Below are 40,651 nucleotides of genomic sequence, written 5' to 3'. Positions count from 1 at the left end.
ATTGAAAGATTATGGAAATTTATGCGTAAAAAGGTCATTGATACTTGTTTTTATAGGAAGTTTCAAGATTTCAAGGAAAAGGTCTGTGAGTTTTTTACCCATATTGCCCAATATAAGCAGGAATTAGAAACCTTAATTTCTTGGAATTTTCATATCCCTAAAACCAAAACCAATTTTTATTGAGTATAATAAGCTTTTAAAACAAATTTTTGTTTTAATTAATCAATGTAAGCTATTTCCAACTGCTATTAGCAAAGAAGTGTAATTTTGTATGCTTATATTTAAAATCAATAGCCATTGTACATTATGAGTTTAGCCAAACATCTTCTAACGAGAGCATATTCTTATGCTAAAAAAAGTCCTCAAAGAATAAAATTTTTTAAGCCTATTTGGAAAAAACTATCAAAAGTTATAGGATATATTAATTCCTTAAAGACAGAAATGGTATATACTACAGCCTTTTCTTTATATGAAGGTTCATTAGAAGACTGGGTAATAAAAAACAATAGTATCGAGATAAAAAATGAAGAAAAAGTTAGCCTAAAAAAAGATATTATTCATGTTCATCCCTCTAAAAACAAACTTCCTTGGACTTCTCGAGGTAGCATCATGAAGTTAGAATACTTAGCGAATACCCCCCCTCAAATAACTAATAGTTCTGTTCTATTTTTACCTAATGGGCGTGTTTTAAACTTGGGAGATATTGTTACGCCAGATAATTTCTTGCTTAGGGATTTTACCTTAGAGCCAAATCGTCAATCACAACTTTTAAAAGAACAGCTAAAAGGAAAACGCGTTCCTAAAGTAAAAGGAAAAGTAGCTGTACTGACAGTAGATTTGACTGGTTATTATCATTGGATGATGGATTTGATTCCACGCTTCGGTTTGCTACGAGAGGCAGGGATTCGAGTAGAAGATATTGACAAGTTTTTAGTCAATGATTATGTTTCAAAATTTCAAGTTGAAACATTTGAGTATTTGGGTATTCCTGCAAAAAAAATTATAACAAGTCAGTGGAATCCTGATTTTGTGGCAGATATGTTAGTTGTCCCGTCTGTGCTTAGAATATCAAATATGAATTGGAGGGTTAATTATATAAGAAATGCCTTCCTACCTCTCGCTAAATTAACCAACGACTTACCCAAACGCATTTACATTAGCAGGGGGCAAGTTACCCATAGGAGGCTTATTAATGAAGCAGAGGTATTTTCTTTGCTTCAGGATTTTGGGTTTACAAAAATAGTAATGGAAGATTATAATTTCCAAGAACAGATAAGTCTTATGGCAAATGCAGACGTAATAGTAGCACCTCACGGTGCTGGACTTACTAATATTGCATTTTGTAAGCCCAATAGTAAAATTATTGAGATAGCTTCTCCTAAGGCAATTAATCCTCTTTTTTGGCTGATGAGTTGTCAATTGGAGGACATTCAATATTTCTATGTATTTGCAGAAGGAGAAATTTTAGATACCACAGATAGAGATAAAACTAAAATCTACAACAATGATGATATGACTGTTAGCATAGAAGAATTAAAAGTTGCGCTTGAGGTAGCAGAAATTATTTAATAGATAATTAAATTAGCACAATATTCTAATTATCATATATTTACACTCACTTCCTCTATTAATTCCAAGATAGATTGATAGCTTTTCCCTACTGCCTCGCTCATTGCCATTTCGCAGGTTTTAGCAGAAGAATAGTAGCCATCGTAGCTTTTTTGCTTTACCTCACTTGCTTCGTTTAGGGTAGCAGATTGGGTAAGTGCGGGTACAAAAAAGCCTCTGTCCCCTGCCATGCCACAACACCCTGCAAACTGCGGTATCACTGAATTTTTAGCACAGAGCTTCCCTATTTTCTCCAATTTTTTTAGCAAACCCATTTTATAAACAGAGCAAACAGGGTGGAAGACAATGCTTTCTTTGGGTTGGGAAATTTGGATACGAGGTAAGACAATATCTGCTACAAAATCAATGGTATCTAAGAACTGCATCTGGTCAAATCTTTTTTGGTTCTCAGCACTCAAGTAATTCCGAGAATGTTGGAAAGTAAAAGTACAAGAGGTAACATCTACAATTACAGGAAGTCGCCCTTCTTTTGTCCAAGTCCAAAGGCTTTCTATAGCTTGGTTGGCAGTAAACTGATAGGCTTCTGAGAAACCTTTGGAAGAGAAAGCCTGACCGCAACAATGCCCTTGTATGTTGTACGGAATTAAGATATGAAGATTTGCCTTTTTAGCCACTGATAGCAAGGTATTGGCTGCGGTACCTCCCATGAGGCGAGAAATACAAGTAGGGAAATAAACAAAGTCTGCTTGGGCTGTTAGATTTTGTACTTTGCTATTATTTTGCGTATGATTCACTTCGTTCCCTACCTCTAAATACTGATTCCAAAGCGGAAAGTTTTTGTAAATACTTCGCAAAGAGGAAGTAAGGCGAGGCATGGCTTTTTTCCCAAAAACAACATTTACCAAGTTACCTACTTTTAGGCTAAATCGTGTGTTTTTTTCTACTAACTTAAAATTTTTTGCTATTCTTAGGGCATTTCTCTGGGCAAAAGGTGAGTGATTTTCTCTACGAAGTCGCTTTACCAATTCGCCTGTATTGATGTCGACAGGACAGTCAGTAGCACACATTCCATCGGTAGCACAAGTTGCTAAACCGTCAAATTTGTATTCTTCTAAGATTTGTGCGCACTCTTTTTGCTTGCCTTCTTGCTGTAATCTTTGCAAAGCCCTGCGGATTCCTATTCTTTGGCGTGGGGTAAGCGTAAAATCTCGACTTGGACAACGATTTTCACAAAAACCACATTCTACGCATTTATCTACTTCCTCCTCTATGATAGGTAAGGTTTTTAGGTGCTTCAAATGTGCAGACTTGTCAGGATTGATAATCACTCCTGTATTTAAAAGATATTCAGGGTCAATGAGTTCTTTGAGTTTTTTCATAATTTGGTAGGCTTCTCCTCCCCACTCTGTTTCTACAAAAGGAGCCATATTTCTGCCTGTACCATGCTCACCTTTCAAAGCCCCCTGATATTTATTTACTACGACCTCTACCATTTCCTCTATAAAATTTGCATAGCGTCTGATTTCTTTTTCCTCATTTATTAATTGAGTTAAGATAAAATGCAAATTTCCGTCCTTGGCATGACCAATGATATTGGCAGAGGTATAATTGTACTTTTCAAAGAGTTTTCGCAAATCTCTAATGCCTGCTCCTAAGTTTTCTACGGGGAAGGCGACATCTTCTAACAAAATAGCACTTCCTTTCTGACGAACTGCCGCTACAGCAGGATACAATCCTTTTCTTAGCTTCCAGAGATTGGCTTGCTGGTAAGCATCTGTGGTAAAAACAGGCTCGAAAGCAAGAGGCAATTTGCTAATACAGTTTTCAAAAGCATAATTAAATTTTTCTTGCAACTCTTCTTTGGTATTTGCCTGATATTCAGTTAATAGTGCAGTTTGGTCGCCTGTCAAAGATTTTAAAATCTCAGGTGCGTCTTTCAAGTTTGCTATGGATTTCAAAGCAGGAAAGTCCATAAGTTCCAATGCCTCTACTCCTGATGCTTTAAGGGCAGGAATAGCATCGCAAGCGGCTTGTATATCGGGAAAGTACAACATTCCTGTTAGCTTGTATGGATAGTCAGGTACGGTTCGTAAGACTGCTTCAGCTATAAAGCCCAACGTTCCCTCGCCACCGATAAGTAAGTGTGCCAAAATATCTAAGGGGTGTTCGTAGTCTATAAAAGCATTTAGCCCATAGCCTACTGTATTTTTCATTTTGTATTTTTTTCGGATTTTTTCTACAAGAGAGGTATTGCTTAAAACTTCTTCTCTTAGCTTTTTTATTCCTTCAAAAATTTCTTTTGCCTCAATTTCAAGCCTTTGGTAATCACTTTTTTCTTCTGTATTGAATACTAAGCCATTAGGTAATACAAATTTGATGTATTTTAAAGTATGATAAGAGTTCTGAGCTACTCCACAGCACATTCCGCTCGCATTGTTAGAGAGGATGCCGCCTATCATGGCAGCATTGATAGAAGAAGGGTCAGGTCCTATTTTTCTTTTGTACTTTTTTAATATGGTATTTACTGCTCCTCCGACTGCTCCTATTTGTACCCTTACGCTCTCTCCATTTTCTTCTACTTGTATTTTTCTCCAATGCTGGCTCAAATCTACTAAAATTCCGTCCGTTACTGCCTGTCCTGACAGGCTTGTACCTGCGGTTCTGAAAGTGAGGTTGATTTGATATTTCTTAGAAAAGTGAAATAAGGCTTGGATTTCTTCTACAGAAATAGGCTGGACTACGGCTTGGGGAACTAAGTAGTAAAAACTTGCATCACTTGCGTATGCATACAGGTCAATCAAACGAGTTTTGATGCGTTCTTTGGGCAAAATAGACTGGAGTGCAGGAGCTAAATTCATGATATTTTTCCAGATTAAGTTATTTGACAAATTTACAAGTTAGCTTCAAAACTTTTAAAATATCTTTGCAATTTATTAAAATATTAGTCTTTTTCTGACTGTTAGTCAATAAGTTAATTTTTTTAAAATCATTCTAAATTACTTATGATATATATATTTTTGAAAACAAATTTTCATCAAAGGCTGTTAGCATTGGTAATAAAAGTAAATTTATTTATAATCTTTAATACATTTTTTTATCTACTCACAAAAACATGGAGGTTTTAGAAATGGACAGTCCGCCGCTTTTTGCGGAAACTGAAAATCAAGAAATGATAGCACAAACAGTGCGTGATTTTGCAAAAAAGCACATTACACCCTTTCGCGATAAGTGGGACGATGAGCAGTATTTTCCCATAGAAGTTTTTAAAAAGTTAGGAGAACTTGGCATTATGGGTATGTTAGTCCCTGATTATTATGGAGGGGCTGGGTTTGGCTATTTTGAATATGTAACTGCGATTGCAGAATTGGCGAAAGCAGACCCTTCTATTGCTCTTTCTATGGCGGCACATAACTCTTTGTGTACCAATCATATACTATTATTTGGGAATGAATCTCAAAAAGCAAGATGGCTACCTAAGTTGGCAACTTGCGAATACTTAGGGGCTTGGGGCTTGACTGAGCCTAATACTGGCTCTGATGCAGGAAATATGCGAACTGTGGCTGTAAAAGATGGTAATGAGTGGATAATTAACGGTGCCAAGAATTTTATTACTCACGGCAAGTCAGGAGATATAGCGGTGGTCATCGCCAGAACAGGAGCAGTAGGAGATTCTCATGGCATGACTGCTTTTGTAGTGGAGAGAGGAACAAAGGGATTTAGTGCAGGAAAAAAAGAAAATAAATTGGGAATGAGGCTTTCAGAAACAGCAGAAATGGTGTTTACAGACTGCCGTATTCCAGAAGAAAATGTATTAGGGGAAGTAGGAGAAGGCTTTATCCAATCTATGAAAGTATTAGAAGGAGGGCGAATTTCTATAGCCGCATTGAGTTTGGGGATAGCCGAAGGCGCATACGAAGCGGCACTGGCTTATGCCCAAGAGCGTCATCAATTTAACAAACCTATTGCCTCTTTCCAAGCGATAGCATTTAAGCTGGCTGATATGGCAACAGAAATAGATGCAGCTAAGTTGTTGATTTACAGAGCAGCAGATATGAAGAATAAAGGTATGAAAGTAAATAGGGAATCTGCTATGGCTAAGTATTATGCCTCTGAGGTGGCTTGTAAGGTAGCTAATGAAGCTGTGCAAATCTTTGGAGGCTATGGCTACTGCAAAGATTTTCCAGTAGAAAAATATTACCGTGACGCCAAGTTATGTACGATTGGTGAAGGAACTTCTGAAATTCAAAAATTAGTGATTTCCAGAGAGTTAATGAAAAAAAGTAAATAGGTGTTTCTATTAAATGTTGTTTTCCCTTAGCGATGCAGTTGGTAGTATTGTATTGCTGAGGGAAATTTTTTTAGGGTGTTTTGACTCAACAGATAAATCTTACCTTGTAGGTCTTACTCTTAAAGTCATACCACGTACTCGATGTATTGGATTTCTTATTTTTTGTCTTATATTTGTAAAAGTAAAATCTAATGGCAAGTTACTCATGATACTCGAAGGAACAGCAGGACTTATTTTTGGGATAGTAGTTAGTGCGCTATTAAGCGGAGCAGGCACTTATTTTTTCTTTCATAAGAAAATCAAATCGCTCCACAAGCAGTTAGAAGAAATCAAAAAAGAATACAAAAAATCTTTGTTGGATTTTGATAAAAAACAAAAAGAATTTGACCTCGAGATACGCGCTCGTGCCAAAAAGTTGGAATCTGTGCAAAGCAAACTTTCTACCATAGAAACCCAATTACAAGAAAAAGAAACGAGCTACCAACAGCTAAAAAGCGAATGGGAACAACATCAAAACAAGGAATAAAAAAACAATGAATATCATTCGTTTACTTCCTGATAGTCTGGCAAATCAAATAGCAGCAGGCGAGGTAGTGCAGCGACCTGCTTCGGTGGTCAAGGAACTACTTGAGAATGCCATAGATGCAGGAAGTTCTCATATCCAACTGATTATCAAAGAAGCAGGAAAAACCTTAATCCAAGTGATAGATGATGGCTGTGGAATGTCAGAAACTGATGCGCGAATGTGCTTTGAGCGACACGCTACTTCCAAAATTAGAACCGTAGATGACCTTTTTCAGATTCGTACTTTGGGCTTTCGTGGAGAAGCACTTGCCTCCATTGCGGCAGTAGCTCAGGTGGAGATGAAAACCAGAATTCCTGAGGAAGAATTAGGGACTTTTATCAGTTTGGCTGGCTCACAAGTAACAGAGCAAAAGCCTATTCAATGTGCCAAAGGTACAAGCATAGCCGTAAAAAATTTGTTTTATAACGTGCCTGCACGTCGCAATTTTCTCAAATCCAACCCTATAGAACTGAAGCACATCATCGATGAGTTCCAAAGGGTTGCCTTGATAAACCCTGACATAGAGTTTACTTTTTTCCATAATGACATAGAAGTTTATCAGCTCAGAAAAGGTAAACTTGCACATCGCATCGTGGGACTTTTCGGAAAAAACTACAAACAAATACTAATTCCTTGCGAGGAGGAATTGACTAATATGAGGGTCAAGGGCTACATAGGAAGACCAGAATCGGCAAAGCGAACGCGTGGAGAGCAGTTTTTCTTTGTTAATCAACGCTTTATCAAACATTCTTACCTCAATCATGCCGTAGTAACTGCTTTTGAGGGCTTGCTCCCAGAGGATAGCTTTCCTTTTTATGTGCTTATTATAGACACTGACCCTCAGAAAATCGATGTGAATGTACACCCCACTAAGACCGAAATTAAGTTTGAAGATGAGAGAACAGCTTATGCTTTGGTCAGGGCAGCAGTTTGCAAAGCCTTAGGCAAACATCATCTTGCTCCAAAAATGGATTTTGACTTGGATACCAACTTTACAAATATTGGAAATTTACAACACAACGAAGAGGAACACCAGATAGACTGGCAAAAAGAATTAGGGGATTTGCCACTTACAGAGCAATCTAATAGCTATTCACAGTTCAGAAATACTACTCGCCAACAAAGCAACTTGCAACATTGGGAAGAGCTTTACAGTTTTGACGACGAGATGCGTAAGGTTTTAGAAAGCAAAAAAGCAGAAACCTTGACCTTTGAAAGCCGCTTAGAAAGTTCGGTTACGCAGGAGCAGGCAGAAGGGAAAAAAGTTTTTCAACTACATAATCGTTTCATTATCAGTCAGATAAAATCAGGAATTTTACTCATAGACCAGCAAGCTGCCCATGAGCGTATTCTATACGAAAAATTTTTACAAAATATACAAGGAGGTAAAGGAACGGTGCAACGCCTACTTTTCCCTGAAATTGTATCTTTATCGCCTGTGGATATTGCCTTGCTCAATGAAATGGAGTGGGAATTGAGGAACTTAGGTTTTGATTATCTTATCAAAGACAATAGCCTCATTATCAGTGGTACTCCTGCTAATCTGCCTGTCAGTGTAGAAGCTATGCTCATAGAAGAACTCATAGAACAGTCTAAGCACCAAGCCCACCTCAAGCTAAATAAGGCAGAAAAAATAGCTTATACCATGTCTAAGCGTTTGTCAATAGGTCTTTCTACTCCTTTATCAGAGATAGAAATTAGTTCCTTGATTGACCAACTTTTTGCTTGTTCTAATCCTAACTATGCTCCAGACGGGAAAAAAATATTCAAAACACTGACTGTAAGTGAGATAGAGAATTTATTGTATTGAAAATAGAGGCAGATTTTAAATTATCCGTGTTTTGCAAATAGTTCTTTGTAAATAAAACTAAATTCTTTTCCCCAAAACTTTTCATTGTGCTTTCCTCTGTTGCGAATCTCAAATATGAGTTCTTGTTCTCTGTATCCTGAATTTCGTAAAGTCCAATACATATTTGTAATGTCCCGCTCCATAGTACTGCTTTCTGTTCTGCTTCCGACCATACATATTTGCATTTCAAACTTTTTGGGCTGTTTAGCTACCCATTCAAAAATCTGCCTATTGAACCAGAAAGAGGGGGAAAGGATAGCTAACTTAGAAAAAATCTCAGGGTAGTGTAGTCCAGTGTAAAAAGAAATCAAACCTCCCATAGAACTACCCCCAATACCTGTAAACTCTCTTTCAGTTTGGGTACGAAAATGCTCATCTATATAAGGTTTTAAAGTATGTGCAATGAATTGAGCGTAGTGCAACCCCTCACCGCCGCCTAATTTAGGTCTTGCCCAAGGAGCATACTCATTGGTGCGATGTTCGCCTCCATTGTCTATCCCTACTACGATAATACCTTGATTACCTTCACTTTGTAATTTATTTAGAGTTTTATCTATGCCCCATTCTCCAAAAGAAGAGGTCGTTGCATCAAAAAGATTTTGCCCGTCTTGCATATAGAGTACGGGGTATCTTTTATCGGTATAAGGATACTCCAAAGGAAGATAAATCCAAATACGGCGATAGCGATGGAGTTGGGGCATAAAAAAATCATTATTTAGCAAATGGACATTGGCAGAGGCTGTGCTGAAGTTCATTTAAAAATTTGTTTTATGGTGGACAGTATAAGGTTTAAAGCGAGTAACCTTATACTGTTTACAACGATAAAATTTGTCAAAAATTTTCGCTTATCTCCAACCGCCACCTAATGCCCTGTAAAGCCCCACTTTGCTTTCCAAAAACCTTGCTTTGACATCTACTAACTCTAATTTTTCGTTCAGGGCTTCACGTTGAGTAAGTAAAACTTCCATATAGTCAGCCCGGGCATTGCGATATAGATTATTGGCAATATCCACAGATTGGTTTAAAATCTCTACTTCTTGTCGCTTGACTTGGTAGCTTTGGCTGTAATTGTCAGCTTTAGCTAACTGATTCAAGACTTCTACGTAAGCATTAAGTATGCTTCTTTGATAATGATAAAGCGTCTGAATCTGTTTAGCATTAGCGTTAAAATAGGTTGCTTTGATGGCATTTCTATTTACCAAAGGAGCTATGGCATCACCTGCTAAAGAGTATAAAACAGACTGTGGACTAAACAAGTAGGAAGGATTAAAAGCTTGAAAACCTGCTCCTGCTGTTATCCTAAACGAAGGATAAAAATTAGCCTTTGCAATTTGCAAATCTAAACGAGCCGCTTGTAACTCTAACTCTGCCTGCTTAACATCAGGGCGATTGACCAAAAGTTGCGAAGGAATACCTGCCCGCACATTGTCTAAAGAAATATCAAAAAAGGATTTGGAATTCCTTACAATAGGCTGTGGATAGCGTCCTAACAAGAAATTAATTCGGTTTTCAGTTTCAACGATACGCTGTTTTACTTCGTACTGCAAGTTTTGGGTATTAAGCAACTGGGCTTCAAAACGATTAACGGCTAATTGGGTAACTTTTGCGCTTTCTTTTTCTTGCTTTACGATTTGGTAGGCACTACTTTGAATTTCTACGTTTTGCTGTATAATCTCCAACAAGTTATCTAATGCTAAAAGTTCGTAATAGCTATAAGCAATTTCTGCTACAAGATTGGTTATCAGAAAGTTTTTCCCCTCCATTGTAGAAAAATACTTCAAGGCGGCTACTTTTTTAGCATTTCGGAGCTTTTTCCAAACGTCTAACTCCCAAGAGGCAAAAGCCCCCACCATATAGTCTGTAAAGGGCTTAGGAAAAGACTTGTCTTCCATGATTTTCAAGTTTTCCTCTACTGCTCCTTGTCGAGTATATTCTCCCACTTTGTCCAAACCCGCACCAGCCCGCAAACCAACAAACGGTAAGTACTCTCCCTTGCGAGCTGTAATCTCATTTTTACTTATTTCTATTTCTTGCCATACAATGTTGAGTTCTTGGTTGTTTTTTAAGGCTTCTTCAATAAGCAAGTTTAAGTTAGTATCATTAAAATAGTTTTTCCATTGAATATAAGCTATATTGCTGGTATCAGCAACTACTTCTTTGCCAAAGCTTTGAGGCAAAGAATTGTCCTGTCTTTGGGTATTTTTAAGTGTAGGAACGCAGGCTGAGAGTAATAAAACCCCTATAATGATATAGTAATTAATTGTCTTTGTTTTCATTTTTTCTTAATATTTTTTTTACCAAATTTCTAAACTTTCCATTCTTAGAAAAAGCAATTTCAGTATGGCTTTCTACGAAGTCCTCTGTAAGTGGATTCTCGTCTTCATCGCGTATGAGTTTTCTGCCCTCAGCCAATTTGCCAAAGATGTAGTACAAACCGGGTACGATAATTACTCCGAAGATAGTTCCTAAGAGCATACCGCCCATAGCAGAAGCGCCAATGGTTTGGTTTCCTACTGCCCCTGCTCCTGTGGCTCTTACCAGAGGTATCAAACCTGCAATAAAGGCAAAAGAAGTCATCAAGATAGGTCTAAAACGCATTTTAGCTCCCTCGATAGCCGCCTCAAAAACGCTTAGACCTTGCTGTTGCCTTTGTACTGCAAACTCTACAATTAGTACGGCATTTTTACCCAAAAGTCCTACCAGCATAATCAGACCGATTTGTGCATAAATGTCATTTGCCAAGCCCATACTTTTGAGTAACAGAAAAGAGCCAAAAATACCCGGCGGCAGAGAAAAAAGTACTGCCAAAGGAATAATAAAACTTTCATACTGAGCAGAAAGTACCAAATACACGAAAATCAATACGATGGCAAAAATGTAAATAGCTTCATTCCCGCGACGGGCTTCGTCATACGACAAACCTTCCCAAGCAATGTCATAGCCTTGTGGTAAAGTTTCTTTGGCTACTTCTTGAATTGCTTTGATAGCCTCGCCACTTGTATATCCTGGGGCGGGCACCCCTCTGATAGAAGAAGAAGTATAAAGATTGAAACGAGTAATTTCGTTAGGACCTTGGGTTTTTCGCAGTTTCATAAAAGAAGAATAAGGTACCATATCGCCATGTTCGCTTTTAATAAACAAGTTGAGTATGTCCGAAGGCATACGTCTGTACTCTGGGGCAGACTGTGTATAGACTTTAAAAAAGTTATTGAAACGGGTAAAACCTTGCTCATAAGTACTACCTATCATAATGTCTAAATTCTCCATTGCTTTCCCAATAGATACACCTTTCTGCATAGCGGCTTGGTTATCTATCAAAAGTTCAAACTGAGGATAGTTGGCAGCATAGAAAGTAAATAGCCCTGTGAGTTCCTTTCTTTTACGGAGGGCTTCCATAAATTGGATATTGACTGCATCAAACTCTTGGTAGTCCACAGTAGGGTTTTTATCTATCATACGCAAAGAAAAACCATCAGAAGAACCATAGCCCGGCACAGCAGGAGGTTCGAAGTACTCTATGACCGCTCCTAAATTATGGGTTTTCTCTTCTAATTCTTCTATGATTTCTTTGACTGTATGCTTGCGATGCTCCCAATCTTTCAGGTTTATCAAACAAGTACCTGCATTAGAACCACGTCCTTCGGTAAGCACTTCATAACCAGCAAGTGATGTAACGGATTGGATACCTTCTACTTCCTCAGCTATTTTTTGGAGTTGTTGGGAAACTTCATTGGTGCGCTCCAGCGTAGAACCAGGAGGCGTTTGGATAATCGCATAAATCATTCCTTGGTCTTCGTTAGGAATAAACCCTGCGGGTAATACCTCGTTTACCGAATAAATACCTGCACAAAAAGCCAATAGAACGGCAAAAGTAACCAACCTCCGATTTACAATGAGGGTAAGAAAACGTGTATATTTTCCTGTAACTTTTTCAAAAGTACGATTGAACCAATCTAAAAACCAAGCGACGGGGCTTTTTTTCTTGTGTTTGCCATGCGTATTTTTCAATATCATTGCCGAAAGCACAGGTGTAAGCGTAAGAGCTACTACCCCCGAAATAACAATAGAACTCGCCATAGTGATAGAGAATTGGCGGTAAAACACGCCTACGGGACCTGGCATGAAGGCAATAGGTACGAACACAGATACCATGACTAAAGTAATAGCGATGATTGCCCCACTGATTTCGCCTAACACTTTTTTCACTGCATTGTAAGGGGAAAGATGTTCGGATTCCATTTTCTCGTGTACTGCCTCTACGACCACAATGGCATCATCTACCACGATCCCAATCGCCAACACCAAAGCAAAAAGCGTAATCAGGTTGATAGTAAGTCCAAAGGCTTGCATAAATAGAAATGCCCCCACCAAAGATACAGGTACAGCAATGATAGGAATAAGCGTAGAGCGAAAATCCCCTAAGAATAAAAACACTACCAAAGCCACCAGCACGAAGGCTTCTACTAAGGTATGCAAAACTTTGTCAATAGAGGCATCTACAAATTTAGAAACATCATAGCTAATTTCATATTGCATACCAGGAGGGAAGTCCCTTTTGAGTTCCTGTAGCTTGGCTTTTACCTGAGCAATCACCTCTTGGGCATTGCTACCAATGTTTTGTTTCAATACTATGGAGGCAGAGGGAAGCCCATCTTTATTGGAATAAATATTGACGAACTCACTACCTAACTCCGCATCAGCAACGTCTTTTAGTTTTAAGATTTCACCTTCGGGTGTAGCTCTGATAATGATGTCTTTGTATTCTTCAGGTTTGTTAAATCTACCTTTATAAACCAATACATATTCTAAGGACTGAGGCGTTTTGCCAGAACTTTGCCCAAGCCTTCCGGGGCGACCTATGACGCTTTGCTCCTCTAAGGCTTTCATTACTTCCTCAGTAGAAACATTGTAAGCTCTCATGCGGTCGGGTTTGAGCCAAATACGCATGGCAAACTGACGACTACCCAAGATTTGGGCGCGCCCCATGCCTTTAATCCTTTGTATTTCAGGTAAAACGTTTACATAGGCATAATTGAACAAGAACTTCTCATCGGCGTTTTTGTCAGTGCTGTATAGATTGACGTACATCAGCATACTTGGCTGGATAGGAGTAATAATCACACCCTCACGCTGTACCAAAGGAGGCAAGTTATTCATCACTTGGTCGACGCGTGTCTTTACGTTTACTACGGCAGCGTTAGGGTCGGTACCGGGTTCAAACACTACTTGGATAGTAGCCTCCCCTGCACTTGTGGCATCAGAAATAATATATTGCATATTTTGCACGCCGTTGATAGCTCTTTCCAAAGGTATCAAGGTGGATTGCACCAATACATCGGCACTTGCGCCAGGGTAGTCTATAAAAACATTCACCCTTGGCGGTGCTATTTCAGGGAATTGAGAGATAGGCAGCCTGTTCATTGCCAAAAGCCCCATGAAAACAATAGCAATAGAAAGCGAAATCGCTAATACAGGTCTTTGAATAAATTTACTAAACATAAATACTTAAAAGTTTTTATTCGGCGTGTAAATGATTGAGTTCTGCAAGTACTTTTTGCATGCTGACAAGGTCGCATTTGATTTCATCTCCATGTTTGACTTTTCTCAAACCTTCTATCAAGATTTTCTCGTTATCGCTAATTCCTTTCTTGATTTCAAACAAGTGAGGCATTTCTGTATCTGTAACAATCTCACGCATATTGGCAACTCCATTTTGGTCTATGACAAAAACGTACTTTTTGCCTAAAATCTCAAAAGTGGCTTTTTGTGGAATGAGCAATACATTTTCCAAATGCACAGGCATCAGAATATTACCTGTTTCTCCATGTCGTAAAATGCCTTTGGGATTGGCAAAAGTAGCCCTGAAAGCAATATTTCCCGTTTCATTATTGAAATCGGCTTCTATAGTTTCTACCACTCCCTCTTGGTCAAATAGCTTTCCATTTGCCATTTGGAGTTTTACTTTTAAAAGATTTTCTTTTCTATCGCTCGTAGCAAAGTCCAAATACTCCGCTTCGGGAACGTTAAAATATACCCATACTTTGCTGTTGTCGGAGAGGGTAGTGAGCAGTTCTCCCTCATCTACTAAACTTCCCAAACGTACATTAAATCTGCCCATGATACCGTCAAAAGGGGCTTTGACTTCGGTAAAGCTCAGGTGAGTGCGGGCTAAGGCTAATTCTGCTTGTGCTTTATCGAGTTTAGCTTTTGCCAATGCCAACTCACTTTGCGATACAATATTTTTATCTGCCAACTGCTTGGTATTCAGGTATTCTACCTCTACAAATTTGGCTTCAGCTTCCGCTTTTTCTACTTCGGCTTGGTAAATCAGTGGCATGATTCTAAACATCAGTTGTCCTTTTTTGACAAACTGACCTTCATCTATATAGATATTTTGCAAATATCCTTTTTCTAAGGCTCTTAACTCAATGTGTTGGAAAGAGCGAATTTGACAAACATACTCTTTAAAAATAGAAGTATCTTTACGAATAGGCTGAGTAACTAAATAGGTGGCTTCTTCTGCGTGATGTGAATGATGCTCACAACTTGTGTAGAGTAGCAATGAGAGCAACCCTATGCAGATAAATGAAATTTTTTTCATAAATTTTCTAAAATAACTTTTGTGAAGAATGAATAGGTAATCTTCGCTGTATGGACTATACAGGTAGGATTACAATTTTAGTTGATAGATGGGATAGTATTGCCATGTATAGCACTTGGCAAGAGGTATATGCTTAGACTTCGTAGAAAATAAGTGCGTGGAAAACTATATAACGAGGAGTATGATTGAAAATATTATAATAGCAAGTGGTAACTGCTTCAATTTTGGCAATGCAAGTATAAATAGAAAAAAAAGGTACAAGACTATTATTAGGCAATATAGCATCATAAATAAAAGATATATCTGGCGGCGGGGACTTCTTGCCTAACTTTGCTTTTTTTAAACCAAAAATATTATAAAGTTCACCGTTATTTTCACTTTCAGATTTACATTCTTCTTTCTCGGATTCTGCGGCTTCTTTGGCTAAGATATTTCGGTTGGAAGGGACATTAAAAATGGATAGTAAAGTAAATATAATGGAAAAGAGCAAAACAAAAAACAACTTTGCCTTAGTAAAACTTCTCATGGAATTATATGATACGGCTACTCCTTTCAAATTATTTAATTATTCACTTTATAAATATCGCAACAAAGGTACTCTTTTTTTTTCTAATTTCCAAAAAACAGTCAAGGTCTTTTAAGACTTTTAGAACGGCTTAGATAATACCTTTTAGAAAGATAAAAAAAACTGCTTTAAACATGAAAATTAGCCATAAAATAGTGGAAAAATACAAATCGTTTTATTTACTTTGCTTAACAAGTCTATTGATTTTTGGTCAGTTTTAAATAAACAATTACCCCAAAATACAGTTTGATAACATTATTACTCATTTCAAAAATTTTTATCTGACAAAGCAAATGTTGCGTTTATTTTTTTTAATTTTTACAAAACATAAAAACCCATAACCATTTAAACCAATAAAGTAAGTATGAAAAAATTAATTACTCAATCTTTACTGCTCATACTATTTGGTGCAGTATATTTTACAAATGTTTTTGCTCAAGAACCTACCATAGTTTCAGGTACAGTAACAGATGCAGAAACCAAAGAACCTTTGATAGGGGTGAATATTGCTGTTAGAGGGACTATCCAAGGTACAGTTACCGACGTAAACGGGAAGTTCTCCTTGAAAATTACTCGTGCACTCCCAGTTACCTTGAGCGTATCTATTATTGGCTACCAAACTAAAGAAATAGAAATCACAGGAGCTAATTCTAACCTAAGTATAGAACTTGTCTCTCAAGTTTTATTGGGGCAGGAAGTGGTGGTATCTGCTTCTCGTGTGGAGGAGAGTGTACTCCAATCTCCTGTTTCGGTAGAAAAAATGGATATTCGTGCTATTAAAGAAACCCCGCAAGCATCTTTTTATGATGCCCTACAAAACATGAAAGGGATAGATATGAATACCCAAAGTTTGACTTTCCGTTCTGTGAACATGCGTGGTTTCAACGCCAATGGTAATACCCGTACTGTTCAGTTGATAGACGGAATGGACAATCAAGCGCCAGGGCTGAACTTCCCTGTGGGGAACATAGTAGGTATGTCAGAGTTGGACTTAGAAAGCGTAGAAGTGTTGCCTGGTGCGGCTTCCGCTCTTTACGGACCTAATGCTATCAATGGCATTATCTTGATGAACAGTAAAAATCCTTTCCAATATCAAGGTTTGAGTGCCAATGTCCGTACAGGTTTAATGAATGAAAAAACACGTTCTACACCTACTACAGGCTTCTTTGATGGAGCTATACGCTATGCCAAATCCTTCAATGACAAAGTAGCTTTCAAACTTAACGCTGCTTACCTTCAAGCACAAGACTGGCAAGCTAATGACATCAGAGACCAAGGTTTGCTCAATGGAAGTACTTTAGCCACAGGCACAAGAGAAAATAACTTAGGCTATAATGGGGTAAATATCTATGGCGATGAGACCAATGTAAATTTGCGTAACAGTCTGCGACCCAATCTCACTGCACCCGTTGCTGCTAATCCGCTTTTCGGTATCTCTCAATTGACAGGAGTGCCATTGAATACACTATTCGAGCAACTGATTCCTAACGTAAGCATTTCCAGAACGGGTTATGCAGAAAGAGATTTAGCAGACTACACTACTAAAAGTTTAAAACTTAATGCCGCCTTGCACGTAAGGCTAAGCGATAAAGTAGAGTTAATAGCTCAGGGTAACTATGGCTCTGGCACTACTGTTTACACAGGCGCAGACCGTTATGCCTTGTCTAACTTTTTCTTATACCAAGGCAAATTAGAACTGAAAGGGTCTAATTTCTTTGTAAGAGCCTATACTACAGGGGAAAACTCGGGTCAGTCTTATGCCGCAGGTATTTTAGGCTCTGGTATCAATGAGGGCTGGAAGCCAAGTCAAACATGGTTCCCTCAATACTTCCAAACCTATGCTACTGCCGCCATAGGAACTTTTGCCACTACTTTGCAAACTGCCTTGGCGCAAGGACAAACCCCTGCACAAGCCTACCAAGCAGGATTAGCCGCAGTGAATAACGGCACGAATGGCTTTCATAATGCAGCTCGTGCCTTCGCCGACCAAGGAAGAGTGCCTGCGGGTACAGCAGAGTTTGATAGAATAGCTAACGAAGTGAAAAATAGGGCTATCCCAGGTGATTTAACCAGACCGGGCAGAGTAGGTGCAAAGTTTTTAGATAAAACTGCTCTTTACCACTTTGAGGGTATGTATAACTTCAGTAACCAAATTAAATGGGCTGAGATTATTATAGGAGGTAACTATCGCGTATATGCTTTGAACTCTGAAGGAACACTATTTGCCAGAGATGATAATGGAAAAGAGTTCAATATCAATGAATATGGTTTCTACGGACAAATTGCTAAGAAGTTTGGAGAAGTATTAAAAGTTACTGCCTCTACACGCTACGATAAGAACCAAAATTTCAAGGGTCAAATTAGCCCCCGTTTGTCCTTAGTAGCTACTGCGGCAAAAACACACAATTTCAGAGCCTCTATCCAGACAGGTTTCCGTATCCCAACTACTCAAAATCAGTACATTGACTTAGCTACGCCAAGTGCGCGTTTAATTGGTGGTTTACCCTTCTTCCGTGATAGATACAGGCTCAATGAACCTGATGTATTTACATTAAGTTCTATATTAGCAGGCAATCCGCAACGTTACCAACCCAGAGAGTTCCAACCAGAAAGAGTAATTGCTTGGGAAGTAGGTTATAAAGGACTGATTAATAATAAGTTGCTTATTGATGCTTACTACTTTAATAATGTATATAAGAACTTTGATGGAGGTAGGGCAGTAGTAAAAAATCCATCAGCGGGGATTAGTGGAGCAAATACTTTTTCTTTTCCAGAAAATACCATCTTTGACGTAAAAGCACACGGTGCAGCCTTAGGAATAGATTATGCTTTTGGCAAAAGTTGGACAGCAGGCTTCAATACTGCTTACAATGAACTCCTCAATGAAGATGATTTCAAAAGAGAAGGACTACAATCTTCTTTCAATACGCCTAAGTGGAGATACAACATCAACTTAGGAAATAGAAACATAGTGAAGAACTTAGGATTTGGGCTTACCTATCGTTGGCAACAAGAGTTTGTATGGCAGTCCTCTTTTGTCAATCAAAGTTTAGCTACTTTACAGCAAAGTGTGATTCCTGCTTATGCTACCTTAGATGCACAAGTTACTTACAAGATTCCTTCTATGAAAACTTTAGTCAAAGTGGGTGGAACTAACATCTTAAATAAAGCCTACACTACCGCTTGGGGCAACCCAACCGTAGGGGCTATGTATTATGTTTCTCTTACTTTTGACCAATTTATGAACTAAGCAAAAAATATAGAGCATAAAAAAAGGGAGGCTTTTAAGAGAGCCTCCCTTTTTTTTTATACACGAACTTTTACTTGTCTGTCTGAAATTGCATTTCTTCTACACTTTCATTTCCTAACTTGTCTATTGCTCTGATGGTCAGTATATTCAGCTTTCCTGCGGGGAAATTAGTAATAGGCATGGTATAGAGTTGCTCTATGTTATTATTGAGTTTATAGTAAATCCTATCATACCCTACTTTGTCATCGGTAGCCGCTAAGAAAACTGTTACATGTCTGGGATATACGTTGATAATACCACTATTAGAAACGGGAGCATTAGGGCTAACTGCACTCAAAACTCGCTGTTCTATGGGCTTTACGCTGAAGTGAGCAAAGATTTGCGGTCCTATTTTATCTACTATGAAGTGAAATTTTTGTCTATTGCGGTTATTTACATTGTCGTAACCAAAAAACATGATTTCGTGCAATCCTTCTTTGCTGACAGTAAAAGGACTACCCAAGTAATCTATTTCATTGCTATCATCTTGACCTTGAAGGTTATAGCTAATTTGCTGGACTCCTGACTCGGCATCAGAAGCAAAAAGATTGATTTGAGTGCGGTCGCTAATATACACTGTGTCTTGCATCGTAAAAGTCTTTCCCGAGAAACTAAAACTGAGTTTAGGACCTGTCAAGTCCATATACATTGCAGTAACATCTCTTTCAAACCTTCCGCTGCCCCTGTTCCCTACTTTATCAATAGCGTAATAATTTACAAAGTGATTTCCTGCTTTAGTAGGCAGATAAAAAGCATCTTCATATTTTTTATATTCTCCTCCATCTATAGAATAGTAAATGTCTTGCACACCTGATTTATTATCTAAGGCTTGTAGTTTAAGTTTTGTCCTTCCTGAGAAATAAGTTCTCCCCCCTACTACAAAACGGTCTCCCAAGATTTCCGAATTGACTATGGGAGGGTTTTTGTCTAAGTAAATAGGCAAGATTTTTTCCTGTTCCACATTTCCCACGTTATCTACAGCACGATAGGTAATCACATGCTCATTGTCTGATAGTGTTCGCAAATCAAAAGGATTGGTATAAGTACGGTAAGTAGGCTCATCATCTATTTTATATTCTATTTTTTTTACTCCTGCCCCTGCATCTGTAGCAGAAAGAGCGATTTGAGTACGTGGCGAGATAACATCACCAAGTAAATCTATCCTAAGGCTCGGCTCTGAAATAGGAGGCGTTAAATCCACCATGAATCTACGCACTTGTGGCTTCTCTGCATTGCCTACTCGGTCCACCGTATAAAACTGATACAAGTATTCCTTTTCTTTCTCAAAACTAACTGTACCTTTATATTCCTGATAATCAGACTTGTCTAAGGAGCTATATATTTGTTGTACCCCAGACATCTCATCAGTGGCAGTCAAGGAAGCGGTCAGTCCTTTCCCAAAAAATTGCACTTTTTTCTCAGGGTGATAGTAAGAGAGAGCATTCTGAAATTTGATAGATGAAATAGGAGCTATCCCATCGGCATAGATTACAAAGCGAATCTCATCTCCTGCTTGTTTTCCTTTGGTAATAGGGTGGCGAATAAAATGCTTTCCATGACCATCTAAATAAAAGGCATTTTGCTGAGGATTTTTAGTCGTTGTTTGTAGGCGTACCCTTTCTTCTCCTTCGGAAGTAGTGCTTAAAAAAAGGTAAACAGGTAGAGAAACATGTTGAAAATAGCGACCTTGCTCGTCTATGTATTTGGTCTTTGTGTGTACTCGAGGTTGTTGAGCAAAACTATCACTCAACGACAAAATAGATAGAAAAATACAAGAAAAAATTAGCTTTCTCATAGAGAAATTAAGGATTAGTAAGAGGTAAAACTTGAAAATGAACGCACTTGCTTTGCAAATATATTAATAAAACTTGTCCAAGTTATTATCGCAAATTTAAAGATAAGAGAAATTTATGAAATTATATCCTTTATTGTAGATGAATGTGTATAAAAATATAAGTCAGATAGCTTAGAAAAATTGAGATAAAAAAGGTGATTACTTTCTTATGTAAAAAAGTAATCACCCCTTAGTAGCCATTATGAAATAATGATGAAAAGATTAATACATGGCTTTGATTCTGCCTATCTCATTGATGCGTCTGAGAGCCATTTCCATAGCTACTTCTTGGGCATTGCGACCTTGTGAAAGCGAAACATTTAGTACTTCTAAGGTTTTTTCATAGATTGTTTCTGTTTGTGCCTTTGCCCATGCTTGGTTATAGCTACCATTTACCTCAGTAGCAATATTTATTACCCCGCCTGCATTAATCAGAAAATCAGGAGCATAGACAATGCCTCGCTTTAGACACTCTTGTCCATGTATTTTTTCATCTTTGAGTTGATTGTTGGCGCAGCCTGCGATGATAGTACATTTCAGGCGGTCAAGCGTATCATCATTGACAGTTGCACCCAAAGCACATGGAGAGTAAATATCCATATCTAAATCATAAATAGTTTCTTTATCAACTACTTCTACCTTGTATTTATTTGCCACTGCTTTGATTCTATCTTCATAAATGTCTGTGATAAATACCTTGCTACCCTCTTTGGTCAAGTAATCTACTAATACTTCGCCTACGTGTCCAACTCCTTGAATCGCAATACGTTTACCTGCTAAGCTATCGCTACCATATACCTTTTTTGCAGCGGCTTTCATGCCCATATAAGTACCGTAAGCAGTCATAGGGGCTGGGGCGCCGCTTCCTCCTAAGTAATGAGGCAGTCCTGTAACGTATTTTGTTTCCATACTGATATATTCCATATCTTTCTCTGTCATGCCTACATCTTCTGCTGTCAAATACTTACCATTCAAGTTTTTAACAAACTTCCCATAGATTCGTAGTAATGCTTCTGACTTATCTTTACGCGGATTGCTAATGATTACCGCTTTACCACCGCCTAAGTTCAGTCCTGCAATCGCATTCTTAAAGGTCATGCCCCTTGATAGACGAAGCACATCATTGAGGGCTTCTTGCTCTGTAGCATAGTTCCACATTCTTACTCCTCCTAAGGCAGGTCCTAAAATACTGCTATGTACTGCAATAATTGCTTTTAAACCAGACTGAGGGTCATTACAAAATACGATTTGCTCGTGTCCCATTTGAGCAAGGGTATCAAAAAGAGCGACTGTTTTTTCTTGCTCTTTTACGGCTAAGGTTGTTGATTCTAACATTTTGATTTTAAGTATTTTACGTTTTTTATTGGTTAAGATAGCACAAAGGTAAGTAATTTTCACCTTTAAGACTACTTTACAGTCTATCAATTTTATGCTCAAAATAAAATGATTTTTCAATTCCTTTCTCTTGCTAAGAAAGGGACTTTGGTTCTCTGACACTTTTTCCAATGAACAATACTACATCTAACTTTAAGCCCGTAGGGCTGTCATCTTGGTAGAAAAGAGTAAGTCCAACCCACCTACAGCAAGGTCGTAGGCGTGAAATATGCCACCGCTGCGCGGTTTTATTCATTATTTTCTACAAAAATAGTACACCTATGGTGTTAGTCTGAAAGTCCAATGCTTACCTAAGTTTTACACGGAAAGTGTCAGAGAACAGGGATTTTGGAGTAAAGAAAATTTCAAAAACACTTTTGATGGAGTATAAAATAGCAGAAGTTTTTTATTTAACCTAATATCATGTACTTTTGCGGGCAAATAAGATTAGTCATTTTAACCATAGAAATTTTGCTTACAGATTTTGGATTTATTTTGTTATTTATCATCGGTGCAATAATCTTTGTACCATTAGCGTTATTTATTTCGAGTTTGCTAAGTCCGAAACGTCCCAATGAGGAAAAATTAGCTGCTTATGAGTGTGGAGAAGACACGGTAAACCATGCTTCTGGTCAGTTTAATAGCAGATTTTATGTAGTTGGATTGATATTTATGCTATTTGAGGCGGAGTTAGTTTTTCTTTTTCCTTGGTCAGTAGTTTTTGGGAAAAAAGCATACATCAAAAGTACAGATGGACTGTGGGGGTGGTTTAGTTTTTCAGAAATGCTAATTTTTATTTTGATTTTGGCATTGGGTTTGGTGTATATATGGAAAAAAGGATTCTTAGATTGGGTAAAACCAATGATTCACCTGAAGACCAATGCTTTACCAACTAAGTACAAGGCATTTAATGATAAAACTGATACTTTAACCAATAAGTGAGATGCAGAAATGGGCGCATCAAATGAACTAACTTAAACATTACTAAAAAATTTTCTTTTTAGGAAAATTGGAATTTACAACCTAAATTATCATGTATTCTATTATATTTTGCCTTATATCATCTTTTGTTATTACTTACTTTCTTACACCAGAGATTATCCATGTAGCTCATGCCAACGAGTATCACGACGAACCTGACGAGAGGAAAATACACTCTCATAAAGTGCCTCGCTTTGGAGGCATCGCAATCTATTTAGGATTTATTCTTTCCATGTTGGTATGGTCATTTATCCAAGACCAATTTGTCAATATCCAATATTTTGCAGCGGCGATTACAGGCGTTTTTATTGTGGGTTTGCGAGATGACTTTATGCCACTCAGCCCCACTGTAAAGGTTACTATCGAAACTATTGCCGCTTTCTTGATAATGTACTTAGGGGATATTCGCCTTACTTCTTTGCATGGCTTTTTAGGTGTCTATGAAATCAATGAGTATTGGGGCTATGCAGTTACCTTGCTGACAGTCATTGTAGTTACCAATGCTTTCAATTTGATAGACGGCATAGACGGCTTAGCAGGAACGATTAGCATTATCATCTTTTGTTTTTATGGCGGTTGGTTTTTCATGAATCATAACTATACTACAGCAATTATTTGTTTTAGTATGATAGGAGCATTGATTGGTTTCTTGATTTACAACTATCGTACTCATATTTTCATGGGAGATAGCGGTTCGCTGATTTTAGGCTTTACTGCCGCTACCCTTACTATTAGCTTTATCAATCAGAATGCAGTCATGAAAACTACCAATGTGTTGCATTTTCTCAGCCCTGTTAGCTTGGTTTCCTGTATTTTGGTTTATCCTTTGTTTGATACTTTGAGAGTATTTGTTATTCGTATCTTAGAAAAACGTTCTCCTTTCTCCCCAGACCGCAACCACTTGCATCATTTACTCATAGATGCCAAATTAAGCCATATCCAAGCTACTTTGATAGTAAGTTTGGTCAATGTTTTCTTTATTATCTTTGCCGTACTTACCGATGGGAAGAATGACAATATCCTCGTGCCTATTGTGGTGTTTACTGCCTTTTTACTCAGTACTTTACTCAAAGTCATAGTAAATAAAATCAATGGCAAAGAAAAAGTCATAGAAGCCGAGGTAAATCCCAAAATTACTCACTTACAGATAAATAAGCAAGTGAAGTAATTTCTTATGCAAAAGAGAAAGAAATAATTTTATTACTAATTGTTTCTTTTTTCTAATTCTTTTATAATGTTTGCATTGGTTTCTGAAGAAAAATCAATGACTCATCATCAACAAATCACCCATAGCAGAGTTTTAGTAACAGGCGGTGCGGGCTTTATCGGCTCAAATCTCTGCGAAACCTTATTAGCCCAAGAGAATGAAGTTGTTTGCTTAGACAATTTTTCTACGGGAAGATATGCTAACATTAACCATTTACTTGCTAATAAAAAATTCACGCTCATAGAGGGAGATATTTGCCATGCCCAAGATTGCCAAAAAGCACTTGCAGGGGTAGATTACGTCTTACACCAAGCCGCTCTGGGTTCCGTACCTCGCTCTATTTACGACCCTATGGCTACTACCCAAGTCAATGTAGGTGGTTTTGTCAATATACTCCATGCCTCAGTCCGAGCCAAAGTAAAGCGATTTGTCTATGCTTCAAGTTCCTCTGTTTATGGAGATTACCCGTACTTACCCAAAATAGAGCAGCACATAGGCAAACCACTATCACCTTATGCAATTTCTAAATATACCAACGAACTGTATGCTCAAAATTTTTCAGAACTCTATGGTATTCAGTGCATCGGCTTGCGATACTTCAATGTATATGGGAAAAATCAAAATCCAGAAGGAGAGTACAGTGCAGTCATTCCTCGTTTTATTTCCCAACTTATCCGACACCAATCGCCTGTTATCAATGGAGACGGTAAGCAATCCCGTGATTTCACTTATATAGAAGATGTTGTCCAAGCCAATCAATTAGCCATAACTACAAAAAATGAAAATGCACTGAACCAAATATATAATATTGCTTTTAATGGTCAAACTACTTTAATAGAATTATATAATACATTAATTGACTTGCTTACGCCTTTGGATAGTCGGATTGCTTCTGTCCAACCTATTTTTGGTACAGAACGCAAAGGAGATGTGCGGCATAGCTACGCTTCCATAGAGAAAGCAAGGCAACTGCTTGGCTATCAGCCCAGATATAGCATTAAAGATGGGCTTGAAAAAACAATTCAATGGTATTGGGAAAACCTAAAATAAAGCATGACTTTCAAGGAAACTATCGAGTATCTTTATACAAAATTGCCTATGTTTCAACGCATAGGAGAAAAGGCTTATAAAAAAGACCTACATAATACTCTTGCTCTTTGCCAATATGTAGGCAATCCACATTTCCAATTCAAGTCAGTTCATATTGCAGGAACAAATGGGAAAGGCAGTTCCTCTCACCTCATTGCCTCAATTTTGCAGAGTGCAGGCTATAAAACAGGACTTTACACCTCTCCACATCTAAAAAGTTTTACAGAACGCATCAAGGTCAATGGCGAAGAAGTCGAGCAGGAGTTTATCATCAATTTTGTAGAAAACATGCAGCAAGCCATTGCCACCATAGAGCCTTCCTTTTTTGAACTCACTACCGTCATGGCATTTACGTATTTTGCTCAAAAGCAAGTAGATATAGCAGTGATAGAAACAGGTTTGGGGGGAAGATTGGACAGCACTAATGTGATTAGCCCAGAGGTTGCTCTAATTACCAATATTAGCTATGACCACCAAAATATTCTTGGAAACACCTTACAAGAAATTGCTTTTGAAAAGGCAGGAATCATCAAAAATCATGTTCCTTGTGTCATTAGCGAGTTGCAGGAAGAAGTTAAAACAGTTTTTAAAGACAAAGCCATGCAAACCCAAAGTCCTATTTTCTTTGCTTCGGAAGAGTACCAAATAAATTCATATTATTTTGATAACCAGCATACAAGCTATGAAGAAGGTGATTTTTTTGATATTATAAAAAAAATAGATGAAGAAAAAGAAACTGTTTTTTTATCTCATCTTACCTGTCCACTTAAAGGAGGCTATCAGGAAAAAAATCTATGTGGCGTAATCAAGACTATAGAATTACTGGAAAATTATCAAATAAGCAAAGAGCATATTCGGAACGGCATAGAAAAAGTAGTCAGCCTAACAGGGCTTAAAGGACGTTGGCAAATACTGAATAAAAAGCCTTTAACTGTTTGTGATACTGGACATAACGAAGCAGGAATTAGGCAAGTCGTCAAACAGCTTAAAAAACTTCACTACGAACACTTACACATCGTCTTTGGTGTGGTAAATGACAAAGACCTGAGCAAAATTTTAGCTATACTTCCTACTGAGGCTTACTATTATTTTTGCAAACCTAACATTATGAGAGGCTTAGACGCATTTATCTTGCAGCAACAAGCCGCTACTTATGGCTTGCAAGGCGAGGTCATACCAGAGGTATTAACTGCTTACCACACTGCACAACGCAAAGCAAGAGAAAATGACGTTGTTTTTATTGGAGGCAGTACCTTTGTAGTCGCAGAGGTGTTAGAATGAGCATTTTACTAACTTTTATATGCTCTCCTATGAGATTTTTTATTACAAATTTTTCAAAAAAATACTAAAATATTTGCAATTTATTCAAATATACCTACATTTGTACCCAACAATTCATTTGTTCTTGTAACAGCCTTCAAAATAGTCCACATTTTGTTTGTGTTTCCTTACAAAGGCAAATTTATAAAGAACGAAGTGAGAGAACAGGCTCTATGACCTTCTGGCAACCCCTCACAAGAGAAAGGTGCCAATTCCTGACCTAAAAATCATTTTGGGAAATATAAATTTTTAAATCACCATGAACTCAAAAACATCTTTTTTGCCCTTAGTGGGTATTTTGGAACTTCCAAAAAATAATCACTTGTTAAATCCTTCTGCGATGAGGTGTTGCTGTTGTTGTTGCTAATCATTCCTTTTCTATTTTTCTGGAAATCCAATGATACGTGAGCTAAGTAAGTTCATCTACCTCTTGTCTATTAAGTAATTCAACAAAAATAATCGTTCTTTCAAAATTTATAACTAATTTATAACTAATACTTTATAATTTTAAAAAGAACGCTTGAAAAAGTTGAGTTACTTATATATTTGCCTTTAAGCTAATAAATAATTGATAAACAGTGTCTTTGCCTAAAACAAGGATACGTTTAATCTGCACACTTATTTAGAAAATTTAATAAACTACTAAACAAACAAAAATGAAAAATATTTTCAAATCGATTCTTTACATAGGGGCAGTTTTTTTCCCATTATTTTTATCAGCACAAGACAAACCCGTGATTAATGCAACAGTTTCAGGTAGAGTAGTTGATGCTCGCACCAATGAAAACTTAGTAGGTGTAACTATCGCTATCAAAGGCACTACCAACGGAGCGACGACTGATGCCAACGGAGAGTTCGCCTTAATTACGGGGCAGAAACTTCCTTTTACGGTGATAGTTTCTTATGTGGGTTATTTGAAAAAAGAACTTGTTATTAGCGAAAGCAGTGTAGAAATCAAATTAGAGGAAAATGTCAATGAACTGGCAGAGGTAGTTGTTACCTCGAGAAGGCGACAAGAATCCGTGCAGGAAATTCCTCTCCCTGTGTCGGTTATTCGTGGATTTACAGTAGAAGACGCGGGTGCATTCAACGTAAACCGCTTGAAGGAGTTAGTGCCTACCGTACAGCTTTACTCTTCCAATCCACGAAATACTACTTTGAATATCAGAGGCTTAGGCTCTACGTTTGGTTTGACTAATGATGGCATAGACCCTGGCGTAGGCTTTTATGTGGACGGGGTGTATTATGCTCGCCCTGCTGCCGCTACGCTTGACTTTATTGACATAGAGCAAATAGAAGTGCTTAGGGGACCACAAGGCACACTTTTTGGGAAAAATACTACAGCAGGTGCTTTTAATATTACTACCCGCGCACCAAGTTTTGAAACAGGGGGGGCGTTTGAAGTCAGTTATGGAAATTATGGCTTTATTCAGTCAAAAGCCTCTATCACAGGAGCATTAAGCAAGCATGTTGCAGGTCGTTTCTCTTTTTCAGGTACGCATAGAGATGGCACACTCTACAATGTGAGAACTGATAAATCTGAAAATACGCTAAATAATTTAGGCTTCAGGGGACAGCTATTATTCAAACCCACTGAAAATCTAAATATCACATTCATAGGAGATTATTCAAGACAAAGACCAAGCGGCTATGCCCAAGTTATTGCAGGAGTAGTAACTACCCAACGTCCCGCTTACCGCCAATTTAACAGCATCATTGCTGATTTGGGTTACAAACTGCCAAGTACCAATCCTTTTGACCGAATTATAGACACCGATTCTCCTTGGCGTTCAGGCAATGACCTTGGAGGGGTGTCGGTGAATATAGATGCAAAAGTAGGGAATGGTAAACTCACCGCTACTTCTGCTTGGCGTTTTTGGGATTGGGACCCTATGAATGACCGTGATTTTACGGGGCTTCCTGTACTTTCCAAATCCCAAGCAACTTCAAGGCATACCAACTGGTCGCAGGAGATTCGCTATGCTGGGGATTTTTCTCCCAAACTGAGTGGGGTAGTCGGTGTATTTTTCATTGGACAAAACTTGGTAAGTAAACCCGCCCACATAGAAGAAGCAGGTGCGGCACAGTGGAGATTCTCTCAAAGTTCTACTTCTGCTTTATGGCGTACACCAGGGTTGTTCGAGGGTTTGGGCATCAAAACAACTTCTACACTAAATACATTAGGAGCGGCGGCTTTTGGACAAATTGACTATGCAATTACGGACAAATTACACGTTTTAGGTGGTATTCGTTTTAACTACGATAAAAAGGACGTGGATTACAAGCGAGAAACCTATGGAGGTTTGCAAACTTCTGACCCCGCCTTGCTTGCCTTGAAGAATGCTGTTTATACCAACCAAGCCTTTAAAGTAAATGTAGAAGAAAACAATTTTTCAGGGCAACTTACTTTGGCTTACAAACCTTTTAAAGGATTTCACACTTTTGCAACTGTTTCTAATAGTTACAAGCCTGTGGGGGTAAACTTGGGTGGTTTGCCAACCGCAAGCGGAGAAGTCCTGACTGACTTGGCAAGGATAAAACCTGAGTATGTAACTCATTTTGAGTTTGGTATAAAAACAGAACCCAGCAAACAATCAACTTTCAATGTAGTCTTTCATAATACAGACATCAAAGATTTCCAAACCCAAGTCCAAACCGCCGAGGTAGGGGTAAACAGGGGCTATCTTTCTAATGCAGAAAGAGTAAGGGTCATAGGCATAGAATTGGACGGAAGCATTAGAGTAAGCAATTACTTTTCCTTGAATGGCGCGCTTGCTTACACTGATGGGAAATATGTTTCCTTCAAAAATGCCCCTGTACCTTTGGAAGAAACAGGAGGTGCATCTGCATTCAAAGACATCTCAGGAGGAGATTTACCTGGGATTTCCAAATGGGCGGGTTCTTTGGGAGGCGAAGTGTCCACCAGAGGAAACTTTTTAGGTTTAAAAGGCAGGTTTTTTCTTGCTTTAGACAACTTTTATCGTTCTTCTTTTTCATCAAGCCCTTCTCCATCTAAATTTCTGAACATAGATGGCTATGCGCTGGTCAATGTACGAATAGGTTTTCGCGCTTCTAATGGTATTTCCATGCTCTTGTGGGGACGCAACCTCTTTAATCAAAACTATTTTGAGCAACTCCTCCCTGCGGCAGGGAACGCAGGGCATTATGGGGCAGTCTTGGGCGACCCAAGAACGTATGGGATTACTTTGAGATATGTGTTTTAAGTCTTAGGAAAAATTTAAAACTACATCAATTTATTGACAAACCATTTAACTTTGTTGGTAGTCTTAAAAGTGTAACCCTAATCAAGGCAAGTCAGATTTTTAATTTAGCTTGCTTTATAACTAACAACTAATTTATAATCAAATAGATATGTCAAAAAAACGAATTATACTACAAGAAGATTGGGTGATTGTTTCTCTGGGTTTCATTATCATTTGTCTTTCTATTTTTGCTTTTACCCTGCCTGTGCCTATTTTTTCTTGGAAAGACAGCAAAGACCTTTTTGAAAAGGTGCTTGCTGCTCAGAATTTACTTTTGATTACTTTCCAATTTTTATATACCTTAAGTATCTTTATGGTAGGAGCATGGTTGATGAACAAACCTCTGAAAAACATATTTTTAGCATTCCCCATAGTTTATTTATTAACCATACTTGCTATGATTATTGCAGGGAATAGCCAAGTCAAAGACTTGAATTTAGAAGCTGTCATTTTTAGTTTGAGTATTGGCTTACTTATTGGAAACGCCGCTAAACTTCCAAAATGGTTCACCCATGCACTTTCTGCTGAGTTTTTTGTAAAAATTGGCTTGGTGCTTTTAGGAACAACGGTGATTTTTTCAGATATTCTCAAAGCAGGTGCTTTGGGTTTGGTGCAGGCTTTGGTAGTGGTGCTAAGTGTCTGGTATGTAGCCTATTGGCTTTGCAAAAAACTCAAAGTAGATGATGAAATGACCATGATGATAGCCAGCGCGGTATCTATTTGCGGCGTTTCTGCCGCAATCGCTACGGCAGGAGCTATCAAAGGCAACACCAAAAAACTCTCTTATGTGATTTCTTTAGTATTGATTACTGCTATCCCTATGATGATTTTCATGCCCTATCTGGCTAATTATTTGGGGCTATCTCAGGAAGTTACGGGTGCATGGCTCGGTGGAAGCATTGACACGACGGGCGCAGTGGTAGCTTCTGGAAGTTTAGTAGGTGAAACTGCCTTGAAAGTCAGCACCATAGTCAAGTTTTCTCAAAATGTACTGCTTGGGCTTGCTGCTTTCGCTATCAGTGTGTATTGGACATATACCAAAAAGATAGATGAAAGTAGGAAAACCTTGAAGCCTACTTGGAGCGTAATTTGGGAGCGTTTCCCCAAGTTCGTCTTGGGATTTATGTTAGCTTCTCTTTTATTCTCCTTTTTCTTAAATCCAATTCTTATCAATAAGGTAAAGGATAGCTTAAAAAACATTCAAACTTTTTGGTTTGTCCTTGCCTTCACTTGCATTGGTTTAGAAACCAAATTTGCCGATATTTTTAATTCCGAAAGCACAAAACCGCTTTATGCTTTTCTATTGGCACAAACTTTTAACATACTGATTACTCTGGTATTAGCGTATTTACTGTTCGGGTAGCAAGCAAGGAATGTTTTGCTTGGTTTAAGCACAAAAAAACTCATTACAAATTTTTTAAAAAATCACTAAAATATTTGTAATTTATTTAAAACTGACTATATTTGCAGTCAATAATTCATTTGTTATTGTAACAATCTCCCAACCATCTACATTGGGTTGCTGATTACAAAGGCAAATTTATAAAGAATGAAGCGAGAGAACAGGCTCTATGACCTTCTGGCAACCTCTCTGACATACTTGCAAAGAGAACGGTGCCAATTCCTGACCTAAAATAATTTTTGGGAAATATAAATTTTAAAAATCACCATGAAGACAAAACAGTTTTTCTCACAACATTCAAATCTCAAAACCCTCTCTTCGGGTAATTTTTCTTCTATTCTATTCGCTTCATCTGCCGTGATGAATGTTGCTTGCTGTTGTTGTTGCTGTTGTTAAAATTCCTCATTGTGTTTGGGTTTTGTAAAAAGTGCTATTAGGCATTGGTTTTCCCTATTGCTTAAATAGCCTTAGCTACAGAATACCTCACCCGCAAAGGCAGTTTTCCTGCCCCAAAATCTCATTATCTTATCAATGAGCAATTAACAATTAACAATAAGCAAAAACTATTTAGCTATCAAACTATTTCAAACCATACCAAACAGAAATAAAGGAATAACTTTAAACTTAACTATATGCAAAGTTTTAGAACAGAATTAGAATTGGAAAACCCTGTAGTAGAGCAGGACATCATCAAATTAGAAAAGCAAATCAGACTTTACAGAGAAGGCAAAATAGATGAGGACAAGTTTCGCAGTCTGCGTCTGGTTAGAGGCATTTACGGTCAAAGACAGCCGGGCGTGCAAATGATTCGCATTAAATTCCCACAAGGGAAAATTACTTCTCAAAAACTATTCAGAGTTTCTGATGTAGCGGATACCTACTCCAACGGAATTTTACACTTAACTACAAGGCAAGATATTCAAATTCACTATGTTAGCTTAGATGTTACCCCCCAGCTTTGGGCAGAATTAGAGCAAGATGAAATCACCATCAGGGAGGCTTGTGGCAATACAGTCCGCAATATTACGGCTTCTGCTTTTGCAGGCATTGACTATTACGAGCCTTTTGATGTTTCGCCTTATGCTCAAAAAATGTTTGAATACTTTTTAAGAAACCCTATCTGTGGGGATATGGGGCGCAAAATTAAAATTGCCTTCTCCTCAAGCGAAGTAGATTCTGCTTTTACTTTTATGCACGACTTTGGTTTCATTCCTAAAATTCAGATTCGCAATGGTCAGAAAATCAAAGGCTTTAAAGTTTTAGTAGGCGGTGGCTTAGGGCAACAACCTGTTCATGCCTTTACTGCTTTTGAGTTTTTAGAAGAAGAAAAAATCATTCCTTTTACCGAAGCCGCTTTAAGGGTTTTTGATAGATATGGAGAAAGAAACAAGCGCATGCAAGCGCGTTTGAAGTTCTTAATCAAAGAGTTAGGGCAAGAGGAATTTCTCAGATTAGTAGAAAAAGAACAAAAGTCTTTGCTAAATCAAGTAGTCCGAGTTTCCAACTCGGAAAATGAAGAAAAATATCTTCTTAATACTTTATCAGAAATTGCTATTCGTACCGAGCATATAGCTGCAAACAAGCAAGCCAAATATTCCCTTTGGAAAACCACCAATACTTTTCGCCAAAAGCAAACAGGCTACTATGCAGTAGGCATAAAAATCACACAAGGGAACATTAGCACTGCTTTGGCTCGCAAAATTGCCCATATTGCTGACATCTATACAGGCGATGATATGAGGATTACGGCAAGCCAAAACCTGCTTTTACGCTTTGTTCCAGAAGCAAACTTGCCTTTTATTTTCAACTACTTAGATGAAATCGGCTTAGCAAATGTGGGCTTTGAAACTACTTTTGACGTAACTACCTGCCCCGGTACGGTAACTTGTAACTTGGGGGTGGCAAGTAGTATGGGTTTGGCAGAAGTTTTGGAGGAAATTTTGGTCAAAGAATACCCTCAATTTGCTACTAATCGCCAACTTAGCATTAAAATCAGTGGTTGCATGAATGCTTGCGGTCAGCATGTCATTGCCAATATTGGTTTTCAAGGAATGTCAATGAACATTGGGAAAGCGGTTGCGCCTGCCTTCCAAGTAGTCTTAGGTGGTGGCGTACTTTCCAACGGACAAGGGCAGTTTGCAGAAAAAACCTTGAAAGTTTTGAGCCGCAGAACCCCTGATGCTTTGCGTACTTTACTCAATGATTATCAGGCAAATAAATTGGAAAATGAGTTATATAACGACTATTACCAACGTCAAGGGAAAAAATATTTCTTTACGCTTTTGGCTCCTTTTGCAGATACTTCCAATGTGGCAGAGGAGGAGTTGATAGATTGGGGGAATGAGGATTCTTACCAAAAAGCAGTAGGGATAGGCGAGTGTGCAGGGGTCATCATTGACCTGATTTCCACTTTGTTCGTAGAAACAGAAGAAAAAATAGATACTGCTGAGCTTGCCCTCGATGCGGGACAGTTGGCAGATGCCGCTTACCATACTTACAATGCCATGATTTACACTGCTAAAGCGTTGCTTATCAGCATAGAAGCTAAAACAAATTCTCACCAAAGTATCATTGATGGATTTGATAGAGAATTTATACAGACAGGGAAAATTGACTTGGGAAGTTCTTTTGCTGAGCTTGCCTTGCAAGTAGCAGAGCAAGTACCAATGTATTCATTTGTAAGTAATTATTTAAGAAAAGCCAAAGAGTTTTTGCTCAAAGCAAAGGGATATAGAAATTCAGTTTTGAGTTAGCAGTGATGTGTTATCTTCTTATTTTATTTGTGTTTTACGTGATAACACGTAAAACACTGAAGAATAACTTGTTACAATGGTTTACACAAATTAACAAAAAGACAACTTTTCATGTCATGTGTTATCACATGAAAAGCCAATTAACAACTAAAAATTTAAACAAACTAACAGATAAATTATATGAAAGTATCTCCAAAATTAACCTTAGTAGGTGCGGGTCCTGGCGACCCAGATTTAATCACAGTCAAAGGATTAAAAGCCATTGCAGAGGCAGATGTAGTGTTGTATGATGCCTTGATTAGCGAAGAACTGCTCATTTATGCCCCACAAAGAGCTGTAAAACTTTTTGTAGGGAAACGTGCTGGTTATCAATCTTTTAAACAAGATGAAATCAATCAGTTAATTATTTCTCATGCCTTCCAATACGGTCATGTGGTAAGGCTCAAAGGCGGCGACCCTTTTGTGTTTGGTAGGGCAAGCGAGGAGATAGAGGCAGCAGAAAGTTTTGGAATTCCTGTGGAAGTGATACCAGGACTTTCCTCAGCCACTGCAATTCCTTCTCAGTTACAAATTCCTCTTACCCAACGCAATGTCAGCAGAGGTTTCAGGGTAATGACTGCTACTACTACCGACAACGAATTGAACGAAGACATAAATAACGTAGTAAAATCAAATGACACCGTGATAATATTAATGGGGTTACACAAATTAGAAAAAATAGTACAGGTCTATCAAGACCATGCCAAAGGCGACCTTCCTGCGGTCATAGTGCAGAATGGTACTTTGCCCGATGAGAAAATAGTAGCAGGGCGAGTGCAAGACTTGGTGAGTTTAGCAAAGCAGGAAGAAATTGGCGCACCTGCTATCATTGTGATAGGAGAGTCTGTGGAGTTTTTTGTAAAGCAAAGAAAGGCAGTAGTGGAGTTGGCAAAATTATAAGCGAAAAAAGTATATTTGGATAGATTTTATCTGTTCCACTAAAAATTTTAAAGTCATGTCCACTATCCAAATTGTACTTATCATTATCGTAGGTATTTTGTTATTAGTTTTAGGTATTTATAAGGGCTATGGGTTGCTCATTTTGCTTGGCTTGGCAGTAGCAATTTTTGGACTATACCAGAGCTATCAAAAAACAGTGGCTTTTGAGGAAGAAATCAATCAGAAATTGGTAACTCCTTATTTTACATTGATTTCCGAAGGGAAAATAGAAGAAGCCTATGAAAAATTCACGACCAAAGCGTATAAAGCTAAGTATGCTTTGGCAGACTACCAAGCCAATTACCAAAGACTTCAAACAGAAAAAGGCAAACTTAATCGGTGGAAGATTTTTGGTAAGGAGGAAAGTACCAATATCATAGACGGTTCGTCTTTGTTGCGAGTGAAAGTAGATTGCTACTTTGGAGAAAGCAACTACTTCATTAACATTGTCTTAGACCTTAAAACTGATGCTCAGGGCAATTATAAGGTAGATGGCTTTTTTATGAAAAATTTGAGTGGCGGGTATCCAGGTCCTTGGTAAAATAATTTCAACTGTATGATTTAGAAAATTGTACTCCAAAAATAAAAATATGAGCAATTTATTATATCCTATATTTTTAAAATTAGACAAAGTACCAATTTTGGTAGTGGGAGGCGGGAATGTAGCCTTAGAAAAAGTGTCGTTTATGTTCAAGTCCAGCCCCAATGCTAAAGTTACTTTGATTGCGCCAGAAATCAAAGAGGAAATCCTTGAATATCAAGGAGAATACTCCTTAAAAATTAAGAAAAGAAAATTTGAAAATTCAGATTTGGAGGGGTTTCAGGCATTGATAGTAGCCACAGAAGACAAGCTACTCAACTACCAAATTTGGCAGGAAGCAAAAAGACGCAATCTTGTTGTCAATGTGGCAGATACGCCTGATTTGTGCGATTTTTATTTGGGGAGCATTGTTACCAAAGGAGATTTGAAAATTGCTATCTCGACCAATGGGAAGTCGCCTACTTTTGCCAAGCGATTCAGAGAAATTTTGGAAGAGGCTTTACCAGAAGAAATAGAAGAATTGTTGGACAATTTGCAGCAGTTTAGAAATAGTTTGAAAGGAGATTTTGAAACAAAGGTCAAAAAACTCAATGAGCTAACTGCTTCATTGATTGAGAACTGAGATGAAAATTAAAAGACTTACGCTGTTTGTTTGCTTATGGTTAAGTGGGCAGAGTGTTTTTGCACAAAACTTGAAACAAGTAATAGATAGAGAGCAAGTTTGGACTGCTTACTTCAACCAAACAAGGTTCACTAACAAACTTGGTTTTTGGTTTGATGGGCATTTGAGGCGTACAGATAATTTTTTAGAAAAATGGTCGACAGGTATCGCTCGCTTTGGGCTTACTTACTATGTCAATGACCATATAAAACTCACTGCGGGCTATGCTTATATTAATCATTTTCCAGCAGATGGGCATAAAAATATTTCTCAGCCAGAGCATCGTCCTTGGCAACAAGTGCAGTGGCATACAAATTCAAAAAGAATGAAAATAATGCAATGGTTCAGGTCAGAGCAACGTTTTCGGCAAAAAATCAAAAGTGATGATGAGTTGGCAGAGGGTTATAATTTCAATTACCGATTTCGTTATAATTTTTCACTCGCAGTAGCATTAGGAAAAAGGAATTTTGAGCCTCAAAGTCTAAGTTTTATTTTCAGTAACGAACTCCATATCAATTTAGGAAAGGAAATTACCTATAATACTTTTGACCAAAACAGACTTTTTTTAGGTTTAGGTTATCAAATTTCTCCCAATGCTCAGCTTCAGTTAGGCTATATGAACATTTTTCAACAACTTTCATCGGGAAATAAATATTACAATAATCACACTATCAGGGCTTTTGTCTTTCATACTCTTGATTTGAGAAAAAAGGAGTAAACAAATTTGACAAAACAATTCAAAACTGTATCAACGAGAATAAACAAGAAACTACAAACTATATAAAAGGAACAATTAAATTAGCAAACAATGAAAATTGGATTATTTTACGGTTCAGACACAGGAAAAACTAAGGAAGTTGCTGAGAAAATAGCAGATTTGGTCGGCACAGAAAACATAGACATCTACAATTGGGCAGATACCAATCCTCAAAAAATTCTTGATTATGAATATCTTATTTTTGGTGCGCCTACTTGGTACGATGGAGAGTTGCAAGCTGACTGGGAAACTAACCTACCTGCTCTTAGCAAATTAGATTTTTCAGGGAAAAAAGTAGCCATTTATGGGCTTGGCGACCAATATGGTTACGCTGAGTATTATCTTGATGCGGTGGGAACTATTGCTGACGTAGTAACAGCCCAAGGCGGAGAAATTTTGGGACTTTGGTCGACTGAGGGCTATGAACATACTGCTTCTAAGGGAGAAAGAGACGGCTATTTCTTGGGTTTGGCATTGGACGAGGATAATCAGCCAGAACTTACCGAAGAACGTCTTAATGCTTGGTTAGCACAGGTTTGGCAGGAGTTTGGTTTTGAAGTAGAGATAGAGGCGTAGCGGTTTTGAGCAGATAAATACTTTGTCAAAGTATCAAAACTTTGACAAAGTACAAAAATTTATCCTGTTACTTTACGAAGTATTTTAGCCTAATTACCTCTTGCTCAGTAAGGTATCTCCATTCTCCTCTGGTAAGTCCTTTCTTTGTAAGTCCTGCATAGCTTACTCGGTCTAAGCGTAGTATCTCATAGCCTAAATGCTCAAAAATACGACGAACTATTCTATTCTTACCGCTATGTATGTGCATTTCTAAGGCAGAGCCATCGTCAGAAATCACAGATAGCTTATCAGGCTTAATGTTACCGTCTTCTAATTCTATACCTTCTACAATTTTGTTGAAATCGTCTTCTGTAATTGGCTTGTCTAAAAGAATTTGATAAACTTTTTTGATATTATTAGAAGGGTGTGCCAATTTTTCTGCCAATGCCCCATCGTTAGTGAGTAATAGCAAGCCTGTGGTATTGCGGTCAAGTCGCCCTACGGGATAGATGCGTTCGTTGCAGGCTTTTCTTACTAAATTCATAACTGTTTTTCTTCCTTCTGGGTCATCAGTAGTCGTGATATGGTCTTTGGGTTTGTTAAGTAACACATAAACAATGCGTTCTCTTTTCAAAGGCTCATCGTCTAAATACACGGAATCTGTGGGCTTTACTCTATAGCCCATTTCCGTCATTACTTGACCATTGATTTTTACTCTACCTTTTTGTATGAGTTCATCGGCTTCTCTGCGCGAGCATACTCCCGCATTAGCGATGAATCGGTTTAGTCGTACTTCGCCTCCATCACCTTTCACTTCCTCAAAGGAAACATCTTGCTCCTTGCGATTTATTCTCTTGCGTTTTGTTTTTTCTTTGTTTGCTAAATCTTGTTCTATGTCTTTGAATTTCTTTAAGTCATAATCTGGCGTTTTGATATTCTTTTTTTTGGCTTTTTCCTTTCTTTCTTTGAAGTCCTTTACTACATCTTCTTTTTGCTGAGGTCTTTGAGAGGAAAGTCTGCCATTTCTACCAAACTTATTTTTAGTACTATTGCTATCTCCATAGCTAAAGTCCTCAAACTCTAACTTAGTGTTTTTGTTACTAAATCTTTCCTTTTTTTCAAAAGGTTTGTTTTCTTTATCATAGGACTTATTGTAAGTACGGTCTTTCTTTTCAAAAGACTTATTTTCTTTGCTATACGGTTTGTCGTAAGACTTTTCCCTCTTTTCAAAAGGTTTGCTTTCGTCAAATCCTCTGCGCTTAGGCTCAAAGGATTTCCCGTTGCGTTCACTACTTCCCTCTTTCTTTCTAAAAGGTTTGCCGTTAGATTTTTCCTTTCCAAACTTATTTTCTTTTTTCTCAAAAGGTTTTCCGTAAAAGTGGTCGCCGTCTTGCTGCATTTCATTTTTGTGGCGATTATTTTGAGATTTAAAGTTAGATTTGCGAGTTTGGGTTCCTGTCAATTCTTCTATGTCATACTCTTTGTTTTGGGCTGTGCGAATACCTGATTTTTTCTTGAAAGTTCCATCTTTCTTGTCAAAACTGTTGTTTGATTTTTTATCAAACTTTGTACCTTTGCTAAATGCCTCTTTCCTATTGGCGGAGTTATTTTTTGCGCCTGATTTATTTTCTTCATTGCGCTTTCCCAAGCGTGAAGAACGAGATTTCTTATCTCTGTAATTGTTTTCCATGTTTTGTTTTATCTTTAAACCTAAATTGTGAGGGGATGTTACCCGCCTGCTGATTTATTTTACTGCTGATTGCCTATCTCACTTGCATCACTACTAAAGTCTTTGGGTGTAGGTAGTTCTTTGAGGTCATTGATTCCCAAATAATCCATTAGTTTGGCACTTGTGCCGTATAGGAGGGGTCTGCCGATGGCTTCTGACTTCCCTTTGATTTCGATAAGTTCTTTTTCTAATAGCTTCTGAATTGCATAATCACACCCTACTCCTCTAATTTGCTCTATTTCGTTTTTGCTGATAGGCTGTTTGTATGCAATTACTGCCAAAGTTTCTAATGCCGCATTAGAGAGGCGTTTTTTTGACTTTTGTTTGATTTGTAGGCTTATGATAGTCTGATACTGAGGTTTTGTAAGCATCTGATAGCCGCCACCTGTGTAAAATACTTGAAATGCAAAATCTTCGCTTTGATATTTGCTAATAAGCTCATGAATACCTGCCTCTATATGCTCGTTAGGTACTTCTGTATCCAATAGTTCTGATAAACATAGCCTAATTTCTTCAATTTTAATCGGCGTCGATGAACAGAATATAAGGGCTTCAATATGGGTTGTAAGAAAGCGAGAAGTCTGTAACATAAGTTAGGCGTAAAACAACAAGCCTTAAAAACTTTTGCAAAGTTCTTAAATTTTTTGCTAATTGCAAAATGTAGTACAAAAAAAGGTTGAGATAAGCCAATCCCAACCTTTTGTATTCTTTAGCTACCTTTTTTCGCTTCAATAGAGTATTGAGTATGTGGCACAGCCCTCAGCCTTTCCTTGGGTATTAATTTGCCTGTGCTTACACAAATGCCATAAGTACCATTTTTGATTCTTACAAGGGCATTTTCTAACTGTGTAACATACTTCTGTGTACGAGCCGCAAGCTGGTTAAGTTGTTCTTTTTCAAGTGCATCGGCACCATCTTCTAATGACTTCATGCCGTTTACATTGTCGTCTTCGCCTGTGGCGCGCCTATTCATAGACTGTTTGAGGTGAGAAAGTTTGTCTTTTGACTCTTTTAGCTTGGCTAATAAAAGTTCCTCAAATTCCTTTAACTCTGCTTCTGAGTAGCGAACTTTTTCTCCTGTTGTTGATGACTTCATAAGCGTCTTGGTTTAAAATTAACTCAGAGATGAAACCCTCTTGATTATATATGGTTTAAAATAGGTAAAGTAATATTAAGCAGTGATGAATTGGGGTTTAATCTTTTTTTAATAAGTATTACGTGATTACTTAGAAAAAGGTTTGGCTATACGCTAACTTATTAAAATACAAATTAATATTGTACTAAATTTTCTAAGACAAGTCCAAAATTGCAGTAAATTATCTAATTGCTCGCAAAAATATACTTTTTTTTGTAATTCAAAATAAAAAGTACAATTTTTAAAAAAATTTATCTCATAGCACTACTCCCACTACCAACACATCATCTATCTGTTTTTCTTTACCTTGCCACCATGCAAGCCTTTTCTCCAAAATCTGCCCTTG

General features: G+C 37.8%; 29 protein-coding genes, 1 pseudogene and 2 riboswitches. Of the genes and pseudogenes, 18 read left to right on the top strand and 12 right to left on the bottom strand.

Features of this window, described 5'->3' with window-relative positions; genetic code table 11:
- Together BM141_RS23060 and BM141_RS17015 are read left to right on the top strand one after the other, a co-directional pair.
- Positions 1 to 183, top strand: a pseudogene (locus BM141_RS23060) (IS630 family transposase); the annotation flags it as partial.
- Between the two features lie 258 nt (positions 184 to 441).
- The gene (locus tag BM141_RS17015) at positions 442 to 1,569 is read left to right on the top strand and encodes a glycosyltransferase family 61 protein (protein WP_177217426.1); all 1,128 of its coding nucleotides are present in this window, start codon (positions 442 to 444) and stop codon (positions 1,567 to 1,569) included.
- A gap of 32 nt (positions 1,570 to 1,601) precedes the next feature.
- On the opposite strand, the gene BM141_RS17010 is transcribed toward BM141_RS17015, so the two are convergent.
- Entirely contained in the window at positions 1,602 to 4,427 is a 2,826-nt protein-coding gene (locus BM141_RS17010; RefSeq protein ID WP_091548666.1) for an FAD-binding and (Fe-S)-binding domain-containing protein, read from the bottom strand.
- 254 nt (positions 4,428 to 4,681) lie between these two features.
- Between BM141_RS17010 and BM141_RS17005 the strand changes: the two genes are divergently transcribed.
- The 3 genes from BM141_RS17005 (at position 4,682) to mutL (ending at position 8,232) form a co-directional block, all read left to right on the top strand.
- Positions 4,682 to 5,857, top strand: a complete 1,176-nt coding sequence (locus BM141_RS17005; RefSeq protein ID WP_245764092.1) for an acyl-CoA dehydrogenase family protein — start codon at positions 4,682 to 4,684, stop codon at positions 5,855 to 5,857.
- A gap of 205 nt (positions 5,858 to 6,062) precedes the next feature.
- Complete coding sequence (locus tag BM141_RS17000; protein WP_091548665.1) at positions 6,063 to 6,383, top strand: hypothetical protein; 321 nt, start codon at positions 6,063 to 6,065, stop codon at positions 6,381 to 6,383.
- Between the two features lie 7 nt (positions 6,384 to 6,390).
- Positions 6,391 to 8,232, top strand: a complete 1,842-nt coding sequence (gene mutL, locus BM141_RS16995; RefSeq protein WP_091548664.1) for a DNA mismatch repair endonuclease MutL — start codon at positions 6,391 to 6,393, stop codon at positions 8,230 to 8,232.
- A gap of 20 nt (positions 8,233 to 8,252) precedes the next feature.
- Here the strand turns inward: mutL and BM141_RS16990 are convergent, their stop codons facing one another.
- From BM141_RS16990 to BM141_RS16970, 5 genes are all read right to left on the bottom strand, one after another.
- Positions 8,253 to 9,026 (bottom strand): alpha/beta hydrolase, encoded by a 774-nt coding sequence (locus tag BM141_RS16990; RefSeq protein WP_091548663.1) that lies wholly within the window; start codon positions 9,024 to 9,026, stop codon positions 8,253 to 8,255.
- Between the two features lie 90 nt (positions 9,027 to 9,116).
- Positions 9,117 to 10,547, bottom strand: coding sequence for a TolC family protein (locus BM141_RS16985; protein WP_091548662.1), 1,431 nt, complete (start codon positions 10,545 to 10,547; stop codon positions 9,117 to 9,119).
- On the bottom strand, positions 10,528 to 13,770 hold the full coding sequence (locus BM141_RS16980; RefSeq protein ID WP_091548661.1) for an efflux RND transporter permease subunit: 3,243 nt from the start codon (positions 13,768 to 13,770) through the stop codon (positions 10,528 to 10,530). The genes BM141_RS16985 and BM141_RS16980 overlap by 20 nt, the downstream gene beginning before the upstream one ends.
- Before the next feature lie 16 nt (positions 13,771 to 13,786).
- The gene (locus BM141_RS16975; RefSeq protein WP_091548660.1) at positions 13,787 to 14,872 is read right to left on the bottom strand and encodes an efflux RND transporter periplasmic adaptor subunit; all 1,086 of its coding nucleotides are present in this window, start codon (positions 14,870 to 14,872) and stop codon (positions 13,787 to 13,789) included.
- A gap of 133 nt (positions 14,873 to 15,005) precedes the next feature.
- Entirely contained in the window at positions 15,006 to 15,398 is a 393-nt protein-coding gene (locus BM141_RS16970; protein WP_091548659.1) for a hypothetical protein, read from the bottom strand.
- Positions 15,399 to 15,801: 403 nt separating this feature from the next.
- Between BM141_RS16970 and BM141_RS16965 the strand changes: the two genes are divergently transcribed.
- Positions 15,802 to 18,687: a TonB-dependent receptor gene (locus BM141_RS16965; RefSeq protein WP_091548658.1), complete on the top strand. Its 2,886-nt coding sequence runs from the start codon at positions 15,802 to 15,804 to the stop codon at positions 18,685 to 18,687.
- 70 nt (positions 18,688 to 18,757) lie between these two features.
- On the opposite strand, the gene BM141_RS16960 is transcribed toward BM141_RS16965, so the two are convergent.
- The 3 genes from BM141_RS16960 to BM141_RS23055 all read right to left on the bottom strand — a co-directional run bounded on the left by BM141_RS16960 (position 18,758) and on the right by BM141_RS23055 (position 22,190).
- Positions 18,758 to 20,521 (bottom strand): OmpL47-type beta-barrel domain-containing protein, encoded by a 1,764-nt coding sequence (locus tag BM141_RS16960; protein ID WP_091548657.1) that lies wholly within the window; start codon positions 20,519 to 20,521, stop codon positions 18,758 to 18,760.
- A 261-nt stretch (positions 20,522 to 20,782) separates the two neighbouring features.
- Positions 20,783 to 21,895: a Glu/Leu/Phe/Val family dehydrogenase gene (locus tag BM141_RS16955; RefSeq protein WP_091548672.1), complete on the bottom strand. Its 1,113-nt coding sequence runs from the start codon at positions 21,893 to 21,895 to the stop codon at positions 20,783 to 20,785.
- Positions 21,896 to 22,028: 133 nt separating this feature from the next.
- Positions 22,029 to 22,190: a hypothetical protein gene (locus tag BM141_RS23055; protein ID WP_177217425.1), complete on the bottom strand. Its 162-nt coding sequence runs from the start codon at positions 22,188 to 22,190 to the stop codon at positions 22,029 to 22,031.
- Positions 22,191 to 22,357: 167 nt separating this feature from the next.
- Between BM141_RS23055 and BM141_RS16950 the strand changes: the two genes are divergently transcribed.
- The 12 genes from BM141_RS16950 (at position 22,358) to fldA (ending at position 37,462) form a co-directional block, all read left to right on the top strand.
- The gene (locus BM141_RS16950; RefSeq protein WP_245764091.1) at positions 22,358 to 22,876 is read left to right on the top strand and encodes an NADH-quinone oxidoreductase subunit A; all 519 of its coding nucleotides are present in this window, start codon (positions 22,358 to 22,360) and stop codon (positions 22,874 to 22,876) included.
- Between the two features lie 91 nt (positions 22,877 to 22,967).
- Positions 22,968 to 24,083, top strand: coding sequence for an MraY family glycosyltransferase (locus BM141_RS16945; protein WP_091548656.1), 1,116 nt, complete (start codon positions 22,968 to 22,970; stop codon positions 24,081 to 24,083).
- A 96-nt stretch (positions 24,084 to 24,179) separates the two neighbouring features.
- Positions 24,180 to 25,172: an SDR family oxidoreductase gene (locus BM141_RS16940; RefSeq protein WP_091548670.1), complete on the top strand. Its 993-nt coding sequence runs from the start codon at positions 24,180 to 24,182 to the stop codon at positions 25,170 to 25,172.
- Between the two features lie 3 nt (positions 25,173 to 25,175).
- Positions 25,176 to 26,492, top strand: coding sequence for a bifunctional folylpolyglutamate synthase/dihydrofolate synthase (locus BM141_RS16935; protein ID WP_091548655.1), 1,317 nt, complete (start codon positions 25,176 to 25,178; stop codon positions 26,490 to 26,492).
- A gap of 178 nt (positions 26,493 to 26,670) precedes the next feature.
- A riboswitch (SAM riboswitch) is annotated at positions 26,671 to 26,779 on the top strand.
- Between the two features lie 408 nt (positions 26,780 to 27,187).
- On the top strand, positions 27,188 to 29,755 hold the full coding sequence (locus tag BM141_RS16930; RefSeq protein ID WP_091548654.1) for a TonB-dependent receptor: 2,568 nt from the start codon (positions 27,188 to 27,190) through the stop codon (positions 29,753 to 29,755).
- A gap of 148 nt (positions 29,756 to 29,903) precedes the next feature.
- Positions 29,904 to 31,157 carry a YeiH family protein gene (locus BM141_RS16925; RefSeq protein ID WP_091548653.1) on the top strand — a complete coding sequence of 418 codons (1,254 nt, stop codon included), beginning with the start codon at positions 29,904 to 29,906 and terminating at the stop codon, positions 31,155 to 31,157.
- Positions 31,158 to 31,331: 174 nt separating this feature from the next.
- Positions 31,332 to 31,451: riboswitch (SAM riboswitch) on the top strand.
- Positions 31,452 to 31,828: 377 nt separating this feature from the next.
- Complete coding sequence (locus BM141_RS16920; protein WP_091548652.1) at positions 31,829 to 33,949, top strand: HEPN domain-containing protein; 2,121 nt, start codon at positions 31,829 to 31,831, stop codon at positions 33,947 to 33,949.
- Between the two features lie 180 nt (positions 33,950 to 34,129).
- Positions 34,130 to 34,888, top strand: coding sequence for a uroporphyrinogen-III C-methyltransferase (cobA, locus tag BM141_RS16915; protein ID WP_091548651.1), 759 nt, complete (start codon positions 34,130 to 34,132; stop codon positions 34,886 to 34,888).
- A gap of 55 nt (positions 34,889 to 34,943) precedes the next feature.
- Positions 34,944 to 35,468, top strand: a complete 525-nt coding sequence (locus BM141_RS16910) for a hypothetical protein (protein WP_091548650.1) — start codon at positions 34,944 to 34,946, stop codon at positions 35,466 to 35,468.
- A gap of 49 nt (positions 35,469 to 35,517) precedes the next feature.
- Complete coding sequence (locus tag BM141_RS16905) at positions 35,518 to 36,090, top strand: precorrin-2 dehydrogenase/sirohydrochlorin ferrochelatase family protein (RefSeq protein WP_091548669.1); 573 nt, start codon at positions 35,518 to 35,520, stop codon at positions 36,088 to 36,090.
- A gap of 1 nt (position 36,091) precedes the next feature.
- The gene (locus BM141_RS16900) at positions 36,092 to 36,847 is read left to right on the top strand and encodes a DUF2490 domain-containing protein (RefSeq protein WP_091548649.1); all 756 of its coding nucleotides are present in this window, start codon (positions 36,092 to 36,094) and stop codon (positions 36,845 to 36,847) included.
- Positions 36,848 to 36,937: 90 nt separating this feature from the next.
- Positions 36,938 to 37,462: a flavodoxin FldA gene (gene fldA / locus BM141_RS16895; protein ID WP_091548648.1), complete on the top strand. Its 525-nt coding sequence runs from the start codon at positions 36,938 to 36,940 to the stop codon at positions 37,460 to 37,462.
- A gap of 67 nt (positions 37,463 to 37,529) precedes the next feature.
- On the opposite strand, the gene BM141_RS16890 is transcribed toward fldA, so the two are convergent.
- The 3 genes from BM141_RS16890 to BM141_RS16880 form a co-directional block, all read right to left on the bottom strand.
- A complete protein-coding gene (locus BM141_RS16890; protein WP_245764090.1) occupies positions 37,530 to 39,131 on the bottom strand; it encodes a pseudouridine synthase in 1,602 nt (533 codons plus the stop codon).
- Between the two features lie 59 nt (positions 39,132 to 39,190).
- On the bottom strand, positions 39,191 to 39,760 hold the full coding sequence (scpB, locus tag BM141_RS16885; protein WP_091548647.1) for an SMC-Scp complex subunit ScpB: 570 nt from the start codon (positions 39,758 to 39,760) through the stop codon (positions 39,191 to 39,193).
- 119 nt (positions 39,761 to 39,879) lie between these two features.
- A complete protein-coding gene (locus BM141_RS16880; RefSeq protein WP_091548646.1) occupies positions 39,880 to 40,266 on the bottom strand; it encodes a TraR/DksA family transcriptional regulator in 387 nt (128 codons plus the stop codon).
- Between the last annotated feature and the right edge of the window lie 385 nt (positions 40,267 to 40,651).

This window comes from Thermoflexibacter ruber (genome assembly GCF_900113045.1).
GTDB classification, from domain to species: domain Bacteria; phylum Bacteroidota; class Bacteroidia; order Cytophagales; family Thermoflexibacteraceae; genus Thermoflexibacter; species Thermoflexibacter ruber.
The sequence above is the reverse complement of the archived record's forward strand: the minus strand, read 5'-3'. Positions and strand labels throughout refer to the sequence as shown.

Excerpts from the sequence above, each read along its gene's own strand:
- BM141_RS17015 (WP_177217426.1), top strand. The coding sequence starts at position 442 with ATGGTATATACTACAGCCTTTTCTTTATATGAAGGTTCATTAGAAGAC.
- BM141_RS17010 (WP_091548666.1), bottom strand. The coding sequence starts at position 4,427 with ATGAATTTAGCTCCTGCACTCCAGTCTATTTTGCCCAAAGAACGCATC.
- BM141_RS17005 (WP_245764092.1), top strand. The coding sequence starts at position 4,682 with ATGGAGGTTTTAGAAATGGACAGTCCGCCGCTTTTTGCGGAAACTGAA.
- BM141_RS17000 (WP_091548665.1), top strand. The coding sequence starts at position 6,063 with ATGATACTCGAAGGAACAGCAGGACTTATTTTTGGGATAGTAGTTAGT.
- mutL (WP_091548664.1), top strand. The coding sequence starts at position 6,391 with ATGAATATCATTCGTTTACTTCCTGATAGTCTGGCAAATCAAATAGCA.
- BM141_RS16990 (WP_091548663.1), bottom strand. The coding sequence starts at position 9,026 with ATGAACTTCAGCACAGCCTCTGCCAATGTCCATTTGCTAAATAATGAT.
- BM141_RS16985 (WP_091548662.1), bottom strand. The coding sequence starts at position 10,547 with ATGAAAACAAAGACAATTAATTACTATATCATTATAGGGGTTTTATTA.
- BM141_RS16980 (WP_091548661.1), bottom strand. The coding sequence starts at position 13,770 with ATGTTTAGTAAATTTATTCAAAGACCTGTATTAGCGATTTCGCTTTCT.
- BM141_RS16975 (WP_091548660.1), bottom strand. The coding sequence starts at position 14,872 with ATGAAAAAAATTTCATTTATCTGCATAGGGTTGCTCTCATTGCTACTC.
- BM141_RS16970 (WP_091548659.1), bottom strand. The coding sequence starts at position 15,398 with ATGAGAAGTTTTACTAAGGCAAAGTTGTTTTTTGTTTTGCTCTTTTCC.
- BM141_RS16965 (WP_091548658.1), top strand. The coding sequence starts at position 15,802 with ATGAAAAAATTAATTACTCAATCTTTACTGCTCATACTATTTGGTGCA.
- BM141_RS16960 (WP_091548657.1), bottom strand. The coding sequence starts at position 20,521 with ATGAGAAAGCTAATTTTTTCTTGTATTTTTCTATCTATTTTGTCGTTG.
- BM141_RS16955 (WP_091548672.1), bottom strand. The coding sequence starts at position 21,895 with ATGTTAGAATCAACAACCTTAGCCGTAAAAGAGCAAGAAAAAACAGTC.
- BM141_RS23055 (WP_177217425.1), bottom strand. The coding sequence starts at position 22,190 with ATGAATAAAACCGCGCAGCGGTGGCATATTTCACGCCTACGACCTTGC.
- BM141_RS16950 (WP_245764091.1), top strand. The coding sequence starts at position 22,358 with ATGTACTTTTGCGGGCAAATAAGATTAGTCATTTTAACCATAGAAATT.
- BM141_RS16945 (WP_091548656.1), top strand. The coding sequence starts at position 22,968 with ATGTATTCTATTATATTTTGCCTTATATCATCTTTTGTTATTACTTAC.
- BM141_RS16940 (WP_091548670.1), top strand. The coding sequence starts at position 24,180 with ATGACTCATCATCAACAAATCACCCATAGCAGAGTTTTAGTAACAGGC.
- BM141_RS16935 (WP_091548655.1), top strand. The coding sequence starts at position 25,176 with ATGACTTTCAAGGAAACTATCGAGTATCTTTATACAAAATTGCCTATG.
- BM141_RS16930 (WP_091548654.1), top strand. The coding sequence starts at position 27,188 with ATGAAAAATATTTTCAAATCGATTCTTTACATAGGGGCAGTTTTTTTC.
- BM141_RS16925 (WP_091548653.1), top strand. The coding sequence starts at position 29,904 with ATGTCAAAAAAACGAATTATACTACAAGAAGATTGGGTGATTGTTTCT.
- BM141_RS16920 (WP_091548652.1), top strand. The coding sequence starts at position 31,829 with ATGCAAAGTTTTAGAACAGAATTAGAATTGGAAAACCCTGTAGTAGAG.
- cobA (WP_091548651.1), top strand. The coding sequence starts at position 34,130 with ATGAAAGTATCTCCAAAATTAACCTTAGTAGGTGCGGGTCCTGGCGAC.
- BM141_RS16910 (WP_091548650.1), top strand. The coding sequence starts at position 34,944 with ATGTCCACTATCCAAATTGTACTTATCATTATCGTAGGTATTTTGTTA.
- BM141_RS16905 (WP_091548669.1), top strand. The coding sequence starts at position 35,518 with ATGAGCAATTTATTATATCCTATATTTTTAAAATTAGACAAAGTACCA.
- BM141_RS16900 (WP_091548649.1), top strand. The coding sequence starts at position 36,092 with ATGAAAATTAAAAGACTTACGCTGTTTGTTTGCTTATGGTTAAGTGGG.
- fldA (WP_091548648.1), top strand. The coding sequence starts at position 36,938 with ATGAAAATTGGATTATTTTACGGTTCAGACACAGGAAAAACTAAGGAA.
- BM141_RS16890 (WP_245764090.1), bottom strand. The coding sequence starts at position 39,131 with ATGGAAAACAATTACAGAGATAAGAAATCTCGTTCTTCACGCTTGGGA.
- scpB (WP_091548647.1), bottom strand. The coding sequence starts at position 39,760 with ATGTTACAGACTTCTCGCTTTCTTACAACCCATATTGAAGCCCTTATA.
- BM141_RS16880 (WP_091548646.1), bottom strand. The coding sequence starts at position 40,266 with ATGAAGTCATCAACAACAGGAGAAAAAGTTCGCTACTCAGAAGCAGAG.